Below are 57,183 nucleotides of genomic sequence, written 5' to 3'. Positions count from 1 at the left end.
GCCTGGGAAAGGTGGTCGCAGGTATGGAAAATGTGCTTGGTGGTTCCGCAGAACAGGAGTACCGCCAGCTAAAGCCTTCTAAATGGACGAATCAGACCCTAGAGGCTTATGCAAATCTCAATGTAGCGCAGCTAGATAGTGTCCGAGAAAATTTGCAACTTATACTCGATCGCGAAGTCTTTTATTGCAGAATAGAAGAAATTGAGGATTTTGAGTACAGTGGGTGGGTCTATGATTTTGAGGTGGGCAAACATCACAATTTTGTTGCCAATAATATTTTGTGCCACAATACTGTTCAGCTAATTGCTTTTCTCCTGCATTTACAAGAAAAAGATTCCTTGGAAGGGCCGACATTACTGGTTTGTCCGACATCGGTATTGGGCAACTGGGAACGCGAAGTCAAGAAGTTCGGCCCGACGCTGAAAGTATTGCTACACCACGGAGACCAACGCGCTAAAGGCAAAGCATTTGCGACGGCAATTAAAGGAAAGGATTTAATAATTACCAGTTACGCGCTGGTGTTTCGCGATGCGAAGGAAGTTCAAGGCATTAAGTGGCAAGGATTGGTTTTAGATGAAGCGCAAAATATTAAAAATTCCGAGGCGAAGCAGTCGCAAGCGGTGCGGCAAATCGAGGCATCTTTTAAAATTGCGCTGACGGGAACTCCGGTGGAAAATAGACTGCAAGAATTGTGGTCTATTTTGGAGTTTCTCAATCCTGGCTATTTGGGACCGCGCAATTTCTTTCAGCGCCGATTTGCAATTCCGATCGAGAAATACGGAGATAGGGAATCATTGCAGACTTTGCGATCGCTCGTTCGGCCTTTCATCCTCCGCCGCCTGAAAACTGACAAAGAAATCATCCAAGATTTGCCCGAAAAACAGGAGATGACTGTATTTTGCGGCCTGGCGGCTCAACAGGCGGTATTATATCAGAAAATAGTCGAAGAGTCAATAGCTGAATTAGACTCAGCCGAAGGTATTCAGCGCCGGGGAATGATTCTGGCTTTGCTGGTAAAACTCAAGCAACTTTGCAACCATCCGGCACTTGTGAAAGCAGAAGCTAAGCCGAAAGAATTGGGGATTAAGAGTCAGGAATCGGGGAAATTGCAGCGGTTGGTGGAAATGTTAGAAGAGGTGATCGCTGAGGGCGATCGGGCTTTAATTTTTACTCAATTTGCTGAATGGGGAAAACTCCTGAAACCGCATCTAGAACAGCATTTAGGGCGAGAAGTTTTGTTCTTGTACGGAGGAATTCGGCAACAGCAGCGGGAAGAAATGATCGATCGCTTCCAGCACGACCCCCAAGGCCCGCCGATTATGATTTTATCCTTAAAAGCAGGTGGCACAGGTTTGAACTTAACCAGAGCAACCCACGTTTTCCACTATGACAGATGGTGGAATCCAGCAGTAGAAAATCAGGCAACTGACCGGGTATTTCGCATCGGTCAAACCCGCAACGTGCAAGTTCACAAATTTGTCTGTACAGGTACGTTAGAGGAGAAAATACACGATATGATTGAAAGCAAAAAAGCTCTAGCCGAACAAGTTGTCAGCGCCGGCGAAAACTGGCTCACCGAACTCGATACAGACCAACTTCGGAATTTACTAATCCTCGATCGCAATGCTATCATAGAAACGGAAGAAGAATAATAAAGCATTTCTCAGAAAGATGAGGTGCTATCGGTCATAGGGCATAGGGCATAGGGCATACCTCACCAAGCTTGAGAACCGCTATATGACCCATTCCCAACAGCATGACACGGAAGTCAGGAATACACGGATAGCTGTTTTTTTCTTTCTGAATGCAACATCCCAATTACCAATGCCCGATGCCCAATTCCCAATTCCCAAATAAATGATTGACAGAGAATGGTGGACACAACAGTGGTTAGATTTAATCAATACCTACCGCTTCAAAAAGCGGTTAGAACGCGGCTGGCAGTACGCGCGCGAAGGTAAAGTTCTCAGCATTAAATTTCCTAATCAAGAAGTAATTGCCGTAGTTCAAGGAACTGATCCAAAACCCTATCAAGTTTCTTTAGGACTCGATACATTGACTGATGAAGATTGGGATTATGTGATTGAAAATATGTCGCAAAGAGCAGTTTTTTCAGCTAAATTACTAGCAGGAGAAATGCCACACAATATTGAGGATGTATTTGCGGCTGCTGGCAAAACCCTATTTCCGTTAAGCTTGTCAGATATTCGATCGCGCTGTAGCTGTCCTGACCCCAAAAACCCTTGCAAACACATCAGTGCAGTATACTACTTATTGGGCGATCGCTTCAGCGAAGACCCCTTCGTACTCTTTCAATTGCGGGGCCGAACTAAAGAGCAAATCTTGACAGCACTTCGTCAAAGACGAGGTACGCAAGGAGAGGAAAATTCCCAACTCAACTCCGGCGAAAATGCCCCCACTACGAATTCTAAATTGCCGAAGGTCGATCGCTTTTGGGAATACAATCAGCAGCTAGAATCATCTTTAGTAGTAATTGTACCGCCGCCCAGCAGCGAAACAGTATTAGATATCTTAGGCCCAATTCCCATCGCCACCGACGGAAAAGGAAGCGCTAGCAAATCCTCGCCCGCCTCTGACGCACTCAAGCAGCATTTTAGCAAAATCTACCAAGCAGTTAGCCAGCAAGCAGTTTTAGCAGCACTGAAACGGGGCGAAGGAGATTAACATAATTTACTCACAGAGATGATAATAGGGAATATGGCTGATAACAAATCAGGCTTTAATACCCATTTTATTCTTTAGTCCCTCTATGGTGGAAAGAGAGTTTGTCTAGAATAGATTTCAACCGACGAGTCTTACTTTTTGCAATTTCAGTTTACACTTCCCGCAAATTACTCATAATCTCTATCAATTCCTGGGGACGTTTAATCAAATAATCTGGATTGTGTGCCACCAAAGCCTCCTGAGAATTAAAACCCCAAGCTACAGCAATTACCTTAATTCCGGTTTTTCGAGCAGCTTCTATATCTCTAATTTCATCTCCCACATAAACGACTTCTTTAGCCTTTATATGTTCGGTTTTTAGCCATCTATTAATAACTTTATGTTTACCAAAAGTTGAACCAGAGTAAATAAACGTGAAAGTGTCTTGCAGACCGTTTGTTTCCAGCGAGGCCAAGACGTTTTCTCTGGAATTAGATGTGATTATGCCCAGTTGAAATCCCTGTTTTTTTAAATCGAGTAAAACTTCTTTAATTCCCGGAAATAATTGAATGTTGGGAATTTCGCTGCGTAACTCCGCTTTCAACATTCTAATCAGCAGCGGGAATTTGAAGATAGAAATGCCCGAATACTGAAGGACTTGCCAAGAAGTTAAATTGCTCAGTTGAGCGATTTGCTCTTTGGTGGCAGATTTAAAGCCTAATTCTACTGACAAACGGTTGGTGATGCTTAGAAGAATATCGATTGTATCTGCTAAAGTACCGTCAAAATCAAAAATAATTACTTTGGTCATTGGACAATAGCAAATAAGGAACTAGGGATCACTTCTATATTACCCATTACCTCTTGCTTGTCAAAAAAAATGATCGCAACGGCGGGATTTGCACCCGCATCTCCTGGTATGCTCCAAGGAATTCTATCATTTAAACTACGTTGCTGGTGGCAGCGAACCGAATCAAACGGTTGTCTCTCGCCTGTCGAGCGATTGCTTTACCATTAAGCTACACTGCCCCATTTTATTATACCTTTTTAAGGCAAAAATTTTACATCAAACCCCATATTAATTTTAAATTATATATCTCGCTTGTAGCTGACTCTCCCTCCCCCCTATCCCGCCCCTAAAAAAGGGGAGTAGGGGGTGGGACAAGAACTCTCAAAGTCCTCCTTATTAAGGGGGATGCGAGGGGGATAAAGACAAATAGATAAGCGAGAGTATGAAAGGAATTTAGTCTTAAGTTGATACCAAGGGTGGGGAGTGGAAAGAGCCATAAAAATATTAAATGACTTTTACCACTGCGACTCAGCATAATCTTTAAATAATTTACCATAAAAATAGCGTCCCTCATTTACTCCCAAATAAATTGGATCGCAAATCCGCGCAGCGGCATCGACAGCATCAAAGGGAGGTTGTACGCCGCGTTGCTGCATCGCTAAAACTTGAGGGTAAGGGTGCTGAAAACTAATCCATCCCGGATCGACAGCATTCATAAAAATTTTGTGTTTGGCATACTCAGAAGCGCAGGTGCGAGTCATCATGTTCAGCGATGCTTTTGCCATATTTGTATGCGGATGTCGCCAAGGTTTGTCACTGTTAAATTGCCCTTCTTTTGAAGACACATTGACAATATATTTGCCACCAGCTTCAGGATTTTTTTTCATCAGCCGTTTGAGCCTGCTGTTAATCGCAAAAGGAGCGATCGCATTAATAACGTGAACTTCCAACATTTCCAAAATGCTCACCTCATCATCCTTCATCAGCCAACTGTTGAAAGGGCGCAAATCCACTTGTTGTCCGTCGCGATCGTACATACCGGGCGGAAACAAACTAAAATCAGATGAATGTGATAATTGATTCTCTCGATCCAAGTTAAAAACTGTGGGGATTTCAGTGTTGCGATTTGGAACAGAGTCTGTGAAAAATTTGGGGATATCCTCATAAATCTTGTCTGTCAAAAAGTGCGATTGCGCCAATAGCGGCTGAATCTCAGCAGGCAAAGCCTCCAAAGGCAGAGATTCAAAATCCCTCAAATGCTGGTAAAATTCAGGAGGGCGGCGAATTGTTTGAGCCGCATTATTGATAATAATGTCAATTCGCGGATAGCAGCAGACGAGGTGTTCGGCAAATCGCTCAACCCCCGCAATATACCGCAAATCTAACTCGTAAACGTGCAGGCGATCGCACCAGTGGGCAAAATCCGCTTCTCTAGCATATCTCCTAGCAGCATCCCGAGCAAAACGAGTAGTACAAATTACAGCAGCACCAGCTCTCAACAACCTCAAAGTTACAGCATACCCAATTTTCACTCTCGCTCCCGTCACCAAAGCAAATAACCCATGCAAATTAGCAGTTTGGTTACGTTTTGCCAAATTAAGTTCGCCGCATTTCAAACACAAACCCCGGTAAAAAAAATGTTGCTCTCGAAAACTCTCCTTGCAAACAAAACACCGCTGCAGTTTATTCATTTTCAATTTCTCTAGCTGTAAAGAATATCAAGTCCAGCTACATCCGCTGCAATTAGCTCCCGCCAAAATTCCCCGATTATCGATCTTAGCTTTTTTCATAATAGACCAGCTCAAATTAGCCCCATTCAAAGTAGCTCCGCTGAGATATGCGTTCAGGAAATTTGCTCTTTTCACCACAGCATCGCTCAGATTAGCACCAGCCAAAGTAGCTTTATTAAAATCAGCATCGCAAAGGTTTGCTCCAGTAAGATCTGCTTGAAAAAAATCAGTATTTGTCAAATCCGTTCTCTCTAAATTAGCACCGCGCAAATTAGCTCCCATAAAACAAGCTCCTGCAAATTTACTCCACCGCAAATTAGCTCCGGCCAAAACCAACCCTTTAAAATTCCCGCCGTTAAAATTAGATCTAATTAGTTTAATCCCCGCCAGATTTGCTCTGGCAAAATTCACCCCGCTCAAATCAGCACCACTCAAATCCGCCCCGCTCAAATCAGCACCACTCAAATCCGCCCCGCTCAAATCAGCCCCGCAGAGTTTAGCTTTTTTCAAAATGCTTTGAGATAAATTAGCCTCGCGAAAATTAACCGAGCGGAGGTTGGCTAAACTGAGATTAGCTGCTTGCAAATCAGCGCCGCTGAGATTGGAGCGGCTCAGGTTAGCTCCGGTCAAATCGGCATTTCTCAGATTAGTTACCTCCAAGTTACTTTTAAATATTTTTGCGCCTCGCAGGTTGGCAGATGCAAAGTTCGCTCCTGCTAAGTTTGACTCTCTGAGGTTGGCTTTAGCCAAATTAAGTCCGCTAAAATCTTCCGAACTCAAGTCTACAAAACCACCTAATAAAAGTATATTTTGCACTCTCCATTTATTCCAAATTGCTGCACCTTTTTTGATCAAAATTAGCTGTTCTTGCGCTCCAAACAGCGCAACCGCGAGCGCACGCACCAGCTCGTCAGCATCGTCAAAAACGGCAATTGCTGCTTCTAAACCTTTTTCTCCATAGTTTATGGCATCTGAGATTGCTTCCAGCCTTGCTTCAACTGACGGACTTGCTAAGCGGTGTTTAACTCCTGCTATGCCACCCAAGATAGCAGCATGAATTGGAGGGAAATTTTGACCGCCCAAAACAGAATCGTATTCTTTGGGTTCATTTGCTGACATTTGTTATTTGTTACGAATGACTGCTGAGTGTTGACTGCTGAGTGTTGACTGCTGACTAATGACTATTGATTTGATTTGCCCTGGCATTTCGCCGCAGCATTTCGGGTTTAATGCGCCGCAGCGCCGAAGCGGTAAATCTGCGGTTCCATTCCTCGTCGGAAATGTCGGCTAATTCTGCAAGTGTCGGTGCTATGTTTTCAGGATAAGGCTCAAACTCGGCCACATCAGTTGGTTTAGCAAATCGCTGATTCCAAGGACAAACATCCTGACAAATGTCGCAGCCTGCTACCCAACCTTGTAAATTAGATGCAATTTCGTCGGGCAATTTTTCAGCTCGATTCTCGATCGTGTGATAGGCTATACATCGATCGGCATTCACCACAAAAGGCTCAGTAATTGCTCCCGTCGGACACGCCTCAATGCAGCGAGTACAAGTACCGCAATGTTCCGTATGAGACTCATCGGGCGCTAACTCCAAATTAGTTAAGATTTCGCCCAAAAACACCCAAGAACCGTATTCGCGCGAAATTACATTACCATTTTTGGCAATCCAGCCAATCCCGGCACGCTGCGCCCACATTTTATCCTGAATCGGCCCGGTATCAGCATAGTACCGCGCTTCAATTCCCTCGCCTTGCGATCGCACCCAATTTGCCAAAACCTTCAGTTTTTTGTGCAAAATTCTGTGGTAATCCCGCCCCCAACCGTAGCGAGAGATTTTAGCATATTCGACTCCTGCCTCGACCCCCCTCTCACAAGGGGGATTTGAGGGGCGTTGGTGAGGTGTGTAGTAGTTGATGGCGACACATATTAATGACTGCACCTCTGGCATGAGCGATCGAATATCCTGCCGTTTCGGGTTTGCCATCCATGCCATATCCGCCTGATAACCCTTGTCCAGCCAAGCTTGCAATCTTTGTTTTTCTAAATCAAAATCCGTGTCTGTTGAGGCTATCCCCACTTTGTGAAATCCCAACTCAAGGGCTTTTTGCTTAACCAAATTGCTGCTAATTGGCGTTTTCATTTGACACCAGGCAAATATTTACCTTTTGTATTGACTATTGTGACTTTATATGATAATAAAAGCGATTTTAATGATTGGTTTCCTAAATAAACTAATTCGGCGCACAGTCTAGTGATGGCGATCGCAATTTACCAAACCATTGATTATAGTTTTGTAACTCAGCTATATTTAATTTATATTTGCAATTTTTAACAAAAAGTTACATAATTTTAATCAAGAGAGCTTGAGATTCCCTAACTCAAGTACCTCACTAAAACCACAAATCCCAAAGCATACACATGGCAGTTAGTATTCAATCAGCTCAATCTATTTTCTCGAACACCGAGATTGCGAGCGTTGTGCCGGCTACCACGGAAGCGTTCTACAAACTCAGCGTTGAAGACCAACTGGCACTGCTCTGGTATGCCTACACCGAAATGGGTGTTTCCATCACCGCAGCAGCACCCGGAGTAGCCAGCATGGCGCTTGTCGAAGGAATTCTGAGCGAAATCAAGCAAATGTCGCCGGCTGCTCAAAGCAAAACCATGTTTGACCTAGCCAGCAACGCCGACACAACAATTGGCCGGATTTACACTTCGTTGCGCGTCAACACCAAACTCGGTTTCTGGTACGAGTTGGGACAGTTGATGAAACAGGGCATTGTCGCTCCGATCCCCGCTGGCTATCAAATGTCTCCCGAAGCCACCACAGTTCTCGAAACCATCAAAAAACTCGATCCGGGTCAGCAAATTACCGTACTTCGGAATACCGTAGTTAACATGGGCTATGACCCTGCTTTTAACCAAGAGTACGGCAAACGCTCAGCCCCCCGCAGCACTCCCACCGCTCCAGAAGAGCGGGTGAAAACCCAAATTGAGGGTATCAGCGAGCAGACAGTGCTCAGCTACATCGACTACATGAACGCCTTCGACTTCACCCCAGCCGTCGGTTTATTTGCTGAAGAAGGTGCCCTGCAACCACCTTTCCAAAAGCCGATCGTTGGTCGCGAAGCTATCCTCAACTATATGCGCGAAGAGTGCGTCGGACTGAAAATGATGCCCGAGCGAGGCGTATCGGAACCTGCTGAAGATGGCTACCGCCAAGTGAAAGTCACTGGCAAAGTCGAAACTCCCTGGTTCGGATCGAATGTGGGCATGAACATTGCGTGGCGGTTTTTGCTCGATCCCCAAGGTCAAATTTTCTTTGTGGCGATCGACTTGTTGGCATCTCCTAAAGAATTGCTCAATTTGATTCGTAAATAGAATATTCGGGTTCGGTCTGTCAAACAGACTTGCCCAGAAACCCAGATGCCTTTAGGTGTCTGGGTTTCTATCATTTTAGGTTTTAGATTTTAAATTTTAGATTCAAGAATTGAAGGATGGGAAATGACTGATGGTATCAGGGTTTACAGCTTGGCTACACTTGCATTTTTTGAAAGTAATATTGATTTTGGTCGATCGCTCTGAAAGCTCCGATCGACGCTCTCCGGTTCCTCCTTTTTTAGGAGAATTATTTTCCTAGCCCTACTTATATCTTTTGAGGGATTTGCTGCGGCAAAGAGAATGATTAAAGTATACTCATTCATTTGAAATCACTTGTTTTATGACCGCAACAACTCGACCTATTTTAACTACCTCTATAAAGATTGCAGGTATCACAATGCCAGGGATACTGCAATATTTTGAAACTTTAAACGCGGGCGATTTTGAAGCGACGGCTAATTTATTTGCCGATGACGGGGTTCTGCACGCCCCGTTTGAAGATCCAATTATCGGCAGGATTGCGATCGCCACTTATCTCAAAAAAGAAGCGCGAGGAATGCAGCTAGAACCCCAGAAAGGTGTCAGCCAAATTTTAGAAGATGGCAAACTAGAAGTTCAGGTCAGCGGCCGGGTGCAAACTTCCGCATTTGGTGTTAATGTCGGATGGCTGTTCTTGCTCAATTCTGACCAAAAAATCCTTTCTGTCACGGTCAAACTGTTAGCTTCTCCCCAAGAATTGCTAAATCTGCGGTCACATAAGAAATTTGATGTTTGATAAGCTGTTTCACATTTAAATTGTCTATTTTGGCTTGACCTGTCGATCGCACATAATAGCTAAAGTCGTGCGATTGACAGGTTAATCGGCTCTTGATCGCCAGAATGAGGCAGAAACCGGGTTTTTTCCAAATCTTTGGTGAAGTGCCACTCACGGTATAAAAATCCCGTTTCTGCGGTATTTGTGCGATCGGGACTGTACCCCTACAATCTTACAGTCTCGCCTTGGGCTGACCGAAAGCATCCAGGATACAAGCCCCCGGATTCATTCCGAAAGCAGACTCAGGACCCAGAAATAAAAAACCTGTATCCGATAAAGGAGCCCCCGAATTTATCCGTGGGGTCAATGCTTCAATTCTAAAATCTAAAATCTAAAATCTAAAATCTAAAATCTAAAATCTAAAATCGATTGACGATACTGCACGAAAAAGTGGCTGTCACCGCAGCGCGTGCGACAGACAGCCAAAGCGAGTCTAAAAGTGCATTGCCAATCATTAATCACTCATGACTAATGACTAATGACTAACGACTAATTAAGATTTTTCCGGCAAACTCGCTTCCAACTTGAGACAGTTGCGACCGTCTATTTGCAAACTGTAGTCCACCCGATCCATAAGTCTGCTCATAATCAGCCAGCCGTAGCCGCTTTCCTGTTTAGCTTCCGGCCTCGGGGGATTGTAAGTATCCATTTCGTAACCTTTACCGTAATCCCAAATTTCTAAACCAATATCCCTATTTTTTAAATTCAAGCGAATTAACACGGGCAAATTGGGTTGATCTTTGTGAGCATGGCGGATCACGTTAGAATAGGCTTCTGCTAACACCAAGCGCAAACGATTCGACTGACGCGGCCAATCGACGTGCTCTCCTAGCTCTACTTCCAAACTGCTCAGCAACCAATTTTCAACAATTGTTAAAAACCGCAAGTCGCTTGGCACATGAAGCTCAGTATTCATAAAAAAATCCCGTAAGTTTGAAAACCCTGTGTCTTCACACCAGGTATGAAACACGACGCGCCGAATGGATTCGGCCTCAATACTTGTCGCTACTTGGGGGATACTAGCCTTTTTTGTTTAAAAATCCGGCATTCGTCATTCGGTAGAAGGCAGAAGTTAAGAGTATAGTTGAAAACTTTTCTTATGGGCCTAAAGCCGCTTAACAATTGATAATTATACCGAGACTGCAAGCAGCGAGGTATAAAAAATCTGTGTTTCAATCCTTGGCTTTTAAGCGTTGGTGTTTTCTGACGAATGCCTTCTACCTTAACCCTTGACAGGTATTTAATCCCCCAGGAAAGCGATTCAGGAAACTAGCTGCGCCATCGCCGGCTAGGTTTTTTACTGTGGTTTTTGACTGTTGACGATAACGCGGTCCTTTGCAGGACTACTCTATGGGCCGTCAACAAGCAGGGCTTAAGTTTTTTCGGCTCTCACCCCCGACTATGGGTCGGGAGTCGCTGACAGATTCAAAGAACCTCCAGAGAGAGTATGGTTTGGTCGTCTTCCTGAACGGGATTATCGGCTCGGATGTGAGCCAACAAATTGTCCAAGTTGAAAGAACCAGGTTCCTGAATCAAGAGTTGCCAAAGCCCTTCTTGTTGTAGCATAGAACGGGTTGGTACACCCCCTGCTACCGCTTGACTTGTCACGCTAGCTTCAGTAATTCCGTCACTCGTCAGCAGAAATACATCTCCTGACTTTAATTCGATCGTACCTGCTTTGCCTCTCCAAACTGGTAGTATCCCCAAAGGAATGCCACGAGCTTTCAGGAAATTCGGCTCGACTGGCGTTTTACCGCTAGCGGCTTGAGCTTTCACCTCCGAGTGAGACCAAACAATCGGGTAAATGTGACCGGCATTAGCAAAGGCGAGGTGTCCCGTTGACGGAGTGTAACGAGCTACAACCATTGTAATAAAATGGTTGTTGCCGATCAGGTCGTCAGACATACTGCTATTCATGTTCTGCATAACTTGATCGGGCTCTGGAGAAACTTCTTGGGACAGTTCCCGTCGCATCACCGAAATCGCGCTAGCCATAAATAGAGCAGCCGGAACTCCCTTACCCGAAACATCTCCCACCGCTATCCAAATATCCCCTTGGGAGTGGACGTAGACTTCAAAAAAGTCGCCACCAACTTCCCGCGCGGGATAGCAGCAAGCTTGCACTCTGACAGTTTCAAATTCCGGCCAACTTTGGCGCAACAAGTTTGTTTGGATTTGGCGAGCCACTTCCAACTCGTTTTGCATTTGCTTGGCTAAATCCAGAGTGCGCTGGTAGAGCTTAGCTTGAGACAGAGCGAGAGCAGCTTGAGCTGCTACACCTTCTATTAACTCTATATCTTCTGCCGACCAAGGGTTAGTGCCGCCAATCTGGGACAAAGCCAGTACCGCCAGCAATTCTTGCTGGTAAGTCAAGGGCACGGCAATCTCAACCGAGTTACCATTACCCCCACTGTTTGAGTTCACTTGAGTTTGGCGGGTGGCTACAGCTTGAACCAGCAAATTTTCATCAAAAGAAAAGCTACTGGTCTCGTCGGTTTGGGCTTGGTAGGGGAAGGTACTCGGCAATAGTCGATCGGTCTCTACCGGCCGCAGCATACAATAGTTGGCCTCAAAAGTTTGACCTACGGTTTGAACAATAGTTTGTACCATACTAGAGTAATCTAGCGACCCACGAATCACGCTCATTACCTCATTGAACAGAGATTCCTTGCGTAAAGCGCGGCGCAATGCAACGCTGCGCTGCTTGTAGTATTTGTAAGTATCCGAGGCTTGATTGATCACCAATTTGAGTTCTTCTGGATTCCACGGTTTGGTGATGTATTTGAAAACTTGACCTGAGTTGATGGCCTCAACCAAATCTTCAACATCGGTGTATCCCGTTAGCAGAATCCGAATCGTATCGGGAAATCGCTCGACTGTTTTCCCCAAAAACTCGGTGCCATTCATTTCTGGCATCCGCTGGTCAGATATAATCACCGCCATCTCGCCCTGTTCGTCTAGAACTTCCAGGGCGCTGAGGGCGCTATCTGCTTTGTAAACTTGAAAGTCGCGTCGAAACGTCCGGTACAATAAATCCAAGTTATCGGGTTCGTCATCGACTACCATCAGTTTCAGCTTGCTTCCATCTCCCCGACTCATCTTTCTTCCCCCTTGAAAACCCCCACCATAGCTGTAATCAGCAAGGTGGCGGGAGGAAAAGGGGGGCTGGATATATGCAACATATCAGTTACGTCAAGTTGAGTTAAAGAAACCCGTTTTACCTCAAGGTGAGCATTCCTTTCGCACCATCTGTTCGCACAGATGAGAGGCTTTCGATACTGTAACCCGCCTCGGTAGGCCGCTTCAATAGGGAAAATTCCCGAGTCAGCTTTCACGCTGTGATATGAGCAATGACCTTGTTAGCTTAGCAGTCGGTACTTTTCTAAACACACCAGCATTCAAAACGGCTAATTAATGCTCTGATTGCAGAGTTCTTAACTAGCTGGGCACTGTCCTCGGTGTGAATTTTAACACTTACTACTAACGCAGGTATTGCTACCTAAGTCTGGTCAACACCGGCTGTATTTCAAGCCGCACTGTACCCGGAGGGTTAGTGGTGGGTTGTTGGCGCTATTCCCTACATCTTTGCCGAATCGTACTTGATTGCTGCATGCAAGTCCTCCTAATCTCTGAACTTTTTGCAGCAAGCATATTACTACTGCCGAATCAAGTTATTCTTTCTGCCAGTCTGAGCTTAGCAGAACGAGAGCGGGGATTTCTAGCGACTTCTTCGGATTGTGGCCCGATCGGCTTTTTTGTCAGTACCTGCAAATTGGGTGTTCCTCTGAGTTGGTGCTTGACTGGTCGGTCTTCGAGACTGTGAAATGTAATAATTCCGATTCTCCCACCGGGTTTTAACCACCTTGGGGCTTGGTTGAGGAAAGTTTCTAAAGAAGCGAGTTCGGAGTTGACAGCTATCCTCAAAGCTTGGAAAGTACGGGTGGCCGGATGGATTCTGCCGTTGCGCTGCTTGGGGGGGAAGCTGGAGGCGATCGCCCCTGCAAGTTCTGTTGTAGTTTGAAAAGGACGGCTTTGCACAATCCGCCTTGCGATGCGCCGCGACAGTCGCTCCTCGCCGTACCTGTAAATAATATCTGCTAGTTTAACTTCTTCCCAGTGGTTGATAATCTCTTCTGCCGTCAAAGATTGCTGCTGGTTCATACGCATATCTAGTTGAGCTGGGTGGCGAAAACTAAATCCCCGTTCCGGTGTATCGAACTGAGCAGAGCTGACGCCCAAGTCTGCTATGATACCATCAAATTCGGCCTCTGGGGACTGATATTCAGCAAAGTTGCCGTGCCAAAACTCAACGGGAGAGTTGGCAAATCGGGCTTGGCAAAAACGGATGGCTTGTTCATCGCGATCGATCGCCACCACTGTAACATCTGGCGCCGCCGCTAAAATCAAACTCGTGTGTCCGCCGCCCCCAAGCGTCGCGTCCAAATAGTGTCCGCCTGCACGCACAGCTAAACCCGCAATTAACTCTTGACCCAAAACTGGAACGTGATAGGTGTCAATACTCACATCTGATCCCAGGGTCTCCTTCTCAGAGAGCTCGATATCCTTCATAATCATAAAAGCCAACCAAAAATCAACAATAGCTAGTAATCATTAATTCATTTAATTATGTCAAGAATTGAGACTAGAACCGAACCGATGGTGCTCAACATGGGGCCGCACCACCCTTCCATGCACGGGGTACTCCGGTTAATTGTCACCCTGGACGGGGAAGATGTGGTGGACTGCGAGCCAGTTTTGGGCTATCTGCACCGGGGGATGGAAAAAATTGCCGAAAACCGCACCAACGTGATGTACGTGCCCTACGTGAGCCGCTGGGACTACGCTGCGGGGATGTTTAACGAAGCGGTGACAGTGAATGCACCGGAAAAGTTGGCAAATATTGCTGTCCCCAAACGGGCTAGTTATATTCGGGTAATTATGCTGGAGTTGAACCGGATTGCTAACCACTTGATGTGGGTAGGGCCGTTTTTGGCGGACGTGGGCGCGCAAACTCCTTTTTTCTATACTATGCGCGATCGCGAACCAATTCTCGACTTGTGGGAAGCAGCGACCGGTTATCGCATGGTAAATAATAACTATTTCCGCATTGGCGGAGTTGCCGCAGATTTGCCCTACGGTTGGGTAGATAAGTGCCAAGATTTCTGCGATTATTTCGTTCCCAAAATTGACGAGTACGAACGTTTAATTACCAACAATCCAATCTTCCGCCGCCGGATTGAAGGCTTGGGTACGATTTCCCGCAACGAAGCGATTAACTGGGGACTTTCCGGCCCCATGTTGCGCGGTTCCGGCGTAAATTGGGATTTGCGGAAAGTTGACCATTACGAATGTTATGACGACTTCGACTGGGAAGTTTGTACCGAAGCTGCTGGCGATTGTTTGGCCCGATATTTAGTACGGATTCGGGAGATGCGCGAGTCGGTTAAGATTATCTATCAAGCCTTGAAAGGACTCCCGGGCGGCCCTTACGAGAATTTGGAAGCGAAGCGCTTAGAAAGCGGGCCCAAATCTGAATGGAATGGTTTTGACTATCAGTTTATTGGCAAAAAAGTTGCCCCGACTTTTAAGATTCCCAAGGGCGAACATTATGTCCGCGTTGAAAGCGGCAAGGGTGAGTTGGGGATTTATATTATCGGGGATGATAGTGTGTTTCCTTGGCGCTGGAAGATTCGGGCTGCGGATTTTAATAATTTGCAGATTTTGCCTCACATTGTGCGCGGCGTGAAGATTGCGGATTTGGTGGCAATTTTGGGGAGTATCGACATTATCATGGGTTCGGTGGATAGGTAGAAGGAAAAGGGCGATCGCATTTTTGGGCTGTTTGCTAAAAAGTGCGATCGCTGCTTTCTTCAAACCTCGCTCGGCTACTATAAATTATGGAAGCTCAACCAAAAGAAATTCAGCGTTAGGTCACACCCGATGGAAAAATTCCTTTCACTGAATGGTTGAAGTCTCTTCGAGATATCAAAGCTGAAGCCAAGATTCGCGGGAGACTAGACAGAATTAAGCTAGGCAATTTGGGAGATTGTCGCTCAGTAGGAGAAGGTGTTTTTGAATTAAGAATTGACTGGGGCCCAGGCTACCGCGTCTACTTTGGGCAAATAGAGCAAACGATTGTTCTCATCCTCTGCGGTGGAGATAAAAGCACTCAAGATCGAGATATTCGTAAAGCTATTGAATATTGGATAGATTACAGGAGTCGAGATAATGACTAAAAGTGTAAGTTACCAAGATGACTTGATTGAATTCCTGAAAAAACCTGAAGCTGCTGCTGCTTATATCGAGGCGATTTTGGAAGATAAAAATGTAGAAGCGCAACTTTTACCACTAGCACTTAGTAATATTGTTGAGGCTCGCGGGGGCATAACTCAGCTTTCAGATATAGCTAAGTTGCACTATGAAAAATTAAAAAATTTGCTCTCGAAAACAGGAGGAGATGAAGTTTATCTGTTGGTGGCGTTTCTGGATGCTTTGGGATTTCAGTTACAAGTAGGGGTTAAATCTGATAGTTCAACATTCGAGGCTGAGGGTGCGATCGCAGTCGCAGAGCATCTTCCCACAGTATAATGATTAATTATGGCAGTCAAGCAATTAGATATTAACGATAGTAACCCGCAACTCTGCAATTTTATCTGCGAAAGAATTGCCGCCACTCCGCAGCAGCGTATTACTTTTGCTGAATATATGGATTTGGCATTGTATCATCCGCAGCACGGTTATTATAACAATAGCGATCGACAGTCGATCGGCAAACAAGGCGATTTTATCACGTCGTCTCACTGGGGTGCTGATTTTGCCGAGGTTTTGGCGGATCAGTTTGTGGAAATGTGGGAATTGCTCGATCGCCCTTTCAATTTCGCGATCGTAGAAATGGGCGCTGGGCGGGGAAATTTTGCCGAAAATGTGCTGCAATATCTACAACGGCAACATCCCGACTTCTTTAAAACTTTAACATACATAATTGTTGAAATTTCGCCAATACTTCAAGCGGAACAACGCCAAAGCTTAAGTGATATCAAGTGCGTTAAGTGGTGCAATTGGGATGAGATAGTTAATAACTCAATTGTCGGTTGTTTCTTTTCTAACGAGTTAGTGGATGCTTTACCCGTGCATCAATTCATTCTGGAAGAAGGGCAAGTTAGGGAGATTTACGTTGCCGCAGAAACCCCAAAAACTATACAAGAAGAAATAAAATTTGTTGAGGTAGTTGGCGAAGTTTCCACCCCTAAAATTGCCGAATATTTGGATTTTGTGGGCATCGATTTGTCGGCGAGTGCTTATGGGGATGGTTATCGCAGTGAGGTGAATTTGGCGGCTTTGGACTGGATGAGTACAGTTGCTCAAAAGTTGCAGCGGGGATATTTGTTAACTATTGATTACGGCCATCCGGCGCACCGCTATTACAATCCGAGGCGCAGGGAGGGGACGCTACAGTGTTATTATCGCCACCGATATCACAGCAATCCTTATATTAATGTGGGGCGGCAGGATTTAACGGCTCATGTTAATTTTACGGCGTTGGAAAGACAGGGTGAAGTGTGCGGTTTGGATGTGGTAGGGTTTACTCAGCAGGCTTTGTTTTTGATGGCGTTGGGTTTGGGCGATCGTATTGCTTCTCTGTCTCCAAATGATGCGGAAGTATTGGATGTGGCAACGTTTTTGCGCCGACGGGAGGCTTTGCATCAATTGATCGATCCGATGGGTTTGGGGGGTTTTGGGGTTTTGCTGCAGTCGAAGGGGTTGAAGGAGGAGGAAAAGGGGAGAATATTGAAGGGTTTGATCGTGCCTGATTGATTCTTCCAGATTGATTATTAACTAATTAAGCTGTTTTCTAACCGCACGAGCGATTAAAGGCGCTTTCTTTTCTAACCCTTCTAAATTAAGTTCGTTCTCTAGATACATCCGATACCACTCCTGGCGTTGTTCTATCACCCATTCACTATTCTGAAGCTGTAACTTTTTGAGGGTAAATTCGGCTCGATCGCGCTCGTGGGAAGGAATCGCCTCAGTCAAAACCAACTGACAAGAAGGTAGGATAATCTCAAACCAATTATCTTCTACTTCAAACGGATCGAGAATTTGTCTATCGTAAGTTCCTTTGCAGCTATTTACCCGTTGCAAAACATAGCGATAGTTTTTCCAGTCATAAATCAAATGCCGATTTTCTGCTTTACTTTTACTCAAATAATGATCTACAGTACCCATCCGACTCGGTATGTACATAACTGAATAGCCACAAAGATTTTGGAACTCTTTAGCTAATTGAGGTTTGAAGATCGACCAAAAATCTTTTGGTTCTTTACCAGGATTTTTAACTAACCAATTATTGCCTGCTTTTCGCACCTGTTGCTCAAAATCCGGTGGTTCCGGTGGCGGAGTAAATCGCATCATCTTTACTCTACCTCTGTGCTCACAATCCATCGCGGCCAGAAGCGATCGTGTTCTGGTAAAACTCGCAGGAGTTCCTGATGAATTTGCTCCTTAGTTCTGAGGTATTCAGGAAAAGTTTCCATGCTTTCTCCTCGCATGAAAGTATACGCAGCCTCAATCGCTATTTCTGCTTCGCGGGAACGAGCCTGTTTTAACCCAAAAATATCGGAAGTTAGCCACCCAACAGCATCCCCATGTTTTGTCCAAGGAACTTCATTAAGAGTTACATCTTTATCTTGTAACTCAAACAAAAATAATTTATCTTGTTCCTCATCAAATTGAGGCTCGATTGAGGCAAGTAGCAGCGGAGAATGAGTTGTAGCTATGAGCTGAAGTTTCATTTCATTTTCGAGGTTTGTCGCTACTTCTAAGATGGCTGGCAAGATTGATCGTTGCCACTGTGGATGTAAATGAGCTTCAACTTCATCGATTAAAAGAATTATCTTATCCAGAGGTTCTTGTTGCCGCAACTTAGAAGCCATTGTGTGTTCATACCAAGTCCATACTAACAAATAAGCTAATCCTAAAATTCGCTTAATGCCCGCTGATGCGTATATAATCGGAACATTGCCATAGGGAAAATTTAAGGTAGGAATCTCACGCACATCCTCAACAGAAACCCTGATTGGTTCTCCCGGTTCCATCCATTCATCAGCATCGGGAGAAAGTTGTTTAATGACGCGAGATAATAGTTGGAATTGAGATCGGTCTGGTTGACGTTGCCAGTTCACCCAATCATGAATTAGACCATTACAGATAAATTTTCCTTCGGAATTAATCAATCCATTCCAAAGACTATCATAATTGAAGTGATAAGCTGCTAAGCGATTACGGGCAGGATCTAAGACTGAAAATCCATCAACACGGACGTAAATAATTAACCCTTTGAAACTAGAATACTTGCCACTGTCTAACCACTTTTGTTCGGAAAAACTAAACAGACTTCGATATTTATCGGATTTTTTTTGATTGCTTAAACGAGAAGTGATTTCCGGGGAATTGCCCTGTCCCTGCTGTGGCCAAGCTGGACTATCCGCCCATTTTCCAGTTAGTACCCACCAAGCAACATCAAGCAAAAAAGTTTTCCCCAAACCATTGTCGCCAGTAAATAAATTAATGCGATCGGCAAATTCTACATCGAACTGGGGGGCGGTTCCTACTTGTTTTAGATGAAGTTCTTTCAGCATTTTGAATATTAACTCTATCAGCTACATAATTAGCTCACTATTTAGAAATATTGTACTATAAACTACTTGCTGATTATAAAATATTTTCACTTGGTTCTAATTCAGCCCATCTCAATCGTTGTTGAATTGACATACCCTGCAACTTTTTACTCATTTCATATAAATCCTCTTGGGGATAATCCCCCTTAAATAGCGGAATCAAAGACTCCACAATGGCAGCGATTCCCTGCGGTGGCACTGCATTGCCAATCTGCCGCCGCACTTCAGTCGTAGAACCTTCAAAAACAAAATCATCGGGAAATGTTTGCAATCTTGCCCTTTCACGATTTGTCAAAGAACGCGGTTCTAAATAATGATAACCCCAAGTCCCGCCACCTCCACCAGCAATGATTGTCGATGATGGTTTATCTGGATGAATTCGCCGATAAACGTGACTGATCATGCCTTTGACATAGTATGGACTATCCTTGGGAATATCAGAGAAATTGCCTCCCGGTTTAATGCGATTTAAAATTTCAACGGTGCGGGCTTGAATTTTATGATGTTGGTTATTGTCAAGAACTGCTTCCACATTTTTGAGTGCTTCGCCCGCAGTTCGATAAGGATTTTTGCGATTTTGACCGTATTCTGGCTGAGGATGCACAAAGTTAAATCCTGTATCCATCCGAATGCCAACTAATAACACTCTTTGCCGAAATTGCGGAACTCCGTAATCCGCAAAGTTGTAGAGTTTAGGTTTAACTAAGTAGCCGGGAGCGATACTTTCAAAGTCATAAATTATTTGTTTTATTGCTTGATAATTATTGGCACTTAATAAGCCTTTGACGTTTTCTGCTACAAAAGCTTTGGGCTTTTTTTTATTGACAAAATCGAGAAAGTATGTATATAAATTGCCTCTGGTTCCTTCAAGTCCGGGGCGTTTCCAAATTAGGGAGAAATCTTGACAGGGGAACCCTCCTATACATATTTCTGCTTCGGGAACTTGTGCAATGTCTATATTTTCTATGCTGTCGTTGATGATGACATCGGCGATGTTTCTGCTGAAAGTTTTGCAGGCGTATTTATTGGAGTCGATCGCCCAAACTACCTCAAATCCGGCTTGGTGGAATGGCAGATCCATGCCGCCGCAACCAGAAAATAAGGATATGAGTCGCGGTTTTTTTGTCCAGGCGATCGGCTGGAGACGTTCGATTAACATAGGAGTGTAAAGTTACCCAAGGGCGGGCTGGATGCCCCCACCACAAGAGTGTCATCATACCAAAACCCGATCGAACTCGACTCATCAATTGATATTTCACTCTTCATCATCTAACTCGATCCCCGCTTGACGCAATTTTTCTGCCAATCTTTCAGCGCGGAGGCGTTCGCGATCAGCTCGTTCCTCAGACCAAAGCAACAACTTGCCTTCAGGATTCCACCACCTCAACCAACAGCCTGTCCTTCCTTCGTGGGTTCCTTCCCAAATACCTAAAAACAAGTCTAATCCCGGTATCCAATAACGTCCGTTTTCATCAGGTTTTTGCAAGTTGTAGTGCTCTGATTCTAAAGCGTAAACTTCTAAATGAGCTGTTTTGGCTCGGAATATGACGTATCGGGGAACTTTGATTACTTGCTCGTAAAAATACCACTTTCCCACCCGCGAGGTAAATTCAACGGAGTATTCTTCTCCATAGGTTTCTGAAAGAAATTCCATCACGAGTTGAGGGATGGTTCCTTCTGTGTGTGGCGTGTAACTGCGGCGTATTTGAGAGACATTTTTGGGATTGACGGGTTTCACGTACATCCAATCTGGTGCTTTGCAGATAATACGCTGTTCGTCGCTGGTTGAACCTGGGAAACTAATTCCGGCACACAAGGCAAAGTTGGAAACAATTAAGGCATCCTGCATTAATTCAGGAAATCCTGTTAGCGGCTGGCGCAAAGCGGCGGCTAATAATGGTTGGCTTTCGTCTTCCACGGGGTCGTCTGGTAGTTGAAAATCTTCTGGTAGTAGCGGCCAGGTGATTGTCAGTTTTGTTGCTGGGTTTTTAGTTGCTACAGACATAGTTTATCAGAGGTTAAATGTTTTAATGTTTAAATTATATCTTTTGGTTTTTGGGATTAATGTTAATGGCTTAATGACGACGCAGAGGCTTTGGATCTGCGTTACCGGGCAGAGCCAATTAGTAACGACTTAAGCCGACATTCCGCCAGGGGTTTCAACCCCTGGCTAATAGCTAAAGTCCTCTTCAGAGGACTGAGAAGAAGACTGTTAAAATAATTAGTCCTCTTCAGAGGACTTTAGCTTTGAGGCAGGGAATTCATTCCCTGCCGGACTTAATATGCAGCTATGATTTTCTGCTGTAGTTCGCTGGTCATTGCTAGTAGTTCCGATTGCCCGATCGCACTTTGTTCACCACTCGCCAACCACTTCAATTGTACCGTCTCGTTTTCAGCTTCCGCATCTCCCAAAACTAAACACGCAACTGCACCGCTTCTGTCGGCTCTTTTAAACTGTTTCCCGAAAGCACTGCCACTCAAATCTATCTCTACACTAAACCCCGCACTTCGCAATTTTTGAGCTAACAATACCGATTGCTGTTCTGCTTTTTCGCCCCTGGATACCAAATAAAAATCTAACTTTGGCACGGGCAAAGGTTGCAACTTTTGCAGCAGGATAATCAACCTTTCGATACCCATTGCCCAACCGACTGCCGCCGTATCTGGGCCGCCCAATTCCTTGACTAAACCGTCGTATCTGCCGCCCCCGCAAACTGTTGCTTGCGCTCCCAAATCATCGGATATAATTTCAAAAGCGGTATAGGTATAGTAATCTAAACCGCGCACTAATCGGGGATTTAACTGATAGGTGATTCCTAAGTTTGTGAGCATAAGCTGCACTTGCTCGAAGTGCGATCGCGATTCCTCTCCCAAATATTCTAAAATGCTAGGCGCACCAGCTACAATTTCTTGAGTACGCTGATTTTTGCTGTCCAATATCCGCAGCGGGTTTCGAGTCAAGCGATCTTGAGAATCGGCGTCTAATTCTGATTTGTACGGTGTAAAATAATCTATTAATGCTTGCCGATAATTTTGTCGGTCTTCCTTATTTCCGACAGAATTAATATCGAGGCGCAAATTTTTTAAACCGAGAGTTTGCAGGATATCGCAGGCGATCGCAATTACCTCGACATCCGCACGAGGATTCGCACTCCCCAAGACTTCCACGCCAATTTGATTAAACTGCCGCTGTCTTCCTTCTTGCGCGCGTTCGTAGCGAAACATCGGCCCCGCATACCACAGACGCTGCACGTCACCAGCCGCGTACAAACTGTTTTGAATAAAAGCTCGGACTACTCCGGCGGTGCCTTCTGGACGCAAAGTAGTCGATCGATCGCCTTTATCCTTAAAAGTGTACATTTCTTTGCCTACAACATCGGTAGCTTCGCCGATGCCGCGTTCAAATAAAGATGTCTGTTCAAAAATTGGCGTCCGAATTTCTCGATAAGCCGCTTTTTTCAAAATTGTTCTAGCGACTTCTTCTATATTTTGCCAATATTGAATTTCAGCGGGCAAAATATCCCGCGTTCCCGGTAAAGTTTTAATTGCACTCATTTTGTTAGTCAGTTGTCAGTTGGCAGTTGTCATTAGTAATTAGTCATTAGTTATTAGTTATTAGTTATTAGTCAACAGTTAACAGTCAACAGTCAACAGCTAACAATTCCCAATAACTAATGACTTAATAATTCCCAGGCTCCGTAACGATCGCCATAATAAGCCAAAATGCGATCGACCCGCTGGCGACCTGCCAAATCGAACCCTTCAGGATACAGTATCCACAAACCCCCAACTTGGCTGTCGTAGTAATCAAACCGCTGCGACTGCTGCGGAATTAAACCGGTTTGCACCCCTTCAACTTGACGCAAATGGATTGCCACTTCGCGATACACCGCCAGTGGCAATCCAGGGCATTGAATTTGATAGCGGAGTTGTTTTTCTTGTGCCGTTTGCATCATTTCTTTGCTTGTCCCCAACCAAAATCCCTACTTAAGATACTTCTTTATCGATCGGCCGCGGTAGAGGACAGCAGTTAATATTGTCCAAACATACCTTTCCCCACTGCAACGCCCAGCGTACAAGCGTAACTCGATTGTCAGCGCGCGTCTTGTTCAAGATATTGCTAATGTGGTTGTCAACTGTACGCTTGCTAATCTCTAACTTTTCGGCGATTTTCTCATTAGTCAATCCCGCTGCTACTAACTCTACCACTTGCAATTCTCTGTCCGAAAGGGTGACAGGGGTCCCAGAGACAATCCCACTCATAAATTTTTCCTATGTCTGCATATTTACCTATCTACAATTCTAAAGGATGAGGGATCGAGTATGAAGAGAAAATTAAATTTGCTGTGCTACTCTTTCGGGCCCGAAGCAGCAACTCGCTTGTAGAATGGCCAGGAGTGCAAACCCAGGGCGCAGACGGCAAGACGCGCAGCCACTTGCACTCCTTGTGCGTCGGGTGGCGGATGCTGTCTTTACCTACGCCCATCTGACATCCGGGCCCCACCTGCAGATGTTTGCGCGTAAAACAACTAAATGATAAGCCCACACTATATTTCAGGCTTTAGGGAGTAACTGCCAATATCAGTAAGTCTGATATTATAGGAGCAGCCATAAAAAAATAGCTTGCAATTTTTCTGGGATGGGTTAAAAATCATTATTAACCTGTCTACTGCTGGTCTAAAATCTCAAATCTAAAATCTCAAATTTCTATGACTTATCCTCGCGTTCTGTGTCTGGGTGAAGTTTTATTTGATTGTTTAGCAGACAAACCAGGAGTATCTCTCGAAGAGGTAGAATCTTGGACGGCATATCCCGGCGGTGCTCCTGCTAATGTTGCCTGTGCTTTGGTTAAATTGGGGACGGCGGCGGGATTTATCGGGGCTGTAGGTGGGGATGAATTGGGGAATTCCCTAGTGCAGGTATTGCAAGAAGTAGGGGTTGATATTGCTGGAGTGCAGCGACATCCAAGTGCGCCGACGCGGCAAGTTTATGTCTTGCGGAATGAAGCGGGCGATCGAAATTTTGCCGGTTTTGGCAAATTTGATACTGCGGATTTTGCAGACACCCGCCTCCTCGCTGCACAACTACCCGAAGTGCTGTTTGAAAATGCCGAATATTTAGTGCTAGGCACTTTAGAATTAGCTTATCCTGAAAGTCGAGAGGCGATCGCCCGAGCGATCGAACTAGCAGAACACTATGACGTTAAAATTATACTTGACATCAATTGGCGTCCCGTGTTTTGGCAAAATCCAGACGAAGCAAAAGCGCGCATTAGAAAACTTTTAAAAAAAGTTGATTTTGTCAAGTTATCTGAGGAAGAAGCTGAATGGTTGTTTGCAACTACCGACGCTGGAGCTATTACCTACCGCCTCGATTCTGTAGAAGGCGTTTTGGTGACTGCGGGCGAGAAAGGTTGCGCTTATTGTATCTCGGAAAATGAAGGAAAAATACCCGCATTTAAAGTAGATGTTGAGGATACAACAGGTGCAGGCGACGCATTTCTGGCTGGTTTTGTGCGGCAGTTGTGCAAGCATGGAATTAAGAATTTAGCCGATCCCAAAATGGCCCAAACAATTGTAACTTATGCCAGTGCGGTAGGTGCGATGACAGCGATGAAACCCGGGGCAATTAGATCTCAACCTACTGCGGCTGAAGTAGAAGCTTTCTTATATTTGTACAAAAATTAGCGCCGCAAACCTATCAGCCTGGATACGGAGAGGGGGCTAAATTTGGTTCAGAAACTCGGTTTATCAGAAAAAAATAACTCTTATACTAAATCCGCCTTAAAAAACCTCAATCCGGCTTTTTGAAATCCATACTATATAGCAATCCTTGCAGGAGTCGTAAATTTTTTACCCCAGCGCAACCCTCCCCGAATCCGCTCGATGGGGAGTAAGAAATTCACAAATGATGCGAGGATTGCTATACAAACTCTCCTTCTAGCTGAGAGAAACTAAGAAATCAAGGGGTATTGAAGCCAGATTTGGTATCAGAGGTTGTATTGTGGGCAATTAACCGCACATCAGATGAATTCTAATTTGGCGCAAGATTAACTCTAACGGCTGCGAAGCATCTATGATAATTGCATCTTCTGGTTCTTCGAGACTGTCTAACTGACTTAACAGCAAGTCTGCTTTCATGTAGTGATTTTCGCGATTTTTTAACCTTGTGTCTAATAGCTGAAAAGAACATTTTAGATAAACTATCTTCATTCGCTTTGGGTCTCGGTAGAGCATTTCGCGGTAAGATGTTTTTAAAGCTGAACAAGCCAAAACCACATTTTTATTTTCTAACAGCCACCTGTCTATTGTACCTTGCAATTGTAATAGCCAAGGAAGGCGATCCGCATCTTCTAAAGGAATGCCCCGACTCATTTTATCGATATTAGCTGATGGGTGAAAATCGTCAGCATCCCTGAAATCCCAGTTGAGAGATTGCGCCAGCAACTTGCCAACAGTAGTTTTGCCAGAACCTGAGACTCCCATCACGATCGTAATCATGGCACCTATTTACCGAATACTTGCAATTTTATCAAGTTGTGCGATCGACAAACCGGGTTTCTTAAGTTGCCGGGTGAATTCTACCACCCTAAAAAATTCAATAAACCCGGTTCATTTTTGATTCTTGATCAAACTTCTTCCAGAGTGGGTTTAATGAGATTATAAGCCAAAACGCCAATAATTCCACCAATCACTGGGAAGACAATAAACGCCCACAACTGTTGGATGGCCCATCCGCCTTGAAAAATTGCCACACCGATACTTCTAGCTGGGTTAACCGAAGTATTGGTTACGGGAATTCCGACTAAGTGAATCAACACCAGCATCAAGCCGATGGGAATTCCGCCCAAACCGACGGGATAATTGGGATGGGTAGTACCCATGATTGTAAATAACAGAAAAGCAGTTAGTACAATTTCCGTCAAAGCTGCTGCCAAAAGTCCGTAACCAGTGGGAGAATGTTCTCCAAAACCGTTAGACGCAAATCCAGAAGCAGCCGCATCAAAACCCGGTTTTCCTGATGCTATCATATACAAAACAAGACCGCCTAAAATTCCCCCTACAATCTGACCTCCTATATAATAAGGAAGCAAAACAGCATCGATCAGTTTGGCAACTACTAAACCGATGCTTACCGCCGGATTAATGTGGCATCCAGAGATAGGCCCGATCGTATAAGCCATGATTAAGAGGGATAGACCAAAGGCGATCGAAACTCCCAAAAAGCCGATTTTGTCTCCAGCTAAAACCGCACTGCCACATCCACCTAATACCAACACAAAAGTACCAAAAGCTTCAGCAACCCCAATCTTTATTTTTTTGTTCATACTCACAATTATCTGAAGTTTCTAATCGGTAAATTTCACACCCATACGAATTCTAAATATAAAAAATAGAACTCGAATTAGTTTCATTTAGCGCAACAATACTAATGAAAATCCTTACCAGCGTATAGCTCTAATGATTTTCATAAATTGTATGAGCTTAACTAAGAATGCGGAATTTAGAATCGATAAATTAGCTCAAACATACTCTATTATGTAAAAAATGTCAACAGCTAGCTAATTATTCGTCTAAATTGTGCAATTTTCTGTATTCGATCTGTATTCGATTCACAATAATTAACTTGACTTTTTTCCTAATTCTGCGATCGTAATTTTACTTATTGTTACTGATTATCCGATCGCACTCGCAGCTAAAATATCACTGCTAATCGGCTGGTACATCGGGCTTTTGAAGGGGCGAAAGCCTTGCTGGCAATCGGCAGTCATCTTGCACAGCAAGCGGAACTGTAGCGGCGTTGGGGGTTGATTGACGCGATCAACTTCTACGCAAACCAATTCTGGATGCTGCGAAATAATTTCAAAAATATCATCCACAAGATAGCGCTGACAATAGCCGACAATCCAGTGATCTTTAGTACACAGAAGCAAACGGGAAGCGCGCGAATTTTGAAATTCGTGGGCTAAATACAAAAGTTCGCCCACTTGAAGCCGATTAATCCGTTCAATTGCCGACTTTGAAAGGTATCGCAGTCCATCTGCAAAAAAATGGATAAAGTAACGTCCATTTTCATCTGGTTCGGGACAAGGGAACACCTCAAATTTATCAGTTGCCCGTTTGCCTCCGCTGCGCGCCAATAAAGCAATTGGGTCATGTTCGTGTTCAGGGATATTCAACCATTGTACAAATTCAGGGTAGTCAGGGCGCGATCGGGCCATCACTCGATTAGAAAACAACGAAAACAGTTTCTGTGAAGTGTAAACATTATTGAAATTCGGGAAAGATGGCAAAGGCAGAAACCCGCACTTAAGTTTCGCTTCTAGAACACCATTTGTATAATTGAACTGGTATTCTTTACCGTTAAATGTCAATCGACCAATCGGAAACCAAGAACCGCTGTCCGGGCTTTGCCAAGCCAAAAATAGTGTTTTCAAAGTAAATCTCCTGTCAATTCAAGTAGGGTGAACAGTGCGTACTGCACAAACACAACTCACCCACACGGCTTAAAAAATGTTTACCCGATCGACCCTTGACATTTTCCTCTCAAAATGAGAGTGTAAGTATACAAACAGAACTTATACCAAATCCGAGTTTACCACCCCTGTTATAAATATTCCGTCATTGCGAGCGAAGCGAACCAATCGCTTCCCTCTCTGCGATTGCTTTGCTTCGCTCGCAATGACAATAAAGGGGATGCCTAACCAACCCGGATTTGGTATGACGCTACATAACCGAACTTTTACATCACCTGTAGAGTTCTGGTGGACAGCGATCGCTCTCTAGATAAAATCTGTGAGTAAGTCCTGCATAAAGTGATGAAATAAGCCACGTTAGCGAGGGGAAAGAGATGCAGTACAAAACGACCAAAAAACTAAAAACAAATGCACCTAATTTCGCTCCGCCACCTCCGCAATGATGCTGCTAAGTACCCGGATGTCAAAAACCAAATTGAGATTTGGAAAGAAACTGTCAACAAAGCGGAATGGCAGAATTTGGAGGATGTTCGCAAAATTTATCGGGATGCCGAAGCAGTAGGAAACTTTACCGTCTTTAATATCAAAGGCAACGACTATCGCCTGATTGTTGGGATTAACTATGACAACCAAACTGTTTTCTACAAATATTTCCTAACCCACTCTGAATACGACAAAGAAAAATGGAGAAATGACCCTTACTTTTGACAGAACGACTTACAGCAACTTGCTCGCAGAAATTGCTCCCAAGGCGATCGAAACTGAAGAAGAATACGATCGCCTCCTGGCAGTTGCAGAAAGGCTAACATTTGCTAAAAACCTCACTCCAGAGGAGAAAGTTTTATACAAGTTGTTAGTCACTTTGATAGAAGTTTACGAGACAGAAAACTATCCGATAGACAAATCCGAACCTCATGAGATTTTGCAACATATCATGGAATCCAGCGGCACCCGCCAAGCAGACTTGGTAGGTATCATTGGATCTAGCGGGGTAGTATCTGAAGTTGTGAACGGCAAGCGATCCATTAGCAAAGCACAAGCTAAGGCTCTCGGCGATTATTTTCAAATCTCACCTAGCTTGTTCATTTAATTTAAGATGAATCGATCGGTTACGATCTAATTCCATGTCTTGTAGGGGCGGCTTGGGCGACAATAATCGCCTAGAATCGACAATACAATAAACCCGCGCCCGCCCCGATCGATACTAATCGATCAAACATAATATAAGGTGCGTCATATCCCAAACCCTCGATAAATTCTAGAGGGAAAGTCTGACGCACCCTACAACTGGTAAAAAGCAACTATCTAACACAGGAACTCGCGTGGATCTGTGACGTGCCCAGTCAGGGCAGAAGCCGCGGCCGTGTAAGGCGACGCTAGATAAACTTGCGCTTCTTTATTTCCCATGCGGCCGGGGAAATTGCGGTTAGTTGTAGACACGCAAATTTCGGGTTCATTCATCCGCCCGAAAGTATCTTTCGGGCCGCCCAAACAAGCGGCGCAAGAAGGCGCGGCGGGTTCGATGCAGCCTGCTGCTAAGAAGATTTCCGAAAGTGTTTGACCCTCGTATTTTGTGACAAACAAATCTTCGTAAACTTTCTGAGTTGCTGGTACTAAATAAGTCGGAACTTTGACTTGATTTCCTTTCAGAATGCGGGCCGCATTCAGGAAGTCGGATGTTTTGCCGCCGGTGCAGGAACCGATGTAAACTCGATCGATCTTGACATCGCGGCAGTTGCGGGCTAAGTCGCGGTTGTCGGGAGAGTGCGGTTTGGCGACGACTGGTTCTAATTGGGTGACATCGTAGGTGCGATCGCTATAAAATTTAGCATCCCCATCGCTGTAAAATGAATCGAAGGGTTTGTCAGTCCGCGAAGTAACGTAATCAAACGTAGTTTTGTCGGGCGCAACTGTGCCGTTTTTACCGCCAGCTTCAATCACCATATTGCACAGCGTCATCCGTTCTTCCATCGTCAAACGCTCAACTGTATCGCCGGCAAATTCCATTGTCCGGTAGTTAGCACCAGCCACGCTAATATCACCAATAATCTGCAAAATTAGGTCTTTTGCTAACAAATAATCCGGCAGTTCACCGTTGAAAACAAAGCGCATGGTTGCGGGAACTTTGATTAACAGTTTGCCGGTTCCCATGATAAAAGCCGCGTCTGTATTGCCGATACCGGTGGCAAATTGTCCGAAAGCGCCGGCATTGCAGGTGTGGGAATCGGTGCCGAAGAGCACTTCGCCCGGTCGGGTGTGACCTTCTTGTGCTAAGGCGATGTGGCAAACTCCTTTGTAGTCGGGATTTGCTTTGAAGTCTGATCGATCCGTGATGTCGTAAAAGTATTTTATCCCTTGTTCTTTGGCAAAATCGCGGAGAATATCGACGTTGCGGTTAGCGCGTTCGTCGTTGGTGAAAATGTAGTGGTCGGGAATGAGGACGATTTTGTCTGGGTTCCAGACTTTAGCATTCTCACCGAATTCGCGTTTGAAAACGCCGATGGTGCCGGGCCCGCAGACATCGTGGGTCATCAACACGTCTGTTTCTACCCAAATATTTTCTCCGGGCTCAACTTTAGTACGGCCTGATGCTTTGGCTAAGATTTTTTCGGTCAGGGTCATTCCCATAGTGCGATCGCTCTTTTTTGTTAGATGCTACAAGTGTATTGTTATTGTACGAAACATCGCTCGATACTGACAGAAACTTTATAAAGTAAACATTACTTTCATACCCAGCAGTGACCAAAGCACGACGCAAACTGTAAATGCCTTCACAAACAGTGACCCGGCCTTCGCTAGCTATCCGATCTGGTTAAAATAGCTTTTGTTGTAGGCGATCGACCTTAAGAAACAATAAATTATTTTTGAAACTTAGGATTACAAACCTCTAAGTTATTGTTTCTAATTTTTTCATTACTTAAGATAGATTAAGCTCTGATCGCTTGGTGCTGAGAGTAAATTCCTTCTATCAGCAAGTCGCGCAATTCATCAGCAATGTCGGCGGGAGGATTGCCCGCCAGGGCGCGTCCGATTAACCTTTCTGCTTCCCGGAGTTGGGCGCACTCGATCGCAAGTACGGCGGCGCTTCGATGCAGTACGGAACGAGTCGGTTCAAAATCCCATTCGTTGGCGACTAAATCCGCTGCGGCGCGTTCTTTTGCCAAGGCGGCTTTGGTAAATGCAATCACTTGATCGATATCGCCGCACTGACGGGCGAGAAGGGCTCGATCGACCAGTTCCATTGCTTCGCGGTGAAGGGCTTCTACCATTTTGTCCTCGGTTAAGCTGCTTTGAGGGAAACCGGGCTAGGCAACAATTTGTTGCTGGTGGAGTTGTTCCATCCAGGTTTTAGTGCCGTAAATGCCTCGGAGGAGGGATGGGACTGTTAAATCGACATCGAGGGTTTCCCAATGTAAGCCGATACCGGACGGTGTAACTTCGACGGCGGCGAGGTCATCTGCGGAGGCGTTGGCTAGCCCTTGTCCCAGGTGATGGGGGAACATGAAGGTGGAACCATCTTTGAGGTGAATGACGATATTGCCGGAGGTGCGATCGTAGTAGGCCCAACGGGCGCGGGGTTCGGTAGCATTGGCAAGGATGGCGGCAGCTTCGGCGCGATCGAGTTGTTCTTTAAGTGCTGCTTCTGTGAATTCAAGGTTCTCCATGAATTTGTCTCCATGCTTCTAATAGCTCGTTTTGATGAGCAGTCACCAGTTCTAGTGCTTTGACAGCATCGCCTCGCTTACCGTTTAATTGAATAATTTGCGGGGGATTTGCTGAACTGCCTAGATCGATTTTAACTTCACTGTCGGCATTTATGACATGAACGTGAGCTGGGAGATGGTCGTCAAAATAAATTACGACTCTGAAGCCATTTTTTCTGAGGATGCTGGGCATTCGTTATCGGAAATGCGGGTTGTCAAACATTATGCCTGAAAGGGGATAACTTTGGTTAGTTGGGAGCATTTTGCGTGTTACGATCCGAGCAGAAGATGGAAGATAATGGTGCGGTTCAATGACACAAGTTCTCGATTTCTCGATTGCTCAACCCTCGAACAGCGAGTAGTGCTTTCTAAGGATATAAAAAATCTAAATGTTCCCCCGGAATTTTGCTCAAATCTTGAGGAGTTCCTGTTAGTTTTAGTTCACCCCGATCGAGCAGTACAATCAAATCGGCGCGCTGAATGACGCGGGGACGGTGGCTGATTAAAATTGTGGTTTTGCCCTGACGATAAGCCAGCAGTCGATCGAGCACTTCAGTTTCTGTTGCCGGATCGAGGGATCCAGTAGATTCATCTAAAATCAAGACAGGCGGGTCGGTGACAAGGGCGCGGGCGATCGCCAATCTTTGCCTTTGTCCCCCAGAAAGATTCGCGCCAAACTCGCCCAAAACAGTCTGATACGTGTCGGGAAGTCCGCTGACAAAATCGTCGGCACCGGCAATTTGGCAAGCTTTTACTATTTGTTCTAAAGTCGCGCTAGGGTAACAAAAGCGAAAATTCTCGACAATCGATCGGCTCCAAAAGTGAGCTTCCTGCGGCACGAGCACGACTTGTTCGCGCAGGCATTCTAGGGACAAATCGGATTGATTGTACTGTCCGAAGCGGATATTGCCGGATTGCAGCGCATACAAACCGGCAAGCAGTTTTGCCAGCGTACTTTTGCCGCAGCCGGATTTGCCAATCAAAGCTGTCACCTTGCCGCCGGGAATCGTTAGGGAAAAGTCTTTCAGCAAATCCACGCGACCGATGTGGTGGAAGTTGAGGTTTTTGCAAGTAATATCGGCATCAGCGGGAATGTCGGCACGATCGCGCGGGGCGTTGTCCCCCATTTCTGGCGCGGTGTCGATGATGTCGCCGAGACGCTGGGTAGCAGTTTGAGCGCGGGCGAACTCGTCCGTCAAGTTGATGGCGGTGCTAATTAGGGCGGTAAAGTTGCGGTTCATGCCGTTGAATGCCAGCAGTTGACCGACGGTGAGTTCTTGGCGAATTACCAGAATGCTGCCAAAACAGAGGACGGCAAGGGAACCGACGCCGGAGGCCAGGGTAGAGAAGACGCTGTTGAGGATGCTGATTTGTAACAAGCGGAAGGTGGCATTTGCCAGATGACCGAAGCGACTTTGCACTTCTTCCCAAGCTTGAGGCGCCGCATTGTTGGTTTTTAAAGTCAAGGCGCCTTTGAAATTCTCAACTAACAGGCCTTGGTTTTCCGCATCTGTGACCAAAACATCGCGGGTTTTCTGTTGCAGCGCGGGCAGGAAGATTAGGGCTGACAGAGTTGTGAAAAACGAGACGGCGACGGCAGCGACAGTCAGTTTCCAGCTATAGACCAACATAAATCCCAGGGATACTAGGGCGATAAAGAATTGGCTAGGCAGGCTGGTTACTACCTGGGAAACTAGGAGATTGATTTCCCGGATGTCCCGCAGGCGGCTGACGATTTCGCCGCTGCGGTGCGATTCGTAGTAGCTGAGGGGAAGTCGCAGGATTTGGCGACCGAATTCGAGTGCGAGTCCTAGTTCCAAACGTTGAGCTAAGTGAGCCACTAGATTGGCCTGAACTAGGCTTAGCAGGCTGCTGAAGAGGATTGTGGCGGCGGTGGCGATCGCGATCGTAATTAGCAGTTCCGTGTCTCTCCGCACCAATACGTCGTCGGTGAGTACCTGAATCAGCAGCGGGAATGCTAGAGAAAGCAGGCCGATCGCCATGTTCAGCGGCAAAACTTCGGCAACTAAGCCGCGGTAGTGCCAGACGCGCTGCAAAAAGCGCCCAAATCCCCCTATGCGGTCATTTGGCAGTGCGTAAAAACGGTTCTCGTCCGGCACCAGCAGCAGCATCACCCCATTGTTCCAAGACTCTGTGAGTGCGTCGCGGGTGAGGTAGCGCAGGCCTGCACCGGGATCGGCAACTACATACTTTTTGCCCCGGCGGCCGTAGAGGACAACCCAGTGAACGCCTTTCCAGTGAATGATCGCGGGCAGCGGGGCTTCGTTGAGGCGATCGATTAACTGGGGCGTGGCTTTGACGGAACGGGCGTTAAATCCCAAAGCTTCTGCCCCGCGGCGCAATCCCAGCAGCGTTGTACCCAATTGTCCGGTACCGACGGCTTCGCGGACGCGGTTCATGGCCAATGTGCGCCCGCAGGATTTGGCAACGGTGGCGAGACAGGCGGCGCCGCAGTCTTCTTCGCTGTGTTGGAGAACGATCGGATATTTCATAACAAGTTAGAAGCTTACAGGCTTATTTCCTCTGTTGATTTTTCGTTTCTCTGGGTCTTTTGCGCCTAGAACGCTTGATGATTAGACATCTCCAAAAACTATTTTGGGGAGTAGGGTGAGGCACCCTGCCGGCTCTTGACTAGCGTTTCAGTTCTATGTATATTCAGAGATTTTAGTCGCCTATCGCCCTATCAAACGTAAAATTAAATAAACCGTAAAGTTTCACTATTAGGACTTACGCATAAACTCTCTCTGTAGGGCGAAACACACCGCACCTTATCGATACCAATAGTGTAGGAAAGCTGTTTTTACGTAATTCCTAACTATTAAACAGAAAGATAGTTTTGTAGCGGGGTACAAAAAATCATGTCTGAAAGTAAAGTTCTTTTTGTCGATTCAAATCAAGAAAACCACTTTCCCCAGATATTTCCTCAGTTGCCGATCACGAAGAGCGATCGCGCAATTTGGACTGGCATCAGTTTAGAATACCACCGCCAGCCTCCGTTTGAAACTCCCGAATATGCGATCGGCTCCTACCAGATCGGCATCAACCTCGGACAGAGTTTCCAGATGGAACGAAAAATTGACGGCAAGTGGGAAACCAAGCAAGTGTTTCCAGGTGCACTCGGTCTTTGTCCGTTCAATTTACCTCACGAACTTCGCTGGCACGATGAAATGAATTTACTCTCTCTTAATCTCGATCGCGAATTCATAGTTCGCAGCGCACTGGAGTTATTCAATACCGAGCAAGTTGAGTTATTGTGGCCGATGGCATTTCAAGATCCGTTAATCCAGCAAATAGGACTGGCACTCAAGGCAGAAGCGCAATCAGATGGCGGGGGCAGCCGGCTTTATGCAGAGACAATGGCGAACGCACTTGCCGTACATTTATTGCGGCATTATTCGACGCAAGGGGAGCGTAAAATCAACGGCAAATGGGCAATGTGTCCGCACAAATTGAGGTGGGTTCAAGACTATATCAACGATTATTTAGAACGGCAATTCAGTGTAGCTGAACTGGCGGCGATCGCTCAACTCAGTCCCTACCACTTTTCCCGCGCTTTCAAACAATCTGTTGGTATCAGTCCGCACCAATACGTGATTCAACAGCGGGTAGAACGGGCAAAACAATTGCTGTTGCAAGGAAAGATGAGTTTGTCTGAAATTGCGATGGCTTGCGGTTTTTCTCATCAAAGTCACCTCAACCGTCACTTCAAACGCTTGACTGGAGTGACTCCCAAGAATTTACTCAAGTCATAGCAAGAATGTGCAAAAACAGCAATATCGTGCAATACAGGTAATGTGCCGTTCGCCATCATGAAAGGTAGACAGCGAGGCAATCCTTCTCTCCTTGGGGAGCAAGAAAAATTCTTGCCTTGAACTAACGTACAGGAGGAAATCCGATGGTAAGGATTCAGGTATAAAAACTTGCGGCTCCAACGCTTGTCTGGCAAGGGTTTTAGGGCAAAATAAGGGTTTTTGTCTTTCGTGGTTAATTGTCAATAAACGAGGAGAAGTGACAGTTTTCCGTGGTTTATTGAGAATAGAGATTGATTTAGTATCAAGCTCCATATCTAAAGTCTTTGCCCAGCAAGGAGTTCAGTGACCTGAATCCTTACATCCGATGAATACGATGCAACCTAAGAAATCGCAAACCACAAAAAACGAGCCAACTCAAGGTCTGTGGAAATAACTCAGTGATGACGTAGCAAGCCAATATTTTGGCGGGCAAAATACGAGCGAGCCACGCGTTTGGTTGTCACTAGCAAGGCGAATGCACTGCTGGGAGGATCTAGAGGGGCAACAAACTGTCTGTGAAAGTTACTAGAGTGACGAACGTCGAATAAGTTTACGGATTCAAAAAATCCAAATGTTCCCACGGAAGGGAGAAAAATGTTTCGCAAACACCAAACTAAAAATTCATCGAACTCAGTGTTGGATGTTAAAAAAATACATCCGCTAGTGATGGATTTAAACGAACAGAGTCAGGAATCTATTTCTGGCGGATAACTCCCCTTAGAGTTGGAGGCTGAGTTACCAACTTTATCTGCGATCGCTCTCCCTTCTTTTCTTAATCAAGCCAACAAGGCAAAACAATAGTAATTGTAACAGGAGGCTTGGAAATACTTAATCAGAGTTCTTGGCTGAGCATCGCAAACTTCAGGATATTTCAGATCCGCAAGCCAATTTAATCGCAGGCGGTCAAGTTACCAGCGTTAGTCAACTTTCGGATGTTCTGCCAATAGATGTGAGTACCGAACCCAATAAAAACCGGGGAATGCTGTCTAACAACTTTAAATCCCTGGGATTGGCAGCACTGTCTGCTACTATCCGGGCTCTACTCTTCGCCAATTCATTTAGTTAAATAACATCAAGGAGACCAACAATGTTTACGAAAACACCAGTCAATAATTTATCGAAGTCCATCTTGGATACTGTTTTCTTGGGAGAACTCACAGTAGCGTTAGACGAACAAAAGGAAGAATTATTCTCAGGAGGAACTTTATTACCTAATCTTTCGCTGAGCGCTATAGCTACACGCACGCAGCATTGTGATGTCGATTTTGTGTGTGGTGAGGATGATAAAGGCGAGACTATTTGCATACAAGTCAGGTAGTAAGGAGTAGTTTCATAGGACTTACGCAATGGAGTAATTTTTACACTTTTTACACTATCTGTGGGGTAAGGTGCGCCGAAGCCCACCCTACGTATAGAGTTGGTGCATAAGTCCTGTTTGAGGGCGATCGGGATATGTGGTGGATAGGTTTAATATTTCTCCGTTTATTCTTTCGCCCTTCAAGGAACGCTTAGCAATCAAGACAGGATAAAACTTCAATTTTTCAGGGATATATCTGCACGAGGTGATTATGATGCAATTAAAACGTCTCATATTTCTGACAGCGAGCGCGGGGCTTTTTACGTTTCCTAGTGCCGCTGTAGCCAATGACCAAGATGTTCAAGCAACAACTATTCCTGCTAGTGCTTGTCGCCCGGAAAGTAACACTGCGGACGCAAGGGTCAGGATGGTGAACGGCGCTTTTATTTTCAATACAAATAGTACGGGAACAGTAAGATTCTTTTGCCCCCTGCCAATCAACAGGTTGACAGTATCCGATTCATCAAACGACAACGATTTGACAGGGTATCGCGTCTACTACCGGGATACGGATGGCACTGGAAATCTGGCTGAAATCACGACGCGGCTTTTCTACCGCAATAGCAGCGCTGGCAGTTCCATAGCAGTTGGTGCAGCGTGGGGTTCTAATTCTAACCCTAGCAACTCGACAGTCAATACATCTTTCTTTGTTGGACAAACTCACCAATTTGAGTCTTTTAGGCTCTACTTTTTTGTCGTGACTATGAGGCGGAATAACATAAATCAAGACCCGGCATTTGGCGGTATCGACTTTATTCCTCCTCAAGTACCTTAAGTAGCATCAAAAATAAACTCATCAATCTCCACGCCGCCCATGCTTGCGCTTGGAGAAACCGCAAGCGTGGATGGCATGACGTTATTGGAAAGCCACGAACCACTAACTAATGACGGATGACTAATGACTACTGACTCTTCTTTTGACTTTCTCCGCACTGCCAAGCCGGATGAATTCTTGCCACCCGTCAGCCGCTGGATAACGGCGGGCGGATTATTTTTGTTGGCAACTTTTGGCGGGTCGATCGCCCTTGCTGCTGTCGCTAAATATAATGTTACCGTCAGAGCTCCCGCTACCGTCCGTCCTGCTGGTGAAATCCGCATTGTAGAAGCGGCGACAGCAGGCACGGTTAAAAGCATTCAAGTCAAAGAAAATCAGGCTGTCAAACAAGGAGATACGATCGCCCTCATCGACTCTTCCCAACTTTTAACTAAACAAAGCCAACTGCAAGGAAATATCCAGCAAAACCAACTGCAACTGCGTCAAATTGCTGCTCAAATTAGCGCTTTAGACGATCGCCTAGCAGCGGAAACCCAGGCCATCGAAGGCGCAGTTGCCTCTGCCCAAGCTGATTTAAGCCGCAGCCAGCGGGACTATGGAGAACGACAAATTACCTCGCTGGCTGAAGTTGAAGCGGCCCAAGCTAATGTACAATTAGCTCAGTCGGAATGGGAAAAATCGCTGCCGGAATTGCAAAAAGAACAGGCTTCCTTGCAAACAGCCACAGCAAATTTAAAGGCTGCCGAGGCAAATTTAAAAGCAGCCGTTTCTAAGCGCGATCGCTATCAGTCTATCCAAAAAACAGGCGCTATTTCGCTGGATTTAGTGGAGGAGACGAAACTTGCCGCACAGCAGCAAGAACAAGCCGTGGCAGGGCAAAAAGCCGCCGTAGAAGCGCAAAAAAAAGCAGTTGAAAGCCAAAGAAAAACCGTTGACAGGCAGCGACAAGCTGTTGAAGTGTCGGCTGCTAAATTGAAAGTTGTTGAAGCTGCCCTGAATCCCAGTGCCGCACCCGTGGCGATCGCCCAACAGCAAATTGCTCAAGAAAAAGCCAAGGGTGAAGCAGCTTTGGCAGCGTTGAAAAAAGAACGATTAGTTTCGATTCAGAGTCGCGCTGACATCGAAAATCAAATCAATCGCGATCGCCAAGAGCTCAAACAAATTGATACCGAACTTGCAAAAAGTGTCGTTCGTTCTCCAGTAGACGGCACCATTCTCAAACTAAATCTGCGAAATCCCGGACAAACTGCACAACTCGGTGCGGCAATCGCTCAAATTGCTCCCGCTAATGCTGCGATTGTCGTCAAAGCTCGCGTCGCCGCTCCCGATATTGGTAAAATTGCGATCGGTCAAACATCTATCCTGCGGATTTCTGCCTATCCCTATCCCGACTACGGCGTACTAGAAGCGAAAGTTAGTGCGATCGCACCCGATGCCATTGCTGGTGAAAATAACAGTCCGCCTTACTATGAAGTGACTGTTATACCCCAAAGAACTTATTTAGTCAAGCGCGATCGGGCTATTAGCCAATCTGCCGATCCACAGTGCTGTCAGTATCATATTCAAGCCGGAATGGAAGTTACAGCAGACATTATTTCCCGACAAGAAACCGTACTTACATTTATTTTCAGAAAAGCCAGGATGCTCGCTGATGTTTAACCAACTTTACCATCACCCATTAGTATATTTGATGATGTAATTCACCCTGACGTTCTTAGGGCGAGTGTATGTACTTGTACGCACGGTATCTTTACCTATTTTCAAGTTTGCCGATTCACCAGTCAAATCAGGTATGGAAAAGCAACCTGCATCAACGCACTCAGCATTCTCGAAGCAGCGCCATCACCTAGCAATATTGCTGCCCTTGCTGTTGCAGGATTAGGCTTGTTTCTCTTCAAGATTAATAAACAGCTAGGTTTTTTTACAGGGCTAGGTGTTGAAAGCGATCGCGTTTTTCCCATAAGCGCGATCGTCTCCCCTGTATAAATTTATCTTTTGCGGATTTAATAGTAAAATTTTGTCTTGACTGAAAACAACCACGGTAGAAGCCCCCAGATAAATCCGTGGGGTCGCTTTCTTCAATCTCAAATCTAAAATCTAAAATTGATTGACTATCACCTTCTTTTTAGCCGATCGCTAATCTATACAATAGCCTCTATTTCGATTAACACAAAAATAAAATTTATGCAAGTCCCTCGATTATGCGACTGGTAACTAACAGCTAGTGACTGTTATTGTTAGTAATTAATTAAGAAAAGCAACTTAAATCAGGGACTGTCAAAAAATCTCAGAGTGCATTTCTACAGTTGTAGACCTCAACAAGAGTGAAATGAGCTAGATACCTGCACCGCATGAGTATCTGGTTTCGCCATTTTCACCCTGTATGCCAATGGAGATACTTCCCATGAATTCACAGACACCAAAGCGTCAGCGCGCCGTTATTTTGACATCTGAAGGTATTGATAAATTCCCAGCAGCAAAAGCTGAGGCAAAAAGTTACGAAAATTGCTACCAAAATTATAGTCTCGAAGTCGAGAGCGATCGCACTAACAAAGAGTCAGATAATTTCATTAAGGTATTAGTGAAGCAAATCTTGGATCGGGTAGGGGCGATAGTTGTCGAGATTGCAGGGCAGGTGCAATTCATTACTCAACGCGCCGAACAACTGTTGAACCAGTATTTTTTATCCCGCGCCCCGCACTCATTGCCAGAACTCTTACAACATTGGTTCAATCAACAGATATCGCGACTCACATTCAACGGCGATATGCCATCTAGCTGTTTACCATTGTACATTCAGCAAGCAGGAAAACAGTTGAGCGTCCGTCTGATTCCCGATCCCATTGGAGAGCAATATCTCTTGTTATTAGAGGAACAAGAACTGCAAGGCTTATCTATTTGTGGTCTGACATTGTTAGGACTTACCAAACGCGAGGCAGAGGTTCTCTTCTGGATTGCCAAAGATAAAAGTAATGCCCAAATTGCTAAAATTCTTGGTTGCCGTGAAGGAACAGTCCGAAAACATCTAGAACATCTTTACGGAAAACTTAGCGTACAAACTCGGACTGCTGCTGTGATGGTTGCTCTAGAAAAGTTGGGGCTGCTGCCCAAGTAATTTCTTGCAATATCTTCATAATCCTATACGCGGATCGTCGTATTGTTGCCCAACTGTATGTAGAAGAATATGAGATCAAACGCTACACGGAGCCTGTAACCTGTGCCCAACAAAAACTAACTACGGAAGTAAAAATGGAAACCAATAATGTAGACGCAACGGTCGATTTTGTCGATGTCGGTGTTCAGAAACAGGATTCAGCAGTTCGCGAAGGTCAATCAGATGCTAAACCGGGCATCGAAAATGAAACATTGCTTCACACGCTAGGCGCATCATCAATCTTCTCTGTGGAAAACAAAGAAGTTTTACCTCAAAAAAGCCAAGAAGATGCAACAGTCGATTTTGTGGATGTCGCTGCCCTGAAACAAGATTCGACAGCTCGCGAAGGGCAATCAGATGCTAAACCGGGCATTGAAAATCAAACGTTGCTTCATACCCTACGTGCATCATCGATGTTCTCTGTGGAAAACAAAGAAGTTTTACCTGAATTTACCCCTTCCACCAAAAGGACATAGAACCGTATTCATTGACAATTACTCATTGTAAGAGGTGGAATATGCTCACAATTTGCAACAAGTATACACATGGTGTTTGGGTAGCTATTATGTACTATCGTCCCAACTGTTCAGATGGTGGAAATTGGGCAAAAAAAGGTTGGTGGCGAATCAATCCTGGCGAATGCAAAGTGGTCTATGGAGGGAGTTTGCGTAGCCTGAATCGCTACTACTGCTACTATGCCGAGGCTGATAACGGAGCAAATTGGTCAGGGCCTTACGTGAGGCCTGTCCCTCCACAAGCATTTGACTGGTGTGAGTGGATAAGCAACACCCAAGCAACTAATGTAGGCTTCCGGTTGCTTGATATTAACAGTTACGACAATTTCACGCTGAATTTGACCGCATAAATCTGAGTAGCGTTGTCAAGTTACATTTTTCTTCTCAATTTAACTTGACAAATCTATCCAAGTATACATCTCCACTAATCATTGTGGAACAGGCAGGATGCCTGTTCAAGACTGCCTTTTCTGGAGAAGTCTAATAGGAATCGTAACAGTTACGTAAGTTGTTGCAATATCTTCATAATCATATACGCGGATCGTCGTATTGCTTGCCAAATTAATTTGGATAATTATGAGATAGAAAGCAGTTATTCAGCTTCGGCATATAGTGAGAAACTACTTGCCATTAACGTTAAATAACAAGGAAACAAACTATGTCTTCTACCAAAGAAATTTTTGTATCGAATTCTCAGCTAGAGCTTCCCACAATTCAGGAAAGCCAAGAGGCTAACCTTGAAGAGGTGCGTCAACTGGGCGCGCCTCAAGATGGAGCTTCGCCCGCAATATTGTTTGGTAATGGCTACGCTTATCGCCATGACTGGGGATTCAAGAAAGGACAGCACATCTTGCCTCTTAATTGGGGCTTAATCACACCCAACTCTCTCGTCTTCGTTGCGATCGGCGAAGGTGTTTCTCCAAATACCACGGCTGGAAAGAAGATCGGTGAGGCTCGATATACTCTCCATAACGTTTCCCCACAAAATGGTGTAGTCAAGATTTGGGTCAACATCGAGTGGGAACACAGCCTGATTCGGCTCTATGCTGACTATTTCGTATTCAACCCTTAGAAGCATGGATTAAATACAGGGCTGTTTCTTGACAAGTCACAGCCTGGGAATTCCATAAATTTCTTTGCCAACTCAACGCATTATCTAACACTGAATTAGAGGTATTTTATGTCTGAACAACCTAGTTTTCCCATCCCAGAAACTGCCCAAGCCGATGAAACAACAGGGCGTTACATTATTACTTTTCGCGAAGATGCAGTGACAGAAGGATTAGACCTCCTGAGCGACCAAACTGGGATCAGAGGACTGGCAAATGCAGCCGATTTCCCGGACTCTGCTCTAGACTTCGGCCAAATTGAAGCAGCAGGGGGAGCCGTGTTTCCTACTCTCGGCATAGCCGTTGTCACGTTAGATGAAGGGGGTTTTGGCAGCGTCATGACATCAGCGGGAGAGGATTCTGCGATTCTGGCGATCGAACCTGAGACCACTTTCTACGCCATTGAGGAGGGGTTGTCGGTAGATTATTTGCAGGGCTATCGCGATGCGGTGAATCACCTGTACGAGAAAGCCACTGCTACTACAGACGAAGCAGAAATCGAGAAACAAGTATGTTTTGCCGATGATACCGAGTTTACTTGGGGTTTGAAGGCAACGAAGGCGATGAAGTCTCTGTTGACTGGTAGCGGAATGAAAGTTGCGGTGCTGGATACGGGGATGGATCTATTACATCCCGACTTCGCGGGTCGATCGATCGTATCGCAGTCCTTCGTACCTGGGGAGGATGTACAAGATGGGATGGGTCACGGTACCCACTGCATCGGGACAGCCTGCGGGTTCAAGGATCAGAACGGTCGCAGGTACGGGATCGCTTACGAATCGACCATTTATGTCGGTAAAGTGTTGAGTAATGCCGGTAGTGGCGCTAGTGGCTGGATTTTGGCTGGCATGGAATGGGCGATCGCCAATGGGTGTCAAGTAATCTCGATGTCGTTGGGAAACACAAATCCCAAACCGTCTCCTGCTTACGAAACAGTCGGCCGCCGCGCACTGAAAAATGGATGTCTGATCGTGGCAGCCGCAGGCAACCACGGGCCCAAACCCGTCGGACAACCAGCCAATAGCCCGTCGATTATGGCTGTTGCAGCGATCAATAACTGTGTCCAAGTGGCTGCATTCTCGTCTCCCTCTGGCGTATTTCCAGGATGTAAAGTCGATATCGCCGCTCCGGGAGTGAAAGTATACTCATCACTGCCTGTGGATCAAGGGCGTTATGCTGCCTGGAACGGCACTAGCATGGCTACCCCTCACGTAGCTGGGATCGCTGCCCTGTATGCCGAATCGACTGGTAAACGAGGTTCTCAACTTTGGCAAGTGCTAACTTGTCATGCTATGGCACTACCATTACCAAGTGCTGTCGGAAGTGGCTTGGTACAAGCTCCGTGATGGAGAATACCCAGAGTCCCGACTTCTTTAAGAAGTCGGGACTCTAACCGCTATACCAAGGATGCTGAATATGTCTGATGAACAAGTAGAGCGCATCATCGTGACTGTTGACGACCAAAAATTACCGATAATTGAATCTGTTGTCACTGGCTTACAATCGGCGGGAATGAAGGTTGATCGGGTGCTAGCTGTTACTGGCATTATTACTGGAGAAGTTGCTCAATCGAAGCTAGAAGGACTAAAGAGCGTACCGGGCGTGGCTAGTGTCGAGATCGATCAAGAAATGCGGGCAATTTAAACTCATCAATCATTCAGGGGTTAGTAGATCCAGTTTTGCTAACCCCAAATAGCGAATGCCTTCCGGTGTCACGTCAAACCGACAAGGCAAAACTTCGACACCTTCACTCATAGCCTGTCTGAACAATTCTCCGTAAAGGCGATCGGCACTATCCCCCGGAGCAAAATCAGTACAATCCCCGCGATTAATAAAATACAGCATTACAGCCCTCGAACCCTGCCGCACCACTTCGATCAATTCCCGCAAATGTTTCTGTCCCCTCTCCGTCACTGTATCGGGAAATAGAGCCAACTCCTCTTTTACCCAAGTTGTATTTTTCACTTCCAGAAAAATCGGTTTTTCCTCACCAGTTAGCCAAAAATCAACTCGACTTTTTTTGTCTAGCCCGTAAACTACTTCTGGTTGAATTAAACTGTAATTGCCCAACTCGGGAAACAATTTCAATTCCAAAGCTAATTTAACTACTCGATTTGGTAGCCCAGTATTAACTCCCACCCAAGTTGGCAGAGTGTCGCAAACTTTAATTAATTCCCAAGTATAAGCTAACTTGCGTTTAGGATTGTCGCTGGGAGATACTAGCACTGGATTGCCCGGAATGTAAACACCCGTCATCGGGCCAGTATTCGGACAGTGCGCGGTGATTATTTCTCCCGAATCTAGTTCAATTTCGGCAAAAAATCGCTTGTAACGTTTGATGAGAATTCCGGGTAAAAGAGGAGGATATTTGTAAATTAAGCCAGCCATTCGATTTTAGATTTTAGATTTTAGATTTTAGATTTTAGGTTTGCGATTTTAGATTTTAGGTTTGCGATTTTACCTCTAACCAAATACCTGGCTCCCAACATTTGAAATAAGTCTGGGAACTCATACAGTCAGTCCTCAGTTATCAACTATAGCGGTTCTCAAGCGTGGTGAGGTATGGAGGCGAGTCCTATGCCTATGCCCTATGCCCTATGCCCTATGCCCAATGAGCAACTCATGTTACTGAGAAAGGCTATATATGTTATTTATCTGCTTTTATCAACTCATTTGTTTCATCATTTTTAGAGTGTAAATTGTAGATTTTAGATTTTAGATTGACGCATCATAGCACGAAACGACGGTTTGTAGTTAGGACGAATAGTCCCGATCGATTATTGAATTTCCGCAAGTCAGTAATATCGATAAAATTGGTATAAGCGCAATTACCTCTAGAAGTTTTATGAGTTCATGATATGATTCTCCCGATTCGCGATTAAAATAAGTGAATCCTTTTAGCATTAGCGTTTGTAACCATTTGTGTCCCAATTACAGAAGCCCTCTCGTTCCCTTGCAGGGATTGCCGGCATTGTCGCAGTCGCCACTCTAATTAGCAAAGTCTTTGGATTGGTGCGCCAAATTGCGATCGCCGCAGCCTTTGGAGTCGGTGTCGCCGTCGATGCCTACAACTACGCCTACGTCATCCCTGGTTTCTTATTTATTTTGCTGGGAGGGATTAACGGGCCATTTCACAGCGCCATCGTCAGTGTTTTAGCCCGCCGGGATAAAAAAGAAGCAGCACCCTTAGTCGAGACTATCACCACCTTAGTCGGGGGCTTGCTGCTGTTGGTAACAGTCGCTTTAATTATTTTTGCCGATCCGCTGATCGATTTGGTGGCACCGGGATTAAATAGAACAGCAGAAGGTTTACAAATTAAAGCAATTGCCGTCCAACAATTTCGGATTATGGCGCCGATGGCATTACTTTCAGGCTTAATCGGCATTGGTTTCGGCACTCTCAATGCTGCCGATATGTACTGGTTGCCTTCGATTAGTCCCTTATTTTCCAGCGTTGCACTTGTCGGCGGTTTGGGGATTCTCGCACTGCAACTCGGAGACAAAATTATTCAGCCGGAATACGCACTAATTGGCGGCTTAGTGTTAGCTTGGGGAACTTTAGCGGGTGCTGTTTTGCAGTGGTTGGTGCAACTAGCGGCGCAGTGGCGCGCCGGCTTGGGAACATTGCGCTTGCGGTTTAATTTTAAACGACCGGGAGTGCAAGAAGTAATTAAGGTGATGGTTCCTGCTACCTTATCATCAGGAATGCTGCAAATTAATGTTTATACTGATCTATTTTTCGCATCCTACATCCCTCAAGCTGCCTCTGCGTTGGGTTACAGTGGCTTGTTAGTTATGACGCCTTTAGGCATCATTTCTAATGTAATTTTAGTGCCATTTCTACCCATCTTTTCTCGTCTCACCGATCCGAGAGATTGGCCGGAATTAAAAGATCGAATTCGTCAATCTTTAATTTTGACTGCCCTTACGATGCTGCCGCTGAGCGCTTTAATGGTAACACTTGCAGGGCCGATCGTCCGCGTGGTTTACGAACGCTATGCTTTTGATCGAGAGGCCTCGCAGTTTGTCACGCCGATATTGATGGCTTACAGTATTGGAATGTTTGTGTATTTGGGACGCGACGTTTTGGTACGGGTATTTTACGCTTTGGGAGACGGGGAAACGCCTTTTCGCATCAGTATTATCAATATCTTTTTGAACGGTCTTTTGGATTATTTGTTAGTAGGAGCATTTGGCGCGCCCGGATTAGTTATGGCGACGGTGGGAGTGAATCTTGTTTCGATGATTATGCTTTTGTACTGTTTAAATAAAAAGCTGGGTGGCCTGCCTTGGGGGGAGTGGAGTTTACCTTTTCTGGGGTTAACTTCGGGCAGTTGTTTAACTGCTTTCGTTACCTTGGCTACTCTGCAAGCGTGTCAAAGAGTTTTGGGTACTGAAGGTTTGGTAATTCAATTAGTGCAGTTGAGTTTGCCAAGTTTTGTAGGGTTAGGGGTTTTTGCCCTGTTTGTCAGTCAAATGAAATTGCCGGAAGTTGATATGTTTGTCGATCGCATTCGGGGCCGTTTTCGCAAATAAATAAAATTGTCGGGGCGGGTTAAGGGCGAACTACCAGGCACAACGCCCACAATCTGCTTACAAAACCCGCCCTTTACTACATCTTCCGCTGAAATTCCTCAAGCACATCCATCAACTGAACTTGACACTGCATCGGAATCAAATCTGCCAGCGGCACTTCCCGCTTGCCGCCCCCCAACTTGACTGGAATTCCTTGCAAAACTTGTGCAACTTTGTCAGCATCTAAATCGCCATCTTCCAGCATCCGGTAAAGTTGTTCAGCAACAAGTGTATGCAGGTGGGCATCATTGAGATACAAATGCCACTTGGCAATATCAATGTAGACATTTTCGCCGATTTCGGCTGCTAAGGATTCGATCGCCTGTGTAGTATTAGCCATATCAAAAAAGCCGAAAGTTATTTGTTATCAATCAAAAGACTTAACAAATCGCCGCCAACTGCCTTCAGCCAGAATCTTTGGTGAGGGGCGAATAATCGGCGATCGCAAAATGGTAAATCGCGTGGGCCAAAACTACTAGAGCCCATCCACCCGTTACCGAAATTGCCCAAGGCCAATCAGCCTTTTGCAAATTGTGAACAAACCACAAACCTGAATTGGTAGCAGAAAAAAGACCGACGTGGATAGCAAAATTCATCCTGTCATCTAAACGGCGGTACTCTGGATCGTTGCGATCGGGTTTGCGGGGCCAACGAGGAGGCATAGTTTTTCACTTGATATTAGTAGTTCAGTGCCTATTTTAATCATAAGTGCAGCTTTTTGAATGCTGCATCCCTCTTTCGGCAGGAAACTTATGCCTCTACATTTTCATAGTCTCCAGACTTGCCACCACTTTTACTCACCAGGCGAATCGACTCAATGGCGATCGACTTTTCCAATCCTTTCGCCATATCATACAAAGTCAGCGCCGCCACCGAAACCGCAGTCAGCGCCTCCATTTCCACCCCTGTTTCCGCCTTAATTTTCACCGTCGCCCGAATTTGATACCCCGGCAACCCAGCATCAGGTATCACCTGCACCTCCACGCTACTCAGCGGCAGAGGGTGACACAGAGGAATCAAATGCGCCGTCTGCTTCGCCGCCATAATTCCAGCCAGCCTTGCAGTGCCCAACACATCACCTTTCGGCGCATTCCCCGCTTCAATCGCCGCAAACGTCTCCGGCAGCATCCGCACCCGGCCAGCAGCCACAGCTTGCCGCACAGTCGGAACCTTCGCTGAAACGTCCACCATTTGAGCTTCCCCGCTGTTGTCAAGGTGAGTTAGCTGTGCCACATCGGGCAATTTAGAAAAAGTTTGCGAAAGGTCTTGCATTATTTTGGTAATGGTGTTACTGTAAGATTCTGTGAGAAAAGAACTTAATCAATTTTAGATTAAATCTTAACTCAACAGGGGCTTGTAGCTTAGTTGGATAGAGTGCATGGCTACGAACCATGAGGTCGGGGGTTCGAATCCCTCCAAGCCCATTTAAAAACGTTATAAGCTGTGAGTTTTGAGTTTTGAGTTTTGAATTAAGAAATTAATTCAACTCAGGACTTAAAACTCAGAACTTTTTTAATCTTTGTGGAACAGGAATCTTGCCTGTTTTTCAGAATGCTGCGCGGGAACAAAAACCCGGTTTCTGCCTCAATATCTGTCGCATAGATTCACGATTTTTGGGAGAAACCGGGTTTTGTGGTAAGTCCCCTGATTGCCTCTTCCTTCTTGCTTCTGTTATATCATCGATTCAAAGCATAAATATCTTTGCCTCGACCGATCGCAAATTTCATCGAATTAGACAAGCCCTTGCTAGACTGAGTAATAAAAACCAGCAAAGCCAAGCCAGCGAGCCCAGCCGCAAAACCAAACATATTTCTGTAGCCAACTTGTTCCGCAACAAAGCCTAAAGTCGGCCCCGCAACCGCAATACCCAAATCAAATCCGCCAATACAAAGCGAAAATAAGCGGCCCCTTTCATGAGGTTCGCACCTGTCCGACATCAGCGTTACCATCATCGGCAAAACCGTACCGCCCGCGCAACCTTCAACCAAAGCTGCTATTAAAAAAGCACTGCTGTTGTTAGCAAAATACAACAATAACATAGATACGGCATAACAGATTAAGCCGCCAGAAATAAACAAGCCGCGGCCGTATTTGTCCGAAGCCCGTCCCGTGACCAACCGTATACCGAAACTGGCGATAGCCGCCGTAGAATAAAATAATCCAGGATTCAAATTAGCCTTAGTTTCTTGGATAAACAAAGGCATAAAAGTGCTCAACGTTCCAAATACTAAACCAACCACCAATAAAACTAAAGCCGGAATCCGCACTCTCGGATTCCAGAGCATTTGCCAGTATTTTTGGCTATTTTTGTCCTCAGATAGCGAGTCCGATTTTGTTAAATCTGCAAAATCAGGTTCCGCAATTTTGCAGGTAAAAAATACAGCCGTTGCAGCGAAAGCCGCCGACATTGCAAACAAAGGAGTATAACCAACCCAAGCTTGCACAAATCCGCCAATAGCCGGCCCAACTGCTAAACCAATAGGATTCACCAAGCTCATGTTACCGATTAATTCGCCCCGCTTTCCTGGCGGCGACAAATCTGTTACCAAAGCACTGTAAGCTGTAGTAAAAGCGGCGATACTAATGCCGTGAAAAACGCGAATAAGTAACAGTAAGGGGATAGATTGAGCTAACAGGTAGCCCAAAGGGGCGATCGCAGCGACTGACGCACCTAGAAGCAAAACTTGTTTTCGACCCCTGCTGTCGGCTATTTTACCTAACTTCGGCCTCGATAGCAAAAGTCCGATCGCAAATGCACCCATCACAAAGCCAATTTGCTGTTTTGTGCCACCCACAAATTGAACGTACAGCGGCAAAGTTGGCAGTAGCGAAGCCAAACTCGACCAGAATAGCAGGCCTGCGGTGAATAAAATCAGTAAGCTGCGTCTGGGTTGGGGCTCGATGTCCCTAAAAATATTCAAGATGCTAATTCCCTTTAAATCTTCCGAGTGCACTCAAAGTAAGTTCGAGTGTATCTATCATTGTGTTACAAATTCTTAAGATTTGCACCAACAAGGTTGATATTCGACTCACTGTCAACCGTCAACTGTCAACCGTCAACCGTCAAAAAAGAGCATTCTTACCAATCAACCTCAGCCCTTTCCTCCACCACCCGTTCATAAACCCACTGGGTTTCTATCGCCAACTTCGGCCAACTAAACCGGCGTTCCAAATCTTGATAAGCATTGTCAACCAACCACTGCGCGTAACCCGGATTTTTCAAAACCTCCAAAATTCCCCAGGCCAAAGAATCCCGATTGTTTGCCTCAGTAACAACGCCAGTTTTAGTGTGCAGCACCACCTCTGGAAGTCCGCCCGCATCCGAAACCACCACAGGCACTCTTGCAGCAAAGCTTTCTAACGCTACAATCCCAAAAGGTTCGTAAAGACTGGGGAAAACCGCGCAGTCAGCCACCGTCTGGAATTTGTCAAGATGTTCCTCAAACATGAACCCAGTAAAATAACACTTATTCCAAATTCCTAAATGCCAAGCTAAATGTTTGAGATGGTCTGTATTGCCGCCACCAACAATTACAATTTTCGCTTTACCCCCCATTTCCCAAATTACTTTAGGTGCCGCATTCAAAAATACACCAATGCCTTTTTCATAGCTAATTCTTCCTACATAATAGACAATTTTCTCATCGTCAGCAGCAAACCTGCGGCGGAAATCCATCGCGTCAAATTCGTGCCACCTGGGCTTTTTATCTGGTCTAATTCCGTTGTAAATTACCTCTATTTTGTTCCACGGAGTCGCGAGTACCCGTTCGGCTTCCCGCCGCATATAATCACTGCAAACTATTACCCGCCAAGAATTGTAAGCGAGGTCGTTTTCCTTGGCGTTAATGTAGCGCTGCCCGTCATTGTGGATGCCGTTGAAGCGCCCGTATTCGGTGGCGTGGATGGTGGTAATTAGCGGTACTTTAAAGGTATGCTTGAGGGCGATCGCCGCATCTCCCACTAACCAATCGTGAGCGTGGATGATATCAAAGGGGCCTTCCTCAAGCATCAGTTTCCCGCCTTGGTGGCCCATGCTTTGGTTGAGGTTCGCCACCCAGTGAAAAAAGTCCCTGGCGTGCCCCACCACCACCCGATGCACACGTATTCCTTCCACCACTTCGTACATCGGCGCGTGGCCGAACTCTACTGTAATTAAGTGAATTTCGTGCCCCAGCTTCACCAATTCTGGATATAGTTCCGATACGTGGCGGGCGATACCGCCTACGATTCTGGGAGGAAACTCCCATGCCAATACCAAAATTTTCATCTTTCTCCCTCCAAATAATTTATATAACTTAATGTTTAGGATTAACAGATTTATTGTATAATTATCAGCCTCAAATTTGAGTTGAGCGCAAGTTGATGCCCAATGCCTGACTTTTGGCAGCAACAAAGACAGAAAATCATGCCTAAACCTGGTTTTTGCATGAAATTGCTCGATCGCCATTACCTGAAAAAAACAGGTTTCCTCAAGATTTGAGCCACTGAGGGAAGCAATGGCGATCGTGTCTACCCGCTTACCGTTTCTTCAAAATCGGCTCCAATTCGCCGCGAAAACGGGTCCAAGCAGCAACCGATGCAGAATTAGAAACCGCACCCTGACGCATCAAAATCGCGCCGTCTTCAAAGCCAACAATTCCGTACTCTCCAGATTTGGACATTCGATCGATCGCCGGTACGATCTCCCGCAACTGTCCCCGTTCCGCGCGAAACGCAGCCTGATACTGCTGTAACTGCCACATATCGGCAATTACATATTGCATCTTCACTGCCTTCCCCGCATCATTGCGGAGTTCAAACATCGGAAACCTGAGAATTTCCCGCCTGCTTGACAAAATCGGCACAATAGTATTCGTCGCTGCCACGCTAGCATCAGCAGGAATTTGAGCCAATAGCGGCCGCACTTGCAAAACGTGCTGCCATTGTCTGACGAGAGGAACCTGCACCCAAGGATCGATCGCATCGGGCAAAATCCAAGAAAAAGTCCGATTTGGGTTAGAAGTGAAGGTAAAAAATAGCGACAAACAGATGCAAAACCCCCAAAAGCGGCGAAAATTTGAAGAAGAAGGCAGAGGAAATAAAGCAGAAGGAAAACGCAAAAACATTCTTTCCTCTTTCACCATTCTATCTTCTTCCTTTTGACGCTGGGCCCACCACAGAATCGCCCCATAAAAAAGCCCTGGAACCACAGTCATCGCATAACGAATATTAATCGCCAGCACCGACTCTCCTTTCGCTAAAAATAGCTTCAGCAGCGGAAATCCAGCTATCATCCAAGACGCAGGCGCGAAAGCAGGAACCAAAGCTAATGGCAACCACTGGCCAAGCAGGTATCTAATCTTACCAAAAAACGGCGTAAATAACTGAGCCACCAACCGCCAGGGATTGCTCACCATTCCCCAAATAATTTCTAGAGTAGAAGCTTCATCTCCATCGGCATATTGGCCGAAGCGCTCCATCATAAACCGCTGGGATATGTCAGCAGAAAATAAAGGCATAATCAGATTGGTCAGAACGATCATATAACCAAAACTGAGTATGCAGACAGCCAAACCAGTCCGAGGGTAGCGCCGGCTCAAAATCATGTACACTCCGACGCCAAATAAAACAACCCCCCCATCTTCTCGCACAGCCAAAATTAAAGTTGCCAGAATCCCAAACAACGGCCACCAGCGCTTCTCCATCGCCAGCAGCAAGCCAAAGACATACAGCGGCATTTGACAAATATCGTGAAAATTGCCCAAAGTCGGGCCGATGACCGCGTTAGCGCAGTAATAGCTCACAACAATTGTCGCCGACAGCTTTGGTTCCAGATAGTGTCTGGCGAGAGCATAGAGCACTCCTCCAGCCGCGGTAATTAACGTCACCTGCAACACAGTCAAAGTGACGGGCGAGGGAAACAGCGAGTAAATTGGCAGCCACAGCATTAGCGCCGGCGTGAAATGCTGCCCCAACCGGTAGTAAGATACTTCCGGGAGCTGATTTTGGTGAACCACATTAGTGGACAAAGCCGAAGAGAGGGAACTCTCAAACAAGTGACCCCGAGTGCCGTTCCAAAAAAGTTGATTGAAAATGCCTTGGTCGTAAGTAGCGTAAAAGCTGTAGTAGCGGTGCAGCGTCAGCAACAGGCACAGCACAAAAAAGGCGGCCGCCACTTGAACCACCACCCGCAGCGACTCATTTTTCTTCCATCTCAAAAATATCATCTGCCCGCCTGTAATGAAATTATCGGACAATAGCATAAATCTAAAGTAAGTATTAAATTAAAGTAGAAGTGAAATAACTCGGCTCGGCAATGCTCAATTATTTTCACCCGATCGAAAAGCTCAACAGCGTCCATCCCACACTCGGCACCAGCGGCACTGACTGTTCTCCCGAACAGCCGGTAAATCCCGCACCGCTTTTACAGCTTTTGCTGTTTGTAGACAAGCGTTCCTCTTCCCGGGAACAGACCAGACACATCCGCAAGTCCCTAAAGGATTTGAAGGCAGAGTGCGACTTTGAGCTTCAAATCATCGACGTAGGAGAACAGCCCGATTTAGCCGAACACTTTAAACTTGTAGCCACTCCCTCGCTGCTCAAAATTCATCCCGATCCCCGACAAACTCTCGCCGGCAGCAATTTAATCGCCCAACTCGAACACTGGTGGCCCCGCTGGAAGCGTTCTGTAGAAGAATACACAGCTCAGCAGCAGTCGGCCGCAGTTGTTGCGGAAACCCTGACTAACCAAAAACCCATCTATTCCGTTGCTTGCGCGGCCGAAATTGTGCAACTTTCCGATGAAGTTTTTCGCCTCAAACAGGAAAAAGAACACCTGCAAGAGCAGTTGCAGTTGAAAGACCGGATTATTGCGATGCTAGCTCACGACTTGCGTAATCCCTTGACGGCAGCATCTTTGGCTTTGGAGACTTTGGAGTCAAGTCAGAAGGTGAAAGAGGGGGAAAAGTCGCGTTTGACACCGAGTCTGGCGGCTCATTTAATGAAACAAGCCCGCCGCCAAATCCGAATTGTCGATCGTATGATTACAGATATCCTGCAAGCAGCCCGGGGTACAAACGCTCAACTCCACATTGAACCAAAAAGAATCGAACTGGGAGCGATTTGTCAAGATGTAATCTTGCAGTTTCAAGACAAATTTCAAGCGAAAAGTCTGAACATAGAAACAGACATTCCCGCAGATTTACCCTTGGTTTATGCCGATCCCGATCGCATCAAACAAGTCATGGTCAACCTGCTTGACAACGCCAGCAAGTACACCCCAGACCAAGGAACTGTTAATCTGTCCATTCTTCACCGCACCGCTTACAAAGTTCAAGTCAGCATTTGCAACAGCGGGCCGGGAATTCCTGAAGAAGATTGCGCGAGCATTTTTGAAGACAGCTTTCGCTTGCAGCGAGATAAATCAAAAGATGGTTACGGCATTGGACTGTCTCTGTGTCAAGGCATCATCCGCGCGCACTACGGTCAAATTTGGGTAGACTCTGTACCCGATAGAGGCAGTTGTTTTCACTTTACTCTGCCCGTCCAAAAATAAAAGTTAGCTGTCATTTGTCAGTTGTTCAGTAGCAACCGAATTTTATATTACAGCTCAACTTTTTCGCAGTGCAGCAATAATCTGTGCGTTTGCTTTGGGAAAAGTAAATTGGTCAATTTCGTCGAGTGTCACCCAGCGAATTTCATCGCATTCGATCGTTTGCGGTTCCCCGCTGACGTGGCGGCAGTGGTGCACGTATAGTCTAACTGTAAATTTAGTGTAGTCGTGGTCAATTGTAATCAAGCGATCGCCAACTTCTACGACAATCCCCAACTCCTCCATAATTTCCCGTTTTATGCAAGCTTCGATTGTTTCCCCAGGCTCTATTTTTCCGCCCGGAAACTCCCAGAAACCCCCGTGTAGTCCATGTTGTCGGCGTTTGTCAATCAAAATTTGTTGGCGATCGTTCCAGATTGCAGCAACGCCGATAACTTTGTGGGCCAAAGGAGGAAGAGACATATTAATTATGAATGGGGAATGGGGAATGGGGAATGGGGAATGGGGAATTTAAGAATAATATCAATAATTATTCAATTATTATTTAATCAACAATCTAAAACCTAAAATCTAAAATCAACCATCTAAAATCTAAAATCTAAAACCTAAAATCTAAAATCTAAAATCTAAAATATTAAGCCCCCATCTTGCGAGGGGGGGCTTGACACTTGGATCACTTAAATGTTAAGAATCTACTAATCGTCCGAGCCATGTCTCTCACTGGCTTGTATGGACTTTTCAAAAGTCATTCGCTGTTCGGCATTTTTGAGAAAATAACCGCTAATCATAGCTGAGGCGAGCAATCTACCCAAATGTTCGCGACTGGTAGTCACTGTCACCCCGAAGTGTTCCGAAGGCAAATTCCCCAATAGTCCAACAATATTTCGCTCCATTACTTGAAACACTTCGTGAGAAGTCGGCTTAGACAACTGAGAAACTGTGTCGGGAGCCATTGACTGCACGTATTGCCATAATAAGTTGGCATTTTCTCCGTCTTCTTCAAAGAATTCTGGGGATTTATTAGATGAGTTGCTCACGAGTACCTCCGTTTCAGAGACAGCTTGTTATGTTAGACGCGGGCGGTTAAATTAAATAACCCTTATCTGATGGCTGCTGATCTTTATTACTAAGTAATTACTAATGTAGCAGGACAGTCATAGCAACGAAGTGGGCACAACCGAATTAAAAGCGGCGGTTTTTACGATTTTAGATTGGGGATTGCAAGGGGGGAGACCCGATCGCCAATCCCCAATCTACCTAGCTGGCTAGATAATCGTTGATATCTTGCTTGCGTTTGCGGAGTTTGGTCAAAGCTTCCCGTTCTATTTGCCGCACTCGTTCCCGACTGATGTTGAGACGATCGCCTATTTTGGCCAAAGTTAGGGTTTGCCCGTCTTCTAAACCGAACCGCAAGGCGAGCACTTCTCGCTGTTGCTGAGTCAGTTCCGCCATTAGCTGGTCTAAGTCAGTTCGCAGGGAAGATTGCAGGGCAAAATCTTCCGGGGTAGTACCCGTATCTTCCAACAAATCGCCCAACTCTGTATCTTGATTGTCTCCCACGCGCAAGTCCAGGGAAAGTGGCAGGCGCGCGCGATCGAGATATTCGCGAATCTGTTTGGGAGTCAATTCTAACTCGGATGCCAATTCAGCAGCCGTGGCCGCGCGACCAAGCTGTTGAGCAAGTTGGCGCTGAGCTTTTTTAATTTTGTTGAGCTTTTCGGTAATGTGGATCGGTAAGCGGATGGTGCGGCCTTTTTCGGCGATCGCCCGAGTAATTGCCTGACGAATCCACCAATAAGCATAAGTAGAAAATCTGTAGCCCTTAGTCGGGTCAAATTTTTCTACTCCCCGCTGCATCCCGATCGTGCCTTCCTGAATTAGATCCAGTAAATCTACGTTGCGCTTGATATATTTCTTGGCAACAGACACTACCAGGCGGAGATTCGCTTCCACCATTTGGCGCTTTGCCCTTTCCCCGTTTTCGATCGTCCGCTGCAACTGTGCCTCAGACAGCCCAACTGCCTGTGCCCATTCAGCCGCCGTCGGGTCGCGGCCTAACTCTTCGGCTAAAATATTTTTCTCCTGATGCAGTGCGGTTGAGCGCTGTACCTGTTTCCCGTAGAGTATTTCTTGCTCATGGGTCAACAAGGGAACGCGGCCGATTTCCCGCAAGTAAGCGCGAACAGAATCTGTATCTGAGGACTTAAGAGTTTTCATGAGCTTTTCCCGCTGAGGATCTGTGCCTCTAAAGGTTTGCGGTAGTCGCAAACCCCTAGCTTTAGCTGGGAAGGAAAGCGGGCGGGGACTTGCGCTTTCCTTCCATTTAAAGAGGCTTAATTTTATGGTAGCTAGCTACTACTCCCAGTCAGCACCGTCTCAGGTTAGGTTTTGGTTGGGGCGTGCACAATACTACGTTATGTTAAGAATCTTAACATTTGTGAGAGCACTTGGCTACACTTCTTCATATTTATTTCATGCCAGCCTGGACTGTTGATACGAAAGTATCCGCTTTCCTGGCTTTACAGTTTGCATCAAGATAAACAAAATCCGCCACATCTCAGAGGGGTAGATTGGTATAGGGGGAGATGGGGTGAGCTGACAGGTGTAGGTTTTTTACGACGGGGTAGTATAAAGTCAATTAAACCAGGCGAAAATGAGGGTGTTGAAACGAAACAGGGGTGCAGGAAAAACCTAATGCTGAAAAATAAGCATCTCAAGGATTGGTCATGTATTGTCTCCAAACAAATGACTCACCTGTCAATACCTCAAGCGATTGGCTTAGCGACTTGGAGCTTCGGCGTAGTCATGACCAAATCTAGCAGCTTAACCCAAGTTTCGCATTTTATCGCCGAGCTCAACGGAGAAAAGCCGAACACAGTCCGTCAGCGATTAAAAGAATGGTATCAAGAAGCCCCAGCTAAAAAAGGACTTCATCGTCGTGAGTTAGATGTGAGTGGTTGTTTTGCTCCATTAATGTTGTGGGTGCTAAGTTTACTGCCGAAAAATCTTGAGGACATTGCCTTGGCATTAGATGCCACTAGCATCGGGGATAAATTTACAGTTCTGTCGATGAACATCTTATTGGGTGGGTCGGGAATTCCTGTAGCGTGGTGTAT

Annotated in this window: 56 protein-coding genes, 2 tRNA genes and 1 pseudogene (1 of these 59 only partly in view); 26 read left to right on the top strand and 33 right to left on the bottom strand. The window is 45.7% G+C overall.

The genetic code is table 11. From position 1 onward, the window contains the following. Both QUA83_RS06045 and QUA83_RS06040 read left to right on the top strand, forming a co-directional pair. A protein-coding gene (locus QUA83_RS06045) for an SNF2-related protein (protein ID WP_333292106.1) crosses the window boundary here: on the top strand, positions 1–1,652 show its 3' portion. Its footprint begins 3,049 nt before the window's first position; only the last 1,652 of its 4,701 coding nucleotides appear in the window; the start codon falls outside the window, past its left edge; it ends in the stop codon at positions 1,650–1,652. A gap of 205 nt (positions 1,653–1,857) precedes the next feature. Beyond that, the gene (locus tag QUA83_RS06040; RefSeq protein WP_333292105.1) at positions 1,858–2,685 is read left to right on the top strand and encodes an SWIM zinc finger family protein; all 828 of its coding nucleotides are present in this window, start codon (positions 1,858–1,860) and stop codon (positions 2,683–2,685) included. 151 nt (positions 2,686–2,836) lie between these two features. Here the strand turns inward: QUA83_RS06040 and QUA83_RS06035 are convergent, their stop codons facing one another. The 5 genes from QUA83_RS06035 to queG form a co-directional block, all read right to left on the bottom strand. Beyond that, positions 2,837–3,475 (bottom strand): HAD-IA family hydrolase, encoded by a 639-nt coding sequence (locus tag QUA83_RS06035; RefSeq protein WP_333292104.1) that lies wholly within the window; start codon positions 3,473–3,475, stop codon positions 2,837–2,839. Between the two features lie 144 nt (positions 3,476–3,619). Continuing rightward, a tRNA-Val gene (locus QUA83_RS06030) sits at positions 3,620–3,693 on the bottom strand. Positions 3,694–3,969: 276 nt separating this feature from the next. After that, on the bottom strand, positions 3,970–5,145 hold the full coding sequence (locus tag QUA83_RS06025; protein ID WP_333292103.1) for an SDR family NAD(P)-dependent oxidoreductase: 1,176 nt from the start codon (positions 5,143–5,145) through the stop codon (positions 3,970–3,972). 27 nt (positions 5,146–5,172) lie between these two features. After that, the gene (locus tag QUA83_RS06020) at positions 5,173–6,303 is read right to left on the bottom strand and encodes a pentapeptide repeat-containing protein (RefSeq protein ID WP_333292102.1); all 1,131 of its coding nucleotides are present in this window, start codon (positions 6,301–6,303) and stop codon (positions 5,173–5,175) included. A gap of 55 nt (positions 6,304–6,358) precedes the next feature. Beyond that, a complete protein-coding gene (gene queG / locus QUA83_RS06015; RefSeq protein ID WP_333292101.1) occupies positions 6,359–7,327 on the bottom strand; it encodes a tRNA epoxyqueuosine(34) reductase QueG in 969 nt (322 codons plus the stop codon). A 278-nt stretch (positions 7,328–7,605) separates the two neighbouring features. On the opposite strand from queG, the gene QUA83_RS06010 reads away from it, so the two are divergent. From QUA83_RS06010 to QUA83_RS06000, 3 genes are all read left to right on the top strand, one after another. Next, entirely contained in the window at positions 7,606–8,568 is a 963-nt protein-coding gene (locus tag QUA83_RS06010) for an orange carotenoid protein N-terminal domain-containing protein (RefSeq protein WP_333292100.1), read from the top strand. Between the two features lie 130 nt (positions 8,569–8,698). Beyond that, complete coding sequence (locus QUA83_RS06005; protein WP_333292099.1) at positions 8,699–8,827, top strand: hypothetical protein; 129 nt, start codon at positions 8,699–8,701, stop codon at positions 8,825–8,827. Positions 8,828–8,908: 81 nt separating this feature from the next. Next, the gene (locus QUA83_RS06000; RefSeq protein WP_333292098.1) at positions 8,909–9,343 is read left to right on the top strand and encodes a nuclear transport factor 2 family protein; all 435 of its coding nucleotides are present in this window, start codon (positions 8,909–8,911) and stop codon (positions 9,341–9,343) included. Positions 9,344–9,875: 532 nt separating this feature from the next. Here QUA83_RS06000 and QUA83_RS05995 read toward each other — a convergent pair. From QUA83_RS05995 to rsmH, 3 genes are all read right to left on the bottom strand, one after another. Next, positions 9,876–10,298 (bottom strand): ATP-binding protein, encoded by a 423-nt coding sequence (locus QUA83_RS05995; protein ID WP_015177027.1) that lies wholly within the window; start codon positions 10,296–10,298, stop codon positions 9,876–9,878. Positions 10,299–10,807: 509 nt separating this feature from the next. After that, the gene (locus QUA83_RS05990) at positions 10,808–12,481 is read right to left on the bottom strand and encodes a SpoIIE family protein phosphatase (RefSeq protein WP_333292097.1); all 1,674 of its coding nucleotides are present in this window, start codon (positions 12,479–12,481) and stop codon (positions 10,808–10,810) included. Between the two features lie 567 nt (positions 12,482–13,048). Continuing rightward, the gene (rsmH, locus tag QUA83_RS05985) at positions 13,049–13,951 is read right to left on the bottom strand and encodes a 16S rRNA (cytosine(1402)-N(4))-methyltransferase RsmH (RefSeq protein ID WP_333292096.1); all 903 of its coding nucleotides are present in this window, start codon (positions 13,949–13,951) and stop codon (positions 13,049–13,051) included. Positions 13,952–14,008: 57 nt separating this feature from the next. Between rsmH and QUA83_RS05980 the strand changes: the two genes are divergently transcribed. The 4 genes from QUA83_RS05980 (at position 14,009) to QUA83_RS05965 (ending at position 17,197) form a co-directional block, all read left to right on the top strand. Beyond that, a complete protein-coding gene (locus QUA83_RS05980) occupies positions 14,009–15,193 on the top strand; it encodes an NAD(P)H-quinone oxidoreductase subunit H (protein WP_333056426.1) in 1,185 nt (394 codons plus the stop codon). A 137-nt stretch (positions 15,194–15,330) separates the two neighbouring features. Next, positions 15,331–15,618, top strand: coding sequence for a type II toxin-antitoxin system RelE/ParE family toxin (locus tag QUA83_RS05975; protein ID WP_333292138.1), 288 nt, complete (start codon positions 15,331–15,333; stop codon positions 15,616–15,618). Further along, a complete protein-coding gene (locus QUA83_RS05970; protein WP_333292095.1) occupies positions 15,611–15,970 on the top strand; it encodes a transcriptional regulator in 360 nt (119 codons plus the stop codon). The genes QUA83_RS05975 and QUA83_RS05970 overlap by 8 nt, the downstream gene beginning before the upstream one ends. A gap of 9 nt (positions 15,971–15,979) precedes the next feature. Then, a complete protein-coding gene (locus tag QUA83_RS05965; RefSeq protein WP_333292094.1) occupies positions 15,980–17,197 on the top strand; it encodes a class I SAM-dependent methyltransferase in 1,218 nt (405 codons plus the stop codon). 21 nt (positions 17,198–17,218) lie between these two features. Here QUA83_RS05965 and QUA83_RS05960 read toward each other — a convergent pair whose 3' ends face one another. From QUA83_RS05960 to QUA83_RS05930, 7 genes are all read right to left on the bottom strand, one after another. Further along, positions 17,219–17,794, bottom strand: coding sequence for a hypothetical protein (locus tag QUA83_RS05960; RefSeq protein WP_333292093.1), 576 nt, complete (start codon positions 17,792–17,794; stop codon positions 17,219–17,221). Positions 17,795–17,796: 2 nt separating this feature from the next. Further along, positions 17,797–19,020 (bottom strand): AAA family ATPase, encoded by a 1,224-nt coding sequence (locus QUA83_RS05955; protein ID WP_333292092.1) that lies wholly within the window; start codon positions 19,018–19,020, stop codon positions 17,797–17,799. A gap of 73 nt (positions 19,021–19,093) precedes the next feature. Beyond that, positions 19,094–20,218 carry a DNA cytosine methyltransferase gene (locus tag QUA83_RS05950; protein ID WP_333292091.1) on the bottom strand — a complete coding sequence of 375 codons (1,125 nt, stop codon included), beginning with the start codon at positions 20,216–20,218 and terminating at the stop codon, positions 19,094–19,096. A 96-nt stretch (positions 20,219–20,314) separates the two neighbouring features. Continuing rightward, positions 20,315–21,064 carry a Uma2 family endonuclease gene (locus tag QUA83_RS05945; protein WP_333292090.1) on the bottom strand — a complete coding sequence of 250 codons (750 nt, stop codon included), beginning with the start codon at positions 21,062–21,064 and terminating at the stop codon, positions 20,315–20,317. A gap of 272 nt (positions 21,065–21,336) precedes the next feature. Further along, the gene (gene hisS, locus QUA83_RS05940) at positions 21,337–22,614 is read right to left on the bottom strand and encodes a histidine--tRNA ligase (protein WP_333292089.1); all 1,278 of its coding nucleotides are present in this window, start codon (positions 22,612–22,614) and stop codon (positions 21,337–21,339) included. A gap of 116 nt (positions 22,615–22,730) precedes the next feature. After that, a complete protein-coding gene (locus tag QUA83_RS05935) occupies positions 22,731–23,012 on the bottom strand; it encodes a hypothetical protein (protein WP_333292137.1) in 282 nt (93 codons plus the stop codon). 34 nt (positions 23,013–23,046) lie between these two features. Then, positions 23,047–23,322: a photosynthetic electron transport-dependent transcriptional regulator PedR gene (locus QUA83_RS05930; protein WP_006633901.1), complete on the bottom strand. Its 276-nt coding sequence runs from the start codon at positions 23,320–23,322 to the stop codon at positions 23,047–23,049. A gap of 446 nt (positions 23,323–23,768) precedes the next feature. On the opposite strand from QUA83_RS05930, the gene QUA83_RS05925 reads away from it, so the two are divergent. Then, complete coding sequence (locus QUA83_RS05925) at positions 23,769–24,746, top strand: carbohydrate kinase (protein ID WP_333292088.1); 978 nt, start codon at positions 23,769–23,771, stop codon at positions 24,744–24,746. Positions 24,747–25,070: 324 nt separating this feature from the next. On the opposite strand, the gene QUA83_RS05920 is transcribed toward QUA83_RS05925, so the two are convergent. The 3 genes from QUA83_RS05920 to QUA83_RS05910 form a co-directional block, all read right to left on the bottom strand. After that, positions 25,071–25,559, bottom strand: coding sequence for a gluconokinase (locus QUA83_RS05920; RefSeq protein ID WP_333292087.1), 489 nt, complete (start codon positions 25,557–25,559; stop codon positions 25,071–25,073). Between the two features lie 128 nt (positions 25,560–25,687). Continuing rightward, positions 25,688–26,386: an aquaporin Z gene (gene aqpZ, locus QUA83_RS05915; protein ID WP_333292086.1), complete on the bottom strand. Its 699-nt coding sequence runs from the start codon at positions 26,384–26,386 to the stop codon at positions 25,688–25,690. 348 nt (positions 26,387–26,734) lie between these two features. After that, entirely contained in the window at positions 26,735–27,496 is a 762-nt protein-coding gene (locus QUA83_RS05910; RefSeq protein ID WP_333292085.1) for a DNA-binding protein, read from the bottom strand. 447 nt (positions 27,497–27,943) lie between these two features. On the opposite strand from QUA83_RS05910, the gene QUA83_RS05905 reads away from it, so the two are divergent. Further along, the gene (locus tag QUA83_RS05905) at positions 27,944–28,243 is read left to right on the top strand and encodes a type II toxin-antitoxin system HigB family toxin (protein ID WP_333292084.1); all 300 of its coding nucleotides are present in this window, start codon (positions 27,944–27,946) and stop codon (positions 28,241–28,243) included. Beyond that, complete coding sequence (locus QUA83_RS05900) at positions 28,227–28,625, top strand: transcriptional regulator (protein WP_333154684.1); 399 nt, start codon at positions 28,227–28,229, stop codon at positions 28,623–28,625. The genes QUA83_RS05905 and QUA83_RS05900 overlap by 17 nt, the downstream gene beginning before the upstream one ends. Before the next feature lie 215 nt (positions 28,626–28,840). Here the strand turns inward: QUA83_RS05900 and QUA83_RS05895 are convergent, their stop codons facing one another. The 5 genes from QUA83_RS05895 to QUA83_RS05875 form a co-directional block, all read right to left on the bottom strand. Then, on the bottom strand, positions 28,841–30,163 hold the full coding sequence (locus QUA83_RS05895) for a 3-isopropylmalate dehydratase large subunit (RefSeq protein ID WP_333292083.1): 1,323 nt from the start codon (positions 30,161–30,163) through the stop codon (positions 28,841–28,843). Between the two features lie 299 nt (positions 30,164–30,462). Then, positions 30,463–30,804, bottom strand: a complete 342-nt coding sequence (locus QUA83_RS05890; RefSeq protein WP_333292082.1) for a hypothetical protein — start codon at positions 30,802–30,804, stop codon at positions 30,463–30,465. A gap of 36 nt (positions 30,805–30,840) precedes the next feature. Beyond that, positions 30,841–31,200, bottom strand: coding sequence for a DUF2442 domain-containing protein (locus QUA83_RS05885; RefSeq protein ID WP_333292081.1), 360 nt, complete (start codon positions 31,198–31,200; stop codon positions 30,841–30,843). Next, positions 31,187–31,432 (bottom strand): DUF4160 domain-containing protein, encoded by a 246-nt coding sequence (locus tag QUA83_RS05880; RefSeq protein ID WP_333292080.1) that lies wholly within the window; start codon positions 31,430–31,432, stop codon positions 31,187–31,189. The genes QUA83_RS05885 and QUA83_RS05880 overlap by 14 nt, the downstream gene beginning before the upstream one ends. 175 nt (positions 31,433–31,607) lie before the next feature. Then, positions 31,608–33,752 (bottom strand): peptidase domain-containing ABC transporter, encoded by a 2,145-nt coding sequence (locus tag QUA83_RS05875; RefSeq protein WP_333292079.1) that lies wholly within the window; start codon positions 33,750–33,752, stop codon positions 31,608–31,610. 366 nt (positions 33,753–34,118) lie between these two features. On the opposite strand from QUA83_RS05875, the gene QUA83_RS05870 reads away from it, so the two are divergent. The 10 genes from QUA83_RS05870 to QUA83_RS05825 all read left to right on the top strand — a co-directional run bounded on the left by QUA83_RS05870 (position 34,119) and on the right by QUA83_RS05825 (position 43,605). Beyond that, a complete protein-coding gene (locus QUA83_RS05870; RefSeq protein WP_333292078.1) occupies positions 34,119–35,012 on the top strand; it encodes an AraC family transcriptional regulator in 894 nt (297 codons plus the stop codon). Positions 35,013–35,892: 880 nt separating this feature from the next. Then, positions 35,893–36,117: a hypothetical protein gene (locus tag QUA83_RS05865; protein WP_333292077.1), complete on the top strand. Its 225-nt coding sequence runs from the start codon at positions 35,893–35,895 to the stop codon at positions 36,115–36,117. A gap of 502 nt (positions 36,118–36,619) precedes the next feature. Then, complete coding sequence (locus QUA83_RS05860) at positions 36,620–37,183, top strand: hypothetical protein (protein ID WP_333292076.1); 564 nt, start codon at positions 36,620–36,622, stop codon at positions 37,181–37,183. Positions 37,184–37,306: 123 nt separating this feature from the next. Further along, positions 37,307–38,842 (top strand): HlyD family efflux transporter periplasmic adaptor subunit, encoded by a 1,536-nt coding sequence (locus QUA83_RS05855; protein ID WP_333292075.1) that lies wholly within the window; start codon positions 37,307–37,309, stop codon positions 38,840–38,842. Between the two features lie 745 nt (positions 38,843–39,587). After that, a complete protein-coding gene (locus QUA83_RS05850) occupies positions 39,588–40,298 on the top strand; it encodes a helix-turn-helix transcriptional regulator (RefSeq protein WP_333292074.1) in 711 nt (236 codons plus the stop codon). A 134-nt stretch (positions 40,299–40,432) separates the two neighbouring features. Further along, entirely contained in the window at positions 40,433–40,813 is a 381-nt protein-coding gene (locus QUA83_RS05845) for a hypothetical protein (protein WP_333292073.1), read from the top strand. Between the two features lie 41 nt (positions 40,814–40,854). Beyond that, entirely contained in the window at positions 40,855–41,202 is a 348-nt protein-coding gene (locus QUA83_RS05840) for a DUF1036 domain-containing protein (RefSeq protein ID WP_333292072.1), read from the top strand. Between the two features lie 308 nt (positions 41,203–41,510). Continuing rightward, entirely contained in the window at positions 41,511–41,924 is a 414-nt protein-coding gene (locus tag QUA83_RS05835) for a hypothetical protein (RefSeq protein ID WP_333292070.1), read from the top strand. A 108-nt stretch (positions 41,925–42,032) separates the two neighbouring features. Continuing rightward, positions 42,033–43,307 carry a S8 family serine peptidase gene (locus tag QUA83_RS05830; RefSeq protein WP_333292069.1) on the top strand — a complete coding sequence of 425 codons (1,275 nt, stop codon included), beginning with the start codon at positions 42,033–42,035 and terminating at the stop codon, positions 43,305–43,307. A gap of 70 nt (positions 43,308–43,377) precedes the next feature. Beyond that, positions 43,378–43,605: a hypothetical protein gene (locus tag QUA83_RS05825; RefSeq protein WP_333292068.1), complete on the top strand. Its 228-nt coding sequence runs from the start codon at positions 43,378–43,380 to the stop codon at positions 43,603–43,605. Between the two features lie 9 nt (positions 43,606–43,614). On the opposite strand, the gene sfsA is transcribed toward QUA83_RS05825, so the two are convergent. Beyond that, entirely contained in the window at positions 43,615–44,349 is a 735-nt protein-coding gene (gene sfsA, locus QUA83_RS05820; RefSeq protein WP_333292067.1) for a DNA/RNA nuclease SfsA, read from the bottom strand. A gap of 534 nt (positions 44,350–44,883) precedes the next feature. Here sfsA and murJ point away from each other — a divergent pair. Continuing rightward, entirely contained in the window at positions 44,884–46,497 is a 1,614-nt protein-coding gene (murJ, locus tag QUA83_RS05815) for a murein biosynthesis integral membrane protein MurJ (protein ID WP_333292066.1), read from the top strand. 76 nt (positions 46,498–46,573) lie between these two features. Here murJ and QUA83_RS05810 read toward each other — a convergent pair whose 3' ends face one another. The 3 genes from QUA83_RS05810 to moaC all read right to left on the bottom strand — a co-directional run bounded on the left by QUA83_RS05810 (position 46,574) and on the right by moaC (position 47,808). Further along, positions 46,574–46,876, bottom strand: coding sequence for a DUF3181 family protein (locus QUA83_RS05810; RefSeq protein ID WP_333292065.1), 303 nt, complete (start codon positions 46,874–46,876; stop codon positions 46,574–46,576). Positions 46,877–46,940: 64 nt separating this feature from the next. Next, positions 46,941–47,198, bottom strand: a complete 258-nt coding sequence (locus QUA83_RS05805; protein WP_006633890.1) for a 2TM domain-containing protein — start codon at positions 47,196–47,198, stop codon at positions 46,941–46,943. Between the two features lie 88 nt (positions 47,199–47,286). After that, entirely contained in the window at positions 47,287–47,808 is a 522-nt protein-coding gene (gene moaC / locus QUA83_RS05800; RefSeq protein ID WP_333292064.1) for a cyclic pyranopterin monophosphate synthase MoaC, read from the bottom strand. A 78-nt stretch (positions 47,809–47,886) separates the two neighbouring features. Between moaC and QUA83_RS05795 the strand changes: the two genes are divergently transcribed. Then, a tRNA-Arg gene (locus QUA83_RS05795) sits at positions 47,887–47,960 on the top strand. A 252-nt stretch (positions 47,961–48,212) separates the two neighbouring features. Here the strand turns inward: QUA83_RS05795 and QUA83_RS05790 are convergent. The 3 genes from QUA83_RS05790 to QUA83_RS05780 all read right to left on the bottom strand — a co-directional run bounded on the left by QUA83_RS05790 (position 48,213) and on the right by QUA83_RS05780 (position 52,778). Continuing rightward, entirely contained in the window at positions 48,213–49,457 is a 1,245-nt protein-coding gene (locus QUA83_RS05790; RefSeq protein ID WP_333292063.1) for an MFS transporter, read from the bottom strand. 158 nt (positions 49,458–49,615) lie between these two features. Beyond that, complete coding sequence (locus QUA83_RS05785; protein WP_333292062.1) at positions 49,616–50,803, bottom strand: glycosyltransferase family 4 protein; 1,188 nt, start codon at positions 50,801–50,803, stop codon at positions 49,616–49,618. A gap of 250 nt (positions 50,804–51,053) precedes the next feature. Further along, positions 51,054–52,778 (bottom strand): DUF2079 domain-containing protein, encoded by a 1,725-nt coding sequence (locus QUA83_RS05780; RefSeq protein ID WP_333292061.1) that lies wholly within the window; start codon positions 52,776–52,778, stop codon positions 51,054–51,056. Between the two features lie 53 nt (positions 52,779–52,831). Between QUA83_RS05780 and QUA83_RS05775 the strand changes: the two genes are divergently transcribed. Then, entirely contained in the window at positions 52,832–54,070 is a 1,239-nt protein-coding gene (locus QUA83_RS05775) for a histidine kinase (RefSeq protein ID WP_333292060.1), read from the top strand. 54 nt (positions 54,071–54,124) lie between these two features. Here QUA83_RS05775 and mutT read toward each other — a convergent pair whose 3' ends face one another. From mutT to QUA83_RS05760, 3 genes are all read right to left on the bottom strand, one after another. Continuing rightward, positions 54,125–54,529, bottom strand: coding sequence for an 8-oxo-dGTP diphosphatase MutT (gene mutT, locus QUA83_RS05770; RefSeq protein ID WP_333292059.1), 405 nt, complete (start codon positions 54,527–54,529; stop codon positions 54,125–54,127). A gap of 233 nt (positions 54,530–54,762) precedes the next feature. Then, on the bottom strand, positions 54,763–55,104 hold the full coding sequence (locus tag QUA83_RS05765) for a DUF760 domain-containing protein (RefSeq protein WP_172187001.1): 342 nt from the start codon (positions 55,102–55,104) through the stop codon (positions 54,763–54,765). A gap of 220 nt (positions 55,105–55,324) precedes the next feature. After that, entirely contained in the window at positions 55,325–56,284 is a 960-nt protein-coding gene (locus QUA83_RS05760; RefSeq protein WP_333214865.1) for an RNA polymerase sigma factor, RpoD/SigA family, read from the bottom strand. A gap of 477 nt (positions 56,285–56,761) precedes the next feature. On the opposite strand from QUA83_RS05760, the pseudogene QUA83_RS05755 reads away from it, so the two are divergent. Beyond that, positions 56,762–57,183 (top strand): annotated as a pseudogene (locus tag QUA83_RS05755) (hypothetical protein); the annotation flags it as partial.

Origin of the sequence: Microcoleus sp. K1-B1 (assembly GCF_036704705.1) — a bacterium.
Classification (GTDB): Bacteria; Cyanobacteriota; Cyanobacteriia; order Cyanobacteriales; family Microcoleaceae; genus Microcoleus.
Note: the sequence above shows the minus strand (reverse complement) of the source record. Positions and strands in the feature narration are given on the sequence as shown.

What these genes read in the sequence shown, in the direction of transcription:
- QUA83_RS06040 (WP_333292105.1), top strand. Translation starts at nt 1,858, where the DNA reads ATGATTGACAGAGAATGGTGGACACAACAGTGGTTAGATTTAATCAAT.
- QUA83_RS06035 (WP_333292104.1), bottom strand. Translation starts at nt 3,475, where the DNA reads ATGACCAAAGTAATTATTTTTGATTTTGACGGTACTTTAGCAGATACA.
- QUA83_RS06025 (WP_333292103.1), bottom strand. Translation starts at nt 5,145, where the DNA reads ATGAATAAACTGCAGCGGTGTTTTGTTTGCAAGGAGAGTTTTCGAGAG.
- QUA83_RS06020 (WP_333292102.1), bottom strand. Translation starts at nt 6,303, where the DNA reads ATGTCAGCAAATGAACCCAAAGAATACGATTCTGTTTTGGGCGGTCAA.
- queG (WP_333292101.1), bottom strand. Translation starts at nt 7,327, where the DNA reads ATGAAAACGCCAATTAGCAGCAATTTGGTTAAGCAAAAAGCCCTTGAG.
- QUA83_RS06010 (WP_333292100.1), top strand. Translation starts at nt 7,606, where the DNA reads ATGGCAGTTAGTATTCAATCAGCTCAATCTATTTTCTCGAACACCGAG.
- QUA83_RS06005 (WP_333292099.1), top strand. Translation starts at nt 8,699, where the DNA reads ATGGTATCAGGGTTTACAGCTTGGCTACACTTGCATTTTTTGAAAGTA.
- QUA83_RS06000 (WP_333292098.1), top strand. Translation starts at nt 8,909, where the DNA reads ATGACCGCAACAACTCGACCTATTTTAACTACCTCTATAAAGATTGCA.
- QUA83_RS05995 (WP_015177027.1), bottom strand. Translation starts at nt 10,298, where the DNA reads ATGAATACTGAGCTTCATGTGCCAAGCGACTTGCGGTTTTTAACAATT.
- QUA83_RS05990 (WP_333292097.1), bottom strand. Translation starts at nt 12,481, where the DNA reads ATGAGTCGGGGAGATGGAAGCAAGCTGAAACTGATGGTAGTCGATGAC.
- rsmH (WP_333292096.1), bottom strand. Translation starts at nt 13,951, where the DNA reads ATGAAGGATATCGAGCTCTCTGAGAAGGAGACCCTGGGATCAGATGTG.
- QUA83_RS05980 (WP_333056426.1), top strand. Translation starts at nt 14,009, where the DNA reads ATGTCAAGAATTGAGACTAGAACCGAACCGATGGTGCTCAACATGGGG.
- QUA83_RS05970 (WP_333292095.1), top strand. Translation starts at nt 15,611, where the DNA reads ATGACTAAAAGTGTAAGTTACCAAGATGACTTGATTGAATTCCTGAAA.
- QUA83_RS05965 (WP_333292094.1), top strand. Translation starts at nt 15,980, where the DNA reads ATGGCAGTCAAGCAATTAGATATTAACGATAGTAACCCGCAACTCTGC.
- QUA83_RS05960 (WP_333292093.1), bottom strand. Translation starts at nt 17,794, where the DNA reads ATGATGCGATTTACTCCGCCACCGGAACCACCGGATTTTGAGCAACAG.
- QUA83_RS05955 (WP_333292092.1), bottom strand. Translation starts at nt 19,020, where the DNA reads ATGCTGAAAGAACTTCATCTAAAACAAGTAGGAACCGCCCCCCAGTTC.
- QUA83_RS05950 (WP_333292091.1), bottom strand. Translation starts at nt 20,218, where the DNA reads ATGTTAATCGAACGTCTCCAGCCGATCGCCTGGACAAAAAAACCGCGA.
- QUA83_RS05945 (WP_333292090.1), bottom strand. Translation starts at nt 21,064, where the DNA reads ATGTCTGTAGCAACTAAAAACCCAGCAACAAAACTGACAATCACCTGG.
- hisS (WP_333292089.1), bottom strand. Translation starts at nt 22,614, where the DNA reads ATGAGTGCAATTAAAACTTTACCGGGAACGCGGGATATTTTGCCCGCT.
- QUA83_RS05935 (WP_333292137.1), bottom strand. Translation starts at nt 23,012, where the DNA reads ATGCAAACGGCACAAGAAAAACAACTCCGCTATCAAATTCAATGCCCT.
- QUA83_RS05930 (WP_006633901.1), bottom strand. Translation starts at nt 23,322, where the DNA reads ATGAGTGGGATTGTCTCTGGGACCCCTGTCACCCTTTCGGACAGAGAA.
- QUA83_RS05925 (WP_333292088.1), top strand. Translation starts at nt 23,769, where the DNA reads ATGACTTATCCTCGCGTTCTGTGTCTGGGTGAAGTTTTATTTGATTGT.
- QUA83_RS05920 (WP_333292087.1), bottom strand. Translation starts at nt 25,559, where the DNA reads ATGATTACGATCGTGATGGGAGTCTCAGGTTCTGGCAAAACTACTGTT.
- aqpZ (WP_333292086.1), bottom strand. Translation starts at nt 26,386, where the DNA reads ATGAACAAAAAAATAAAGATTGGGGTTGCTGAAGCTTTTGGTACTTTT.
- QUA83_RS05905 (WP_333292084.1), top strand. Translation starts at nt 27,944, where the DNA reads ATGCACCTAATTTCGCTCCGCCACCTCCGCAATGATGCTGCTAAGTAC.
- QUA83_RS05900 (WP_333154684.1), top strand. Translation starts at nt 28,227, where the DNA reads ATGACCCTTACTTTTGACAGAACGACTTACAGCAACTTGCTCGCAGAA.
- QUA83_RS05895 (WP_333292083.1), bottom strand. Translation starts at nt 30,163, where the DNA reads ATGGGAATGACCCTGACCGAAAAAATCTTAGCCAAAGCATCAGGCCGT.
- QUA83_RS05890 (WP_333292082.1), bottom strand. Translation starts at nt 30,804, where the DNA reads ATGGTAGAAGCCCTTCACCGCGAAGCAATGGAACTGGTCGATCGAGCC.
- QUA83_RS05885 (WP_333292081.1), bottom strand. Translation starts at nt 31,200, where the DNA reads ATGGAGAACCTTGAATTCACAGAAGCAGCACTTAAAGAACAACTCGAT.
- QUA83_RS05880 (WP_333292080.1), bottom strand. Translation starts at nt 31,432, where the DNA reads ATGCCCAGCATCCTCAGAAAAAATGGCTTCAGAGTCGTAATTTATTTT.
- QUA83_RS05875 (WP_333292079.1), bottom strand. Translation starts at nt 33,752, where the DNA reads ATGAAATATCCGATCGTTCTCCAACACAGCGAAGAAGACTGCGGCGCC.
- QUA83_RS05870 (WP_333292078.1), top strand. Translation starts at nt 34,119, where the DNA reads ATGTCTGAAAGTAAAGTTCTTTTTGTCGATTCAAATCAAGAAAACCAC.
- QUA83_RS05860 (WP_333292076.1), top strand. Translation starts at nt 36,620, where the DNA reads ATGATGCAATTAAAACGTCTCATATTTCTGACAGCGAGCGCGGGGCTT.
- QUA83_RS05855 (WP_333292075.1), top strand. Translation starts at nt 37,307, where the DNA reads ATGACTACTGACTCTTCTTTTGACTTTCTCCGCACTGCCAAGCCGGAT.
- QUA83_RS05850 (WP_333292074.1), top strand. Translation starts at nt 39,588, where the DNA reads ATGAATTCACAGACACCAAAGCGTCAGCGCGCCGTTATTTTGACATCT.
- QUA83_RS05845 (WP_333292073.1), top strand. Translation starts at nt 40,433, where the DNA reads ATGGAAACCAATAATGTAGACGCAACGGTCGATTTTGTCGATGTCGGT.
- QUA83_RS05840 (WP_333292072.1), top strand. Translation starts at nt 40,855, where the DNA reads ATGCTCACAATTTGCAACAAGTATACACATGGTGTTTGGGTAGCTATT.
- QUA83_RS05835 (WP_333292070.1), top strand. Translation starts at nt 41,511, where the DNA reads ATGTCTTCTACCAAAGAAATTTTTGTATCGAATTCTCAGCTAGAGCTT.
- QUA83_RS05830 (WP_333292069.1), top strand. Translation starts at nt 42,033, where the DNA reads ATGTCTGAACAACCTAGTTTTCCCATCCCAGAAACTGCCCAAGCCGAT.
- QUA83_RS05825 (WP_333292068.1), top strand. Translation starts at nt 43,378, where the DNA reads ATGTCTGATGAACAAGTAGAGCGCATCATCGTGACTGTTGACGACCAA.
- sfsA (WP_333292067.1), bottom strand. Translation starts at nt 44,349, where the DNA reads ATGGCTGGCTTAATTTACAAATATCCTCCTCTTTTACCCGGAATTCTC.
- QUA83_RS05810 (WP_333292065.1), bottom strand. Translation starts at nt 46,876, where the DNA reads ATGGCTAATACTACACAGGCGATCGAATCCTTAGCAGCCGAAATCGGC.
- QUA83_RS05805 (WP_006633890.1), bottom strand. Translation starts at nt 47,198, where the DNA reads ATGCCTCCTCGTTGGCCCCGCAAACCCGATCGCAACGATCCAGAGTAC.
- moaC (WP_333292064.1), bottom strand. Translation starts at nt 47,808, where the DNA reads ATGCAAGACCTTTCGCAAACTTTTTCTAAATTGCCCGATGTGGCACAG.
- QUA83_RS05785 (WP_333292062.1), bottom strand. Translation starts at nt 50,803, where the DNA reads ATGAAAATTTTGGTATTGGCATGGGAGTTTCCTCCCAGAATCGTAGGC.
- QUA83_RS05780 (WP_333292061.1), bottom strand. Translation starts at nt 52,778, where the DNA reads ATGCTATTGTCCGATAATTTCATTACAGGCGGGCAGATGATATTTTTG.
- QUA83_RS05775 (WP_333292060.1), top strand. Translation starts at nt 52,832, where the DNA reads ATGCTCAATTATTTTCACCCGATCGAAAAGCTCAACAGCGTCCATCCC.
- mutT (WP_333292059.1), bottom strand. Translation starts at nt 54,529, where the DNA reads ATGTCTCTTCCTCCTTTGGCCCACAAAGTTATCGGCGTTGCTGCAATC.
- QUA83_RS05760 (WP_333214865.1), bottom strand. Translation starts at nt 56,284, where the DNA reads ATGAAAACTCTTAAGTCCTCAGATACAGATTCTGTTCGCGCTTACTTG.